A 57,671-nucleotide genomic window follows, 5' to 3' on the forward strand; every position below is an offset into this window, starting at 1 on the left:
CGCTTTTGCCCGTTTTAACAAAATAATGGTTAAATAAACATTTCTAGCCAGCAATAAACGAACAACACATAGGATTTATTTAAATACAAAAAAAAAGCTGCCTCATGTATTTTGAGACAGCCTCTTTATATTTAAGGATAATATTATCGATTAAACGCCTAACAACAATCTCGCTGGATCTTCTAATAATTGTTTAACACGAACTAAGAACCCAACAGACTCACGTCCGTCGATAATTCTGTGATCGTATGATAAAGCAACGTACATCATCGGACGAATAACCACTTCACCTTTTTCGGCAATAGGGCGCTCAATAATGTTGTGCATACCTAAAATTGCAGATTGTGGTGCGTTGATGATTGGTGTAGACATCATTGAACCAAATACGCCACCATTAGTGATGGTGAAAGTTCCACCTGTCATTTCTTCGATCGTTAATTTACCATCGCGGGCCTTTAGTGCTAAAGCTAAAACAGATTTTTCAATTTCTGCTAAGCTCATACTTTCAGCATTACGAATTACAGGAACAACTAAACCTTTCGGCGCTGAAACCGCTATAGAAACATCAGCGAAGTTATTGTAAACAATTTCTTCACCATCAATGCGAGCATTAACTGCTGGGAAATCTTTCAGTGCTTCTGTAACAGCTTTGGTAAAAAAGCTCATGAAACCTAAACCTACACCATATTTTTCTTTAAAGGAATCTTTATATTTTCCGCGTAGATCCATAATCGGCTTCATATTAACCTCGTTAAAAGTGGTTAACATTGCAGTTTCATTTTTAACCGAAACCAAACGCTTAGCTACTGTTTTACGCAGTGGCGACATTTTCTCACGACGCTCATCACGAGCACCTGCCGGAACTGCAGCCGCAACAGGGGCACTAGCCTTAGGAGCCTCTGGTTTTTTACCAGCTTCTGCTTTTACAGCATCATCTTTGGTAATGCGACCATCAACACCTGTACCTTTAACAGCACCAGCGTCAATACCTTTTTCAGCAAGAATTTTTCCAGCTGCAGGAGATGGAGTTCCCGTAGCATAGCTCTCTCCAGATGCTTTCTCAGCAACAGGAGCTGTTGTTTTATCCTCAGCTACAACGGCTTTTTCTTCTGCTTTTGGAGCCTCTGCTTTCGCAGGAGCTGCGCCACCATATTCAATTTTACAAACTACTGCGCCAATAGCCAAAGTATCGCCTTCAGCAGCTATGGTTTTTAAAGTTCCGGCTTGTTCTGCGGTTAATTCGAAAGTAGCCTTGTCTGATTCTAATTCAGCAATAACTTCATCCATTTCAACAACATCGCCATCGTTTTTTATCCAACGTGATAAAACAACTTCGGTTATCGACTCACCAACTGGTGGAACTTTTATCTCTAAACTCATATTTTTAAAATTGTAATTTTTTGTTGTTATATGTTTAAGATTGCAAAGTTGAAATGCTTTGGATACTAAACCCTCTACGTTAAATCCTGCAATCCTTTACATCAAATTAATCTGCTTCTGCCATCTTTTTGCTCGCTTTTTTTGCCGCTTCTTTAACTTCTTCTTTCTTAATCGGAAGTTCTAAAGCTTTAGCTAAAATATAAGCTTGCTGGTTGGCATGTTGTTTAGCAAAACCTGTTGCAGTACTACTACTTTCTTTTCTAGAAATTACATCAATACCTTTCAATTCAGTTTTATATAATCTGCGGAATAAATATGGCCATGCACCCATGTTCTCTGGTTCTTCCTGAACCCAGAAAATTTCAATGGCATTTTTATATTTTTTCTTAATGGCTTCCATTTGGTCAATAGGTGTAGGATATAATTGTTCTACACGAACCAATGCCACATGTTTAACTTGATCAGCCTGTTGTTTTTCCAATAATTCGTAATAGATTTTTCCACTACAGAAAACGATTCTGGTTACCTCCGCAACTTTAACATTTACATCATCTATTACTTCTTTAAAACCGCCCTCTGTAAATTCTTCAAGTTTCGATACACAAGCAGGGTGACGTAATAAACTCTTAGGTGTAAATACAACCAGCGGTTTACGGAAATCGCGTTTAAACTGGCGGCGTAAAACGTGAAAGAAGTTTGCAGGTGTTGTACAATTTGCCACTTGCATATTATAATCTGCACAAAGCTCCATAAAACGCTCAATACGTGCTGAAGAGTGTTCTGGTCCCTGACCTTCATACCCGTGAGGCAATAACATTACCAAACCGTTTTCGCGTTGCCATTTTGTTTCCGCACTGGCGATGTATTGATCGACAACAATTTGTGCTCCGTTAAAGAAATCTCCAAATTGCGCTTCCCAAATGGTTAATGCATTCGGATTAGCCATTGCATAACCATATTCAAATCCTAATACACCATATTCTGATAAGTGAGAATTGTAAATATCAAATGTTGCCTGCTGATCTGAAATATTAGCTAATGGTACATATTCTTCCTCGCTATCTTCCAATGTTAAAACCGCATGACGGTGTGAGAAAGTACCACGCTCAACATCCTGACCACTTAGACGAACCCGTTTACCTTCTGATAACAAAGTACCATAAGCCAACTGCTCCCCCATTGCCCAATCGAAAATATTAGTTTCGTTAACCATCTTGGTCCGTTCCAAAAATAATTTTTCAATTTTTTTGAAGAACTTTTTATTTGATGGTAAAGTGGTAATGCGCTTTCCAATCTCTAACAACGTAGATTTTTTAACTGCCGTAACCGGCGATGTTAAGAAATCTTTAGGAGTAGCCATACGTAAATCGGCCCAGGCACCACCAAATTTGATCTCAGCGTTTCCGGCAACATATTCTTTCGCTTCGATTAAGCGTTCCTGCAAAATACTTCGGAAATCTTTTTCCAATTCTTTCGCTAAACCCGCTTCTAACTTGCCTTCTTTAGTAAGTTGCTCGATATAAATTTCCCTTGGATTAGGGTGTTTCTCAATTGTTTTGTACAGTAACGGCTGGGTGAATTTCGGCTCATCAGCTTCATTGTGACCGAAACGACGATAACATAAAATATCGATAAAAACATCGTTTTTATATTTCTGACGATATTCCATTGCCAGGTTAATGGCATAAACCAAAGCTTCAGGATCATCACCATTTACGTGGAAAACGGGCGATAAAGTGACTTTTGCAATGTCGGTACAATAAGTACTTGTTCGGGCATCTTTATAATTGGTAGTAAAACCGATTTGGTTATTAATCACCAGGTGAATGGTTCCACCGGTTTTATAACCCTCAAGGCCTGCCATTTGAATTACTTCATAAACAATGCCTTGGCCGGCAACTGAAGCATCTCCGTGAATCAAGATCGGAGCTAAACGAGAATTATCGCCACCATATTTGAAATCAATTTTCGAACGGCTCATGCCTTCAACCACACCATCTACAGTTTCTAAGTGAGATGGATTCGGGCAAAGACTTAAGTGAACACTTTTGCCTGCAACCGTAGTTACATCAGTAGAATAGCCTAAGTGATATTTTACATCACCACCAAAAGGAGTTTCTGGATTGTAGCTTTTACCTTCAAATTCAGCAAAAATATCTTTATAAGTTTTTTGCATGATATTCGCCAACACATTCAAACGACCGCGGTGCGCCATCCCGATTACAAACTCCTCAATTCCTAACTCAGCACCTTTTTCGATTACCGAATCTAATGCTGGAATCAAAGCCTCTGCACCTTCTAAAGAGAAACGTTTCTGACCTAAAAATTTTGTACCTAAGAAATTCTCGAAACTTACTGCTTCGTTTAATTTTCTAAGAATGCGTTTTTTTTCGTCGATTGAAAAATTAGGCGTATTACGTGCACTTTCCATTTTCTGTTGAATCCAGTTCAACACTTCAGGCGTACGTAAAAATTTATATTCTGCTCCGATTGAGCTTGTATAAGTCTGTTTTAAGAAAGCAACAATATCTTTCAGTTTGGCAGCACCAATACCAATTTCAACACCTGAGTTAAAAACCGTTTCTAAATCTGCATCAGATAAACCGAAATTTGCAAGGTCTAATGTAGGTTGGTGTTTGCGTCTTTCGCGAACAGGATTGGTATGTGTAAACAAATGACCGCGGGTTCTGTAACCATCAATCAAATTTAAAACACTCACCTCTTTTAAAAATTGTTCCGGAGTTTCGGCTTTAACCGTTGGGGCTTCAGAACCTCTTCCGAAATCAAAACCCTCAAAAAACTTTTGCCAACCAAACTCAACTGATTCAGGATCTTGCTGATACGACTGATATAAAGAATCTATATATTCGGCGTTTTCGCCACTAAGATATGATAAACTACCCATTATTTACTGTTTACTATAAGCATTACAAAATTAGAATTTTACCTTATATAAATGGTAAAAAACTGGATTAATTGCACAAAAAAATATATTTAGAAACATTCTGACTTTCAGGCGAATTTATATCGCAAGGAATTAAAATAATTACTTCTCATGGTTAAGCAAAAGGCAAGCCAATAATTAATTAGTGAATGAGAGAATTAGCGAAATGAAGGAATGATAAAATAATTCAATTGGAAAACAATGCTTCAAACTGCATAATTAGCTACGAGGCCCAGGTTAAAGCGTAATTCCCTTTCGGATCAAGATTTTTGATGTTTTTATCGAGATCAAAAACGCTTTTCGATTTTTGATCGTTTCCAACGCCGGCAACATTTGCCCAATTACCCCAATTACTCGCCGGGTTGTAATCAATTAGTTTTTCCTCAAAATATGCAGCGCCAAAAACCCAGCTCACTTCCAAGTTATTTATTAGATAAAGTGCGGCTGTTTGTCGTGCAATATTTGAAATAAATCCAGTCTGGTTAAGCTCTGTCATCACTGCATCAACGACGGCAAAGCCAGTTTGTCCGTTTTTCCATTTCGTAAAATTCTCTTGTTCATATTCAACATCAACTAAACCCTGGCTACCAAAACCATTGGGGTTAAAGAAGGTATTGCCGTATTTTTTGAACATAAAACGGAAATAATCTCGCCAAAGCAATCCTAACAAAACATGATTAAACATAGCTTTTGTATTGGGCATTCCTTCCATTTTTTTGATTTCCCAGTATACCTTTCTAGGCGATAAACAGCCCATGGCCAGCCATGCGGAAAGCTTCGAAGCAAGAATTAAGTTTTTAGAAGTAGCAGCTTGTTGCATGGCCACAGTCACTTTTTGAAGATGCGCCAGCCCTTCAGCTTCGCCACCGGTAAATTCAAAATCAGCACGTTGATCTTTCTCCTGCGGAAGCAGATTCAGTTCTTCTAATGATGAAAGTGTTCCCCAATCGATAACTTCGGCAACATTGATACGATCTGGCGCTGGTATACACGGCTTGATAATCGAGTCACGTTCAATTTTCTTTTTGAATTGATTGAAAGCATCAGGAATATCTTTAATTGGAAAAGGAAGATCTTCTTTATTATACAGGGTATGCCCGATGAAATGTTTCAGGTTGACACGTAATTTCCACAGGGCATTTTCTACTAAAGTAGAAACATGGGTTTCTTCTCTCGCTACTTCGCGATGATGATAAACTTCGGTGATTTCATATTCCTGAACCAATTGAGGAATGATGTCCTCTGGGTTTCCTTCAGCAATTAAAAGGTTGCCACCAATTTGTTTTAGTGAATAGCGAAGTCCTAAAACACTTTCTAAAATGAATTGAGCCCGGATGTTACCAGTTTTAAGTGTGTCATATTTTGTTTGACCAAATTGACGGGGATCCAAAATATAAACTGGCAAAATAGAATCAGACTTAGCAATAGCCTCCACCAGCATTTCATTATCATGCAAACGGAGATCATTTCTAAACCAGACTAAAATTTTTTTTGACATCTTAATATTTCGAAAAGGGTGATAAGAACGTAATCACAAATTTATCTTATTTTTTGTCGGCATCAAAAACCACGAATTTTCTTTACAAATACTCAACAAAAATTACCGTTATGGAAAAATAGAAAATCGCACATCCTGTATTCAGCTATCCATTTCTAATACATAATAAGAAGAAAATGAAACGAATCCTAATTGCACTATTATTTCCTTTTGCCACTTTTGCTCAACAACAAATTAAAACAAAAGCCAATTTACAAAGCGTAACGGTATACAATAACGGTGCGCAACTCACGCATTCAGGTAAAGTGCATCTTCCAGCAGGAACATCGGAAATTGTAATCAACAATATATCTGGTCGGGTGAATGAAAATTCTATTCAGGTTGGGGTAACTGCAGGCGTAATGATTTTGGCGGTGCAATTCAACAAAGATTTTTTGAATACTGATGCAGCTAACCCAGAGATTAAAAAATTGAATGATAGTGTAAAAATCGTTTCCAGAGAGTTGACTAAAATTAAAAATGCAAAAACTATAGAAGAACAAACTTTAGTTTTATTGGATGAAAACCGAAAATCGGGCGGTACAAATAACGGCACGAACGTAGCAGAGCTGATTAAATTAGCCGAATATTACCGTACTAAAAGTGCTGAAGTTAGAGCTGCTATTTCGGCGTTAGCATTGACGGAAGAAAAACAAAATCAAAAACTTACTGCTTTGCAACAACAAATTGCAGAATTAAGAAACAGCCCAAATCAACAATTGGGACAACTTGTTTTACAGTTAATGTCTAAAGATAGTGCCGAAGCCGACTATAATGTATCATATGTATGCCCGGCTGCGAACTGGTTAGCCAGTTATGATATTAAGTCGACGAGTACAGCAAAACCACTTAGCATAGCCTATAAGGCTGCGATTACACAAAGTACAGGTTTGGACTGGAAGAAAGTAAAGCTTTCCTTATCAACAGGAAATCCTAATTACAATATCACTGCACCAAACTTAAGTCCGTGGTTTGTGAAAACATATAATCCTATAGGATCAGCCTTGGCTGGAAAAGCTGCAGGAATACGCATTAGAGGCATGGCATCCCCAATTATAAGAGAGGAAAAAAGTCTGGATGAAGTGGTGGTAACTGGATATTTGAATGCAAAAAAGTCAGAAGCAGCTGTATCAACTATCAACAACTACACATCCGTTAATGAAACTCAACTTGGTGTTACCTTTGACATTGATATTCCATATGATGTAAACAGCGACAATAAGCCGCATACGGTTTCATTTAAAGAATATGAGGTGCCTGCTAAATATAAATATTACGCAGCACCAAAATTAAGTACCGATGCTTTTTTACTGGCTGATGTTATTGATTGGGAGAAGTTGAATCTTCAAGCGGGAAGTGCCAATATTATTTTTGAAGGCACCTACACCGGAAAATCATTTATAAACCCTGCCAATATTCTAGATACGCTAAGTTTAAGTATGGGGAAGGACAAAAAGATTATCATCACTAAAGAAAAACAAGAAGATTTTAGCAGCACTAAATTCATTGGATCGAATAGGAAACAACTTTTCACGTATTTAATCAAGATTAGAAATACTAAGAAGGAGGCGATTGATCTAACATTGAAAGACCAATATCCGTTGTCTTCTGAGAGTGATATCGAAATTGAATTATTGGAAAGCAACGGCGCCGAAGTGAATAAAGAAACAGGAATGCTTTCATGGCAATTGAAAATTGCGCCGAATGAAGCCAAAACCATTAAGCTAAGCTATTCGGTTAAGGCACCAAAAAATAGGATAATTGCAGGGTTGTAGATTTATTTTCGGTATGAAGATCCCGCATATGAGAGGATGACGGACTTACAGATGGACTTCAAACTCCCGACTCCGGACTTCCGACTAAAAACAAACCCTTTTGTATCTTTGGTGTTTTACACACATGGCAAAAAAGATTCTAATTACCGGAGCGACTGGACTTGTGGGCAAAGAGCTCAAAACCCAGCTTGTGAATAAAGGATACGAGGTAAATACGCTATCCCGAAAAGAGGTTAACGATCCGAATAATTTCGTCTGGGACGTTTACAAAGGAACAATCGATTCCAGGTGTTTAGAAGGTGTAGAGTCAATTATTCATTTAGCCGGCGAACCCGTAGCAGAAAAAAAATGGACTAATGAGCGCAAAAAACAGATTATTGATAGCCGGGTAAAATCAACGGAACTACTTTACCAAACTATTCAAAACAATCCCGATCATCAAATAAAATCCTTTATTTCAGCATCGGCAGTGGGCTTTTATGGCGATTGTGGCGATGAAATATTAACCGAAAACAGCGCCAATGGTTATGGCTTTTTAGCTGAATGTTGCAAACTTTGGGAAGATGCTGTTAATAAGGGCAAGAAATTAAGCTTACGCATTGTTAAACTTAGAACTGGAATCGTTTTTAGCAAGGAGGGCGGTGCACTGCCACAATTGGATAAACCCATCAAGCTTTTTGTAGGTTCGGCATTGGGCACGGGAAAGCAATGGACACCCTGGTTACATATTGATGACATGGTTGCCATGTATATTTACGCCGTCGAAAATGTTAAAATGGAAGATTCATACAATGCCTGTGCCCCAGTTCCCGTAACCAACATTGGTTTAACCAAAGCCATTGCAAAACATTTGAAGCGCCCCTTTTGGCCAATAAAAGTTCCGAAAAAAGTAATAGAATTGTTGTTGGGCGAACGAGCAGAAGCGGTTTTGATGAGCAATAACACATCAGCTCAAAAAATTCTGGATGCGGGCTTCAAGTTTACATTTACAGATTTAGATGAAGCACTTACTAGTCTCTATCATAAATAATCTTATTCTAAGTCCTCAAAGCATATTCTTAAATGAAGACACCCATCACCATTTTTTGGTTCCGCCGCGATTTGAGATTAGAGGATAACGCAGGTCTCTATCATGCATTAAATAATGTCACACCTGTACTTGCGCTCTTTATATTCGATAAAAACATTTTAGATAAATTATCTGAAGATGATGCCCGGGTTACTTTCATTTTTCAAACTATTGAAAGTTTAAAAAAAGAACTGCAACAATATGGATCAGACTTATTAGTAAAGTACGGAACTCCAGAAAAAATCTGGCCTCAAATTTTAAAAGATTATAAGGTTGAAGAGGTTTATACCAACCATGATTATGAACCTTATGCCCGTGAACGCGATGATAATTTGGCAGAATTTTTAACCAGTGAAGAAATCGCTTTTAGAACTTTTAAAGATCAGGTGATATTTGAGAAAGATGAAATTTTAAAAGGTGATAAAACTCCATATACCGTATTTACGCCTTATTACAAACAGTGGCAGGCAAAGCTCGATGATTTTTATTTTAAAGCTTACCCTACAAAAAAATACTTCAAAAACCTTTTTCAAACCGAACATTTAGTTTTGCCTTCACTAAAGGAAATGGGATTCAAAGCGAGTAGCCAGGAATTCCCAAAAATTAATTACAAAAATAAACTGGATGACTACGCAGAGCAACGAGATTTCCCTGCTATGGAAAGTACAACCAGAATTGGTTTGCACCTCAGATTTGGTACTGTAAGTATTCGTAAGGCCGTAAAAGATGCTGTAGAGGCAAAATCAAATGTTTGGTTATCTGAATTGGCCTGGAGAGAGTTCTACATGATGATCCTCTGGCATTTCCCTTATGCTGCCTATGATTCTTTTAAAAAGCAGTACGATAAAATAAAATGGCGCAATAACGAAACAGAATTTAAAGCCTGGTGCGAAGGAAACACGGGTTATCCGATAGTGGATGCCGGAATGCGACAGCTCAATGAAACCGGGTTTATGCACAACCGTGTGAGGATGGTTGTTGCAAGTTTTTTATCGAAACATTTACTAATCGATTGGCGCTGGGGTGAAAATTATTTCGCCGAAAAGCTTCTCGATTATGAAATGGCCAGCAATGTAGGTGGCTGGCAATGGGCTGCAGGCTCAGGAAATGATGCTGCGCCATATTTCCGCGTTTTTAATCCTGAATTGCAGACCAAAAGATTTGATCCAAAATTTGAGTACATTAAAAAATGGGTGCCAGAATATGGGACAAAAAAATATGCCCAACCAATAGTTGAGCATACATTTGCACGAGAAAGAGTGCTTAAAGTATTTAAAGAAGCGTTATCTTAATTGGTAACGCTAACGATTTCAATATCAAAATCTAAAGACATATTTGGAGAAATGGCATTATTTCCAGAACGACCGTAGCCGTAGGCAGATGGCAAAATCATTCTGAACTTGGTTCCAACTTTAAATTTTGGAATCATAACTTGCCAACCCGATACCAGACCCGACAAAGGCAGTGAAATACCATCTGCAGATGAATCAAATACAGCGCCATCTAATGTTCTTCCTGTATATTTAACGTTTACTGTACTTCCAATACCATTAACAGCCTCTCCTGTTCCTAAAGTATTTACGATGTAATAAATCCCACTAGGATCTTTCGTTGCAGTAAGCCCTTTAGAAGTTAAAAAAGTTGTAATGCGATTGTCATCTAATAATGCCTGCTTTTGGTAAGGATAGGTTGTCACTATTAAATCCACAATTTCATTTGATGGAATATTTCCGGCTCCGTTTCTTCCAAAAGCCAAATAAGAAGGCAAAAGTATTCTTGCCACTCCACCAGGCTTTAGCGCCAATAAAGCGGTTCTTATCGCAGGAATAGAATAGAAACCCTGTGGATTTGAAGTTGTAACTAATGATGAATTATAAAACTGGTCGGTATAACCTACAAACGTGCCTAAGTTCGATGATAGTGGAGACTGCAGGTATGTGGCACCAGTAGATAAAGACTTAACCGTTAAGTTATAAAGAACTGAATCTGGATTTTTAAAATTATTGCCTGTTCCAGGTGAAGTTACCTGATAAAAGAATCCTGATTTATCCGGATCGGGCAACATTACAGCACTTAAGTTATTTTTTGATATGTATGAAGCTATTGTTGCACTCTCTGTAGCCTGAATAGTTTCATACTCTTTCTTGCATGCAGAAAGGAAAACAACAGTCAGTAAACAAGTTAAGAAACTTAATTTGGTAAATTTATTCATTTAGTTTGTAACGTCTGTAAGTGTTATATTGAAATCGAGGATAGAATTAGCTGGAACTAAAGATGATGGAGATCTTGTTCCATATGCATAATAGGATGGGATAATCAATCTGATTTTACCACCTTTTTGTATTTTCGGAATACCAAACTGCCAGCCTGTAATTACGCCACCTAACGAAAATTTTATTGGAGTACCTTTTGAACTGTCGAAAAGTGTGCCGTTGAGCAGTTTTCCTTCATAATCTGCAGTAATCTGCGTTGAAGTAGTGTAAGTAATACTGCCCGAACCAGGTGCAATAATTTGGTAAAATATACCTGAAGGATCTTTTATCCCTGATATGTTATTTGCCTTTACGAAAGCGCCAATTGCAGCAGTATCGGCTTTAAACTGAGGTAGTGGATCGTAATCCTCTACCGCCTCATCTTTCTTACATGCAGCGAAGAACCCAACAACGCAAAGCAATAATAATATATACTTGAATTTTAGCATCATCCGCAAAAATAAGCTTTTAATACGGATGCTACAATTTTTAACCAAATTTAACATTCAAGTTAAAAGCTGTAAGTTATAGGTCGAATTTATCAACAAGCAAAACTAAATCTATTACCACTCGACTTATCGACATCCAAACTTATAACTTACAACCTATAACATACCCTTTAAAAAATATACTTATTCGCCTCAATCAATTGCTGTGCAACTCTTTGGCGGGCATCTTTAACATTAAAAGGCTCAACTTTTGTGAAACGACGTAAACCAACCAGCATTATGCGTTGTTCATCGCCTTCTGCGAAAGCCCAAAGTGCTTCTTTACCCGCTTTGGCAATACCATCAACAGCTTCAACCATATATATTCTTAATAAATCTAGCTGACCATTAATCGCTGCTTCACCTTTTGTAGCAGCCAGTTTTTCGGTCCTTAATAAAGCAGACTCGAAAACATAAACATAGCTGGCCATATCTGCAATATTCATTAAAATTTCCTGCTCCTTGCTCAAAGTCATCATTAATTTTTGAACCGCAGCACCGGCAACCATCAAGGTAGCTTTTTTCAGGTTGGCAAGAACTTTTTTCTCAGCGGCAAATAATGTGGTGTCTTCTTCCCCAAAATCTGGAATGCTCATTAACTCTGCAGCAACCGCAGTGGCCGGTGTCATCAGATCAAGCTCCCCTTTCATGGCTCTTTTCAGCATCATATCAACCGTTAACAAACGGTTAATCTCGTTCGTACCTTCAAAAATTCTGTTAATGCGGGCATCACGATAGGCTCTATCCATTGGTGCATCAGCACTAAAACCCATTCCTCCATAAATTTGAACCCCTTCATCTACCGTATAATCCAATGCTTCGGAACCCCAAACTTTTAAAATGGCACACTCAACTGCAAATTGTTCTACAGATTTTAACCGGGCCTTTCCAGATTCCATTCCGCCAGCAACCAATTGCTCATAGGTGTCATCAATGTTTTGTCCGGCACGATAATTAGCAGCATCAACTGCATAAAGTTTCGAAGCAATTTCTGCAATCTTAAAGCGAATGGCACCGTATTTCGAAATTGGGCGGCCAAATTGACTACGCTCGTTTGAGTAGTTAATCGCTGTATTTAAAGTTGCTTTTGATGCACCAATTGCTGCCGCTGATAATTTTATGCGACCGATATTTAAAATGTTAACCGCGATTTTGAAACCATTCTCCCGCTCACTTAACATATTTTCAACCGGAACAGGGCAATCGTTAAAGAAAACCTGACGCGTAGAAGAACCCTTGATACCCATTTTATGCTCCTCTGGATTCATGGTGATGCCACCAAAATCTTTCTCCACAATAAAAGCAGTCAGGTTTTTATCATCATCAATTTTTGCAAAAACGATAAAGATATCTGCGAACCCCCCATTGGTAATCCACATCTTTTGACCATTGATGATATAATGTTTGCCATCATCGCTCAGCTTGGCTTTTGTTTTTCCGGAATTTGCATCCGAGCCTGAATTTGGTTCTGTTAAGCAGTAAGCCGCTGTCCATTCGCCAGAGCCTAATTTTGGAATATACTTCGCTTTCTGTTCCTGGTTTCCATAATAAAGAATAGGCAATGTACCAATTCCGGTGTGTGCTGACAGTGCTACTGCAAAAGAGTGACCAGCGCCAACCACATCAGCAACTAACATAGAAGTATTGAAGTTTTTGCCAAAACCACCATATTCTTCCGGGACAGAAACCCCAAGAATACCCAATTCGCCAGCTTTTGTTAAAAGTGTTGGCATTAATCCAGGGTCTTCCTGTTTATCTATTTTATCTAAGTTTGGATAAACCTCAGCGTCCAAAAAATCGCGACAAGTTTGCGCAATCATTTGTTGCTCTTCATCAAATTCTTCAGGAATAAATACATCCTGGTAAGCCGTTTCTTTAATTAAGAATTCGCCGCCTTTAATTGTTTTCTTTTCAGTTGTTTCCATCTTTGTAGTATCTAGTAGCGACACATTGAAAATCGCTTAATTTTTATTTTTTTATTTTGCCTAAGTCAATCTCTTACAGCATCTCAAAAATTCCTGCTGCTCCTTGTCCTGTACCTACGCACATGGTAACCATACCATATTTCTTGTCCTGTCTTTTCAGCTCATTCATCATTTGCACCGAAAGTTTTGCACCTGTACAACCCAGAGGGTGACCCAATGCAATGGCTCCACCGTTTACGTTAATGATATCCGGATTTAAATCGAGCGTTCTAATGATCGCTAGAGACTGCGATGCAAAAGCTTCGTTAAGTTCGATTAAATCAATATCATTCTGTTTTAAGCCTGCTTGTTTTAATGCTTTTGGGATTGCCTCAACTGGTCCGATTCCCATAATTCTTGGTGGAACGCCGGCGATGCCATAACTTACTAATCTTGCGATTGGTTCAACATTAAGTTCCTTCATTTTCTTTTCAGAAACTACTAAAACAAAAGCTGCGCCATCAGATGTTTGCGAGGAGTTACCAGCGGTTACACTTCCTATAGTATCAAAAACAGGCTTTAATTTTGCCAGTTTCTCTAACGTGGTATCCGCTCGAGGACCTTCATCAGTATCCACTACATAAGAACGCGTTTTCTTTTTCAGGTTTTCATCCAAATAATTTTCGTTAACCGTAATTGGCAAAACGCCATCTTTTAAATGACCGTTTTTTATAGCATGAATAGCTTTCTCATGAGATTTTAACGAAAATGCATCCTGGTCTTCGCGACTCACATTGTATTCTTTCGCAACGGCTTCGGCAGTTAGTCCCATCCCCCAATACCAATCGGGATTGTTTTTTGCAACCTCTGGATTTGGAACGAGTTTCCAACCTCCAAACGGCATTCCACTCATTACTTCTACCCCACCAGCGATAATACAATCGGCCATTCCAGCTTTGATTTTCGCTACAGCAGTAGCAATTGTTTCCAAGCCAGATGCGCAATATCGGTTTACAGTAACACCCGGAACTTTATCCGTATTCAAACCCATTAGTGAGATCATCCGGCCAATATTTAAGCCCTGTTCCGCTTCGGGCGTGGCGTTACCCACAATTACATCGTCAATTTGTTCTTTATCTAAATTTGAAACCGATGCCACTAAAGCGCTTATCACTTCAGCAGCTAAATCATCAGCTCTGGTAAAACGGAATACGCCTCGGGGTGCTTTACCCACTGCTGTGCGATATCCGGCTATAATATATGCTTCCATTTTATTTAGTATTTTGATGGCTATCAGCCAATATTATCTTTTTATTATACGCACTTCCCTTACTATTGCCGTCATTGCGAGGCACGAAGCAATCTTAATGCAATAGAAAACCCTCAGTTGTAAGATTGCTTCGTACCTCGCAATGACGAAGTGGATAAGCAAATCTCATCACTACTTTCTAATTCCTCAACGGTTTCCCTTTTGTTATAATCGACTGAATTCTTTCCAATGATTTTCTTTCTCCTGCAAGAGATAAAAATGCTTCTCTTTCCAAATCCAACAAATATTGTTCGCTTACTTCTGTTGGGGAGGATAAATCGCCACCGCACATGACGTAACCTAATTTTTCGGAGATTTTTTTATCATGTTCGGAGATAAAATGACCGGCGTACATGCTATTTGCTCCGGCATAAACTATTCCTAAACCTTGTTTCCCTAAAACTTTAATATCTGTCCGCTGAACGGGTTTGGTATAACCCGCATCAGCAAGCTCAATCGCTTTAGCTTTAGCATCGGCCAGTAAGCGATTACGGTTCATCGATATAGAAAATTTATCCTTTTGCAAATAGCCCAATTGGTAGGCTTCGTAACCAGAAGTAGAAACTTTCGCCATTCCGATGGTTAAAAAGCGATCTTTCAATGCATTTTGAACAATCTGGTCGTCTTTATATTCATCAGACGCCCGCAGCGCAAACTCTTTTGTTCCGCCGCCACCTGGGATAACGCCAACACCAAATTCTACCAAACCCATGTACGTTTCTGCTGACAGTTGAACATGGTCGGCATGTAAGCTAAACTCGCAGCCGCCACCTAATGTTAGATTGTGTGGTGCAACCACAACAGGAATAGAAGAATAACGAATGCGCATCGAAGTATTCTGGAACATTCGGATAGCCATATTTAATTCGTCCCACTCCTGCTCTACCGCCATCATGAAAATCATACCCACATTGGCACCAGCAGAGAAATTTGCACCATCATTACCGATTACTAAACCACGGTAATCTTTCTCTGCCATATCAATGGCTTTGTTAATGCCCGAAATTACATCACCACCGATGGTATTCATTTTGGTATGGAATTCTACATTTAAGATGCCATCGCCTAAATCAATGATAGAAACGCCAGAATTTTTCCAAAGTGTTTTATTCTCGCGGATGTTATCTAAAATGATAAACTCATTCGTTCCTGGTAAGGCTTTGTAAGATTTTGTTGGAAGATCATAGTACTTTTTAACGCTACCTTCCACTTTGTAAAATGAATCATTTCCTGCATCAAGCATTTCATGAACCCAAGCCGCAACCTTATTTCCATATTGCTCCATTCCCTCAATCCCTTCTTTCACACCTACCGCATCCCAAAGCTCAAAAGGACCAAGCTCCCAACCAAAACCTGCACGCATCGCATCATCAATGCGGTACAATTCATCAGAAATTTCCGGAATCCTATCGGATACATACTCAAATAATCCAAATGAAGAATGGCGGAATAACTCTCCTGCCTTATCCTTTCCTTTGGCAAAAATCTTCATGCGTTCGCGAAGATTTTCAACTGGCTTGGTCATTTCTAATGTAGCCGATTTAACTTTTTGCTGAGGTTTGTATTCTAAAGTTTTTAAATCCAATGCAAGGATTTCGGTTTTGCCGTCGGCAGCTTTAGTTTTTTTATAGAAACCCTGTTTGGTTTTATCGCCAAGCCATTTGTTCTCCTCCATCTTTTTCACATACTCAGGAAGCTTAAATAACTCATGTGCTTTATCCTCAGGACAATTATCGTAAAGTCCTTTGGCCACTTTAATCATGGTATCCAAACCAACCACATCAGAAGTACGGAAGGTAGCTGATTTTGGTCTACCCAAAGCAGGACCGGTAAATTTATCTACCTCTTCAACTGTTAAATCCAATTTTTCGACCAAATGCAATAAGGCCATAATTGAATATACACCAACTCGATTGGCAATAAAGGCTGGCGTATCTTTACACAAAACTGTGGTTTTACCCAAAAATTTATCGCCATAATGCATTAAGAAATCAACTATTTCCGGTTTAGTGTGCGGCGTAGGAATGATTTCCAATAGCTTTAAATAACGCGGCGGATTGAAAAAGTGTGTTCCGCAGAAATGTGCTTTAAAATCATCGCTTCTACCATCAGCCATTAAATGAATCGGAATACCAGAAGTGTTCGAGGTAATTAATGTACCCGGTTTACGAAATTGCTCTACCTGTTCGAAAACTTTTTTCTTGATATCAAGATTTTCAACAACTACTTCAATTACCCAGTCAAAGCCAGCAATTTTCGACATATCGTCTTCGAAATTTCCGGTTTTAATTTTATTCAATACTTTTTTGGAATAAACCGGTGATGGATTTGTTTTGACAGCCGTTTGCAAAGCCATATTGACAATCCGGTTTTTTACCACTGGTTTGTCTAACGTCAGTCCTTTTGCTTGTTCTTCTGGAGTAAGTTCTTTGGAGGCAATATCTAATAGTAAAACCTCAACCCCAATATTGGCGAAGTGGCATGCAATACGCGAACCCATAATCCCCGAACCTAAAACAGCAACTTTATTAATGCTTCGTTTCATCAGTCTTTATTTATTTTTCTTTTAGTCTGTTGGAACCTGCTTCAAAACCCGAGCCCGTTGGTAAGCTCATGCAAAGCAGGCTTCATTAAAAAAATATATTTAATCAACAGTATATGCTACTGTAATATCATTAAGTTTTATTAACAGATTAATGAATGTTTCTTTCTCTTTTTTAGAAAAGTGTTCATCTAAATATTCATTAAATTTTCGCACAACCCCTTTTGCCAGGTGCTTCTTTTCTTTTCCGAAATCGGTTAAAAAAACTTTCACCGAACGTTTATCACCTATTGAGGTTTCGCGATAAATAAGCTTAGCTTCTTCCATATTATTCAACATTCTGGAAAGGCTGGTCGCTTTTACACCAAGCAAAGCAGCTAAATTGGAAACGGCTGTACCCTCTTCATCGTTTATGTTTATCAGCATATAACCAATAGCCTGTGTTATACCAAAAGTAGAGGCCATTTGATTATACTTGTTAAACATGTTTTGCCATGCAAACTTCACGTGATAATCTATTGTTTGCTGTTGTTTCATTTTAATAATTTATTATGCTTGCATAACAAAGCTAATGAATGTATTTTATTATTCCAATAGAGAAATTGAAAATTTTTTGTCATAAAAAAAGCCCCCGAGTTTCATCGGAGGCTCTCAAAAATTATTTATCTACTAGTATAAAGTAAACTCTACACGACGGTTTTGTTGACGACCAGCTGCAGTTTTATTAGTTGCAATTGGTTGACCCATTCCGTAGCCAGTAGCTTCGATACGAGATGCATTTGCACCTTGAGAAACTAAATAAGCTTTTACAGATTCTGCTCTTTCTTTAGATAAACGTAAGTTTAATTCTTTAGATCCAGTGTTATCAGTATGACCTGCTAATTTTAAGCTGAAGTTTTTCTCTACTAATAAGGCTGCTACTCTGTTTAACGAAGCATAAGATTTAGAGCGGATAGTTGCTTTACCTAAATCGAATTCTAAGTTTTTAATCGCTTCGTTAACTACTTTACGGTCTTCTTCAGTAACTATTGTTACTTGTGGTTTCGGAGCCACTAATGGACAACCAGAACCATCAACCACAGTACCAGCAGGTGTACCTGGGCATTTATCTAATTTATCAGCAACACCATCACCATCTGTATCTTTTAACAGATCATTCATTTCTGAACGTAATTTTGCGTTTTCAGCTTTTTGAGCATCTAAATCAGATTTCAAAGCATTTGCTGTATTTTTTGCAGCCAATGCCTCATCATAAGTTGCAGCTACAGGGTTGTGGAAAGCCAATTGTTTTCCAGTACCCAATGCAAATTCTAAACCAGCGTAACCATAGTTATATTTATCATTAGCCGGGCCTCTGTGTAATCCATCAAGATTATCTCCATCAACAAAGTTGATAGTCCAGCCTAAGTCGATATTAATTCCATCAGATACTTTGAATTTTGCACCAACACCTACAGGGATAATTAGTTCCTTGATTGTTTTACCACCAGCAAATTCAGTTGTTCCTGCTGTAGTGGTAATAGTTGGTTTGTAACCTGCTAAACCAGCACCAACCGAAGTATATAATTGTAATGCGTTTTCTTTTTTGAACATATCAATATTGAACATATTCACAACCGCATTTAAACTTCCTGAATACTCTAATTGAGTTTCAAAGGCTGTTACTGGGGAGCTATTCACCAATCCACCTTCAAAAGGCTCTGAATTATCAGCCTTTAATTTACCTCTCACTCCATCTAAACGCAATGAGAAATACGGTGTAAATTGCTTTTTGATGTAAAGACCATAACCAAAGCTGGTTTTGTTGTTACTAAAATCATTTTTTCCACCCAATGGCGACAGCGGAGTCAATGCACCAGCATTGACACCAATAGACCAGGTTCTGAACTGAGACGTGGATGTTGCTGGTTCCTGAGCCATTGCTACAGTACCTGCAAATAATCCGGCTAATATAACCGGTAGGGACTTGATTAGATTTGATTTCATATTTTCTAATATAACGTTGATATGCGTTGCCCAGCATATACAATTGCTATACCAAAAAGAGGAAATTTAAAAAATACTTATCCACCTTAACAGTTAGTAACCCAGAGCGGTATCATCTCCCCGTGGATCTGCACCTGCTTGATAAGTACCCCATTTGGTTTTCAAAATGGCATCTACCCTTCCAATTGCGCCACGGTTGATGATTTTATAACCTTTAGCTTCCAACTTTTGTGTTGATGAACTATCTATTGCATCCTTTTCTACATAAACTTCATCTGGCAGCCATTGGTGGTGAAATTTTTTAGCAGCAACAGCAGCTTGCATATTCATGTCAAAATCGACTACATTAATGATGGTTTGGAAAACAGAAGTAATAATTGTAGATCCACCTGGGGTACCCACAACCATGAAAAGTTTTCCCTCTTTTTCTACAATAGTTGGAGTCATAGAGCTTAACATCCGTTTATTTGGTGCAATAGCATTGGCTTCGCCACCAACCAAACCATACATATTTGGCGCTCCTGGCTTTACCGAAAAATCATCCATTTCATTATTCAGTAAAAAGCCACCACCTTTAACCACAACCAAGGATCCATAAGAGCCGTTTAAGGTTGTCGTTATCGAAACTGCATTTCCTTCATGATCCACAATAGAAAAATGCGTGGTTTCTTCACTTTCTTTACCTTTGATTACCCCGGCTAAAATTTGATCGCTAGGTGTTGCGGTAGCCCAGTTAAAGTTGGCCATTCGCTGTTTATTGTAAAAAGGATTTAATAATTCTTTTTGAGGAACACTATAAAAATCCGGATCACCAAGATGAGTGGCCCTGTCAGCATACACTCTCCTTTCTGCTTCAACAAAAACCTGTACTGTTGAATCTGAGTTATGTCCCCATTTTTTCAATGGATATGGCTCAACCGATTGTAGCAATTGAATGAGCGCTATGCCACCGCTAGAAGTTGGCGGCATGGTAATAATTTTATGGCCCCGATAACTCCCTGTTACAGGTTTGCGCCAAACCGCCTGGTAGTTTTTTAAATCTTCTTTGGTAATTAAGCCCTTTCCACGCTGCATTTCTGCCACGATAGAATCAGCCACGGCACCTTCATAAAAGCCTGCCTTACCTTTTTGTTGAATAAGCTTTAAAGTATTCGCTAATTCGGTTTGTACTAATAAACTGTTCTCTTGCCAAGTGCTTTCTAGGTTAACCAAAGCAGTTCCGTTTATATTAATATCCATCAATTTTCGGTGCAAGCCGTTCAGTTCGGCGGATTGGCGCTTGGTAATTTTAAAACCATTTTCTGCCAAATCAATTGCTGGCTGAACAACCTCTTTCCAAGAAAGTTTACCATATTTTTGATGAGCCTCAACCATACCGGCAACTGAACCCGGAACCCCTGCAGCTAAATGCCCAAATAAGCTTTTATCAACAATTGGATTCCCTGCAGAATCTAAGTACATGTCTCTGCTTGCTGATGCAGCGGCTTTCTCGCGAAAATCCAGTGCATTCACTTCGCCTTTTGCGGAGCGATAAACCATAAAGCCACCACCACCAATGTTTCCAGCATTTGGATACACTACAGCTAACGCAAATTGAACAGCAACAGCCGCATCAACAGCGTTGCCGCCTTTTTTTAAAATATCAATACCAACTTTTGATGCTTCAGGATGTGCTGTAACAACCATCCCATTTTTAAATTCCCCGCTATTGTTTTTCCCGAGCTGACCGCTTACACAGCTGGCAAAAACAATGACTAATACGATGAGCGTTGAGCTAATTTTAAGTTTAGTTAGGCGCTTTATAGTTTTCTGCATCTTTATATATTTTTTCGATGATGTCGGCATTTTTCTCGGTAATCACTTTTCGTTTCAAGCTTAGTTTTGGTGTTAACTCGCCGCCATCAATACTCCATTCTTTTGGAAGTAAAGCAAATCTTTTCACTTGTTCCCACTTCCCAAAATCTACACTGGCTGCCTCAACTACCTCATTGTATTTTGCTAAAACCTGATCATTTTTTATAATCTCTTCATTCGTAGTAAAAGTGATTCCTTTTTTGCCTGCCCAGGTTTTTAATACTTCGAAGTTAGGAACAATTAATGCAGATGGAAATTTTTTATTCTCACCCAAAACCATAATCTGCTCAATGAAAATTGACTCTTTATATTTATTTTCCAACATTTGAGGCGCAATATATTTTCCACCAGCGGTTTTAAACATTTCCTTTTTACGATCGGTAATTTTGAGAAAACGACCATCCACTAATTCACCAATGTCGCCGGTATGGAACCATCCGTCCTGATCGATGGCTTCTTCCGTTAAATCGGGGCGATTGTAATAACCTTTCATCACTTGGTGGCCACGGGTTAACACCTCTCCATCCGAAGCGATTTTCACCTCAACACCTTTAATCACTTCCCCAACAGTACCGAACATGGTACCGCCAAAATGATTTACCGTAATTACAGGCGAAGTTTCCGTTAAACCATACCCTTCGAAAACAGGCATACCTGCAGCCCAGAAGATCCGTGCCAAACGCGGATTTAAAGCGGCGCCACCAGAAACAATTACCACGATCTCTCCACCAAGCGCCTCCTGCCATTTTTTAAAAACCAATTTCCTGGCAATGCCCAATTTGAAATTATACCATGCACCGGCATTCGTGGTATATTTTTCGGCCAACGCTACCGACCAAAAGAAAATTCCCTTCTTAATACCAGTAAGCGATTTCCCTTTCTCCATTATTTTATCATAAACTTTCTCAAGCAAACGGGGTACGGTAGAGAATGCGTTTGGTTTTACATGTTGAATATCGGCAACTATGGTATCCATGCTTTCGGCATAATAAATACTTGTTCTATTATATAAGTACAGGTAAATAATCATGCGTTCGAATATGTGCGAAAGCGGCAAAAAGCTTAAACTTTTATTTACACCCTCTGGCATCACTACAGATGAATTTACGAAATTGGCCACCAGATTATGGTGCGTTAACATTACGCCCTTCGGGGTGCCCGTAGTTCCTGATGTGTAAATGAGTGTTAATATGTCTTCGGGTTCTACTTTTGATCTATATTCGTCGAGGTTAATTGCCTGGCTGTTTTCCCCATCAGCGATAAGCGTTTTCCAGGATCTTACACCTTCAACATCACTAAAACTGAAAATTTTTATATCTGGATTAATCGCATCTGCACATGGCTTTATTTTTTTATATAAATCGCCATCGGATACAAAGACAATCGAAATTTCTGCATCCTTTAATATAAACTGAATATCGTGTTCTGCTAAAGTGGGATAAAGTGGTATCTGGTAGGCTCCAATTTGATTAGCTGCAAAATCGGCAATATTCCATTCTGGTCTATTATGAGACATCACTGCAACCCTTCCACCCTTTGCAATACCAAGATTAATTAATCCACGACTTAACTTGTCTACAGTTGCAGAAAAATCTGCAGTACTGTAATTAACCCATTTGCCATTAATTTTTCCATTGATAAACTCTTGCTTCGGATCTTCCAGGTTATATCGTAGGAGGTCGAATACCCTTGTAATTTCTGCAGCCATATCTTTTTATTATTATTTGGTTAAGTTAAAAAAATCAAACATAAAGATGTGCCAGCCTTATGTTTTTGATCGACAAAATTTTGCAGCTATAAGTTAATCTTAAAGCAACTTCTATAACGAAAAATTTAAATAAACTTAAGAAATCAAAAATTACTATGCAAGCATTGTTTTTTATAGCTATAAATTTTTACCGTAAAAACATAAACGGCATTAAAGTTGTTAAGCTGATTAAATATTTGAAAAACGTTATTTACTTTAAAATTTGATTATGAAAAAGCTATTTACAATTTTAGGATGCATTGCATTATTCGCATTGACGACAACGAGTGTTAAAGCACAGAATTACAAAACAGGTTTAGGATTAGGAATAGACTTTGGCGACGGCGCAACATTGGTTGGCCCATCTGTTAGACACCATTTCAGTAGGAGTGCAGCTTTACAAGGTGAAGTTTTATTTGGTGGTAACTCTACAACCTTACAGGCATTTTTACAATATAATGCTTCAATTCCTGGCGCAAAAGGTCTAGATTGGTATTTAGGTGGTGGTCCATCAGTACAATTATATGATGGTGGTTCTAACTTTTATTTAGTACCAATGGTTGGTTTAGATTACAAAATAAGCGGTGCACCATTAGCAATTGCTTTAGACTGGAGACCAAGATTATATCTAGGTGATGGCGATAGCGATTTTAACGCTGGAAGATTTGGTTTAGGCTTCAGATATACCTTTTAAGCAAACAGCTTAAATAATAAAGCGATAAGCTTGATATAAAAAAGCCGCTGGAGAATTTCCAGCGGCTTTTTTATTGACTAATTTTGAACTCGAGACTAACCCCTCAAGACCCAAACTTACTTACCTACCCATTTTTTGAACACCGCTTTTTGTGCCGGCGTTGCATTCTGATTTATGGTAGCTTTTAAACGTACGCTAGGGTTTGCTTTCAAAGTAAGTGAAATCTCTTTCTCCAAACCATCACGTTTAATTTTAAGTTTCAACACATCGCCGATATTCTTCCCTGAAACAACAGGTAAGGTTTCTAATGATAACATCGGGCTTTTTAGTCTGACATTAGCCAAAGCATCGTTAACCGAAATGTTGTCTAACGAAATGATTTCATCATTAACATTCAAACCAGCAACCCAAGCAGCAGAATTTCTAGTAATTGAAGAAACCGAAATCGTACCATTATTGGTTAACTGACCTGCGGCACCGCTTACCGGTTTATTAGGCGTTGCATTTTCTGTAGTCACATCCACACCAGCGTATCCTAAATATTTCATATATTCTGCATCATCTACGCCATTAACATATTTAGCCCAAAAATTGGTGAAACTAATACCCGAAATTTTTTCGACCATTGCTTTAAATTCAGCATCGGTATAACCACGTTTTAAAGTTTTGCACTGTAAATACATGGCTTTCATCACGTCATCTAAACTTTTGGCACCTCTTGTTACATTGATAATTTCCAAATCCATCAATATTCCAATTACTTCACCTTTACTGTAATAAGAAATAGAATTATTTTTAGAGTTTTCGTTCGGACGGTAACCAATAATCCAGGCATCATAACTAGAAGAAGCAGCTGATTGATATTTTGCTCCAGGCGTGTTAATCACCGTACCGATCGCGCCAGCAAGATCTTTCACAAAAGTAGCGTCATCGTTAAAACCCGCTCTGTGCATGTATTTATTTTCATAGTATGAAGTAAATCCTTCAGCCACCCAAAGGTTGGTGGTATAGTTTTCGTTGTCGTAATCAAACGGACCTAAAGCAACCGGGCGTAAACGCTTAACGTTCCATAAATGGTGATACTCATGGGCAACCAAAGCTAAAAAGCCTTTGTAACCTGCTTCGGTGTTGTAAGCATTTCGCGTAGCACCCAAAGTAGTAGAATTTAAATGCTCTAAACCACCGCCACCTCTTAAGAAGTTGTGAACGATGAAAGTGTAATGTTTGTTAGGATTTTCTCCATAAACCGCAGTAATTTCTTCTACAATTTTAGCCATATCCACTTTCAACTTCTCTTTATCATAATTACCGCCGCCATACATGGCAACCTCATGACGAACACCAGCTGCATTAAATTCGAAAATATCCTGGTTACCTACCTCTATCGGGCTATCGTATAAAATATCGAAATCGCTTGCACGGTAAGTAAACTGTTGACCAGCAACCGGCTCTAAACCTGTTGAAACTTTACTCCAGGTGTTGAATGGAATAATTTTAACTGTACTTGGTGATTTAATCATTCCATCAGGATGCATAAAAATTCCTGTTGATGATAGAAAGGCATGAGATTCATCAATGAAAGGCGTACGTACCGAAATTTCGAAAGCGTAAACCCGGTAGTTAATTTTTATCTCAGCAGCTTTAGCAGAAAATATTCTCCAGGTATTTTTTCTCACTTTTTCAACACGGGCCTGCTTACCGCCAGCCGTTGCCTTAAAATCTTCTACACTTTTCTCAAACTCGCGAACAAGATAAGAACCTGGAGTCCACACTGGCATTTTTACATCAACATAATCGTTTGCCAAACCAGAAATATTCATCTGAACTTCAGCATAATGTGCTTGAGGCTCTTTAAAAGAAACCTCAAAAGCAATTTTTACTTGTGCATTTGCTGCCATAAAACATGTTAGTATTAAAACTAAACTTAAAATTGATTTTTTGATTAACATATTGGGGTATTTTGTCAGCAAAAATATGCTAATTGATGAAGTTTTTGAATTTTAAACGAAAATTAGATCGAGCCTGGGCATATAAAACTCTGAAGTCAGCTGTCATAAGTCTTAAGATATTATCGATAAACCATAGCCTTTGTGATAAAAGTTGATTTAAAAAGCATGGCAACTTATTCAAAAGGCATTTTATTAAATTAACAATCCATACTTTGGCCTACACGCTAAAGCCTTCAAATTAACTTGGTAACATCCTTAATACAACAAATTTAGGACTAAACTATTTGAATATTTTTACACTCTTATTCTTACGTTAATTCAATTTTAAACGTTCAGATAAGTACGACACAAATATAAACATGAAGAAAAGGTATATTTTTTATGCTGTTTTTGCTATTGGCTTGGCCTATTTAGTATACTACAGAATTAACGCAAACAAAAAATTAGAAGGTAAAGGCGGGGCTGCTGGCGCTTCTGCTAAAGGTGGGGCTGGCAAAGGTGGAGCTGCAGGCGCACCCATGGTTGTTGATGGTATTGTGGTAAAACCAACATCATTTAATAACGACCTCGAAGTAACCGGAGCCATTGAAGCCAATGAATCTGTAGTGCTAAAAAGTGAGGTTGCGGGTTTGGTAACTGGAATTTATTTTAAAGAAGGAACCAATGTAGCTAAAGGATCAGTATTGGTTAAAATTAACGACAGAGATATTCAGGCACAATTACAGGAAGCCTTAACCAAACAAAAACTATCTGGCACTACCGAAAACAGGTCGAAACAATTGCTGGAAAAAGGCGCAATCAGTCAGGAGGAGTACGATATCTCACTTGCCGATTTGAGATCGCTACAATCGCAAACGCAATTAATTAGGGCACAATTGGCTAAAACAACTATCCGAGCTCCATTTTCGGGCAGAATTGGTTTAAGAAGTATTTCTGCAGGAACATATTTAACACCTTCTACTGTCATCGCAAACCTGGTAAACACCAATCCGGTTAAAGTTACATTTTCGGTGCCTGAAAAATATGCAGGGCAGATTAACCTGGGCTCATCAATCGCATTTAAAACCGATGGGTCTTCAAAACAAAATACAGGGAAAGTATATGCCATAGAACCTGGAATAAATACAGCCACTAGAACACTGCAAATTAGGGCATTAGCGCCTAATGCAGATAACAGCTTGTTACCAGGCTCATTTGCCAAGATAAAGCTTGCACTAAACACCCTTCAAAATGCTATTCTTATTCCTAACCAGGCCATTATTCCGGTTTTGAAAGGTAAAATTGTTTACATCAAGAAAAACGGAAAAGCCCAGGAAGTGAAGGTAGAAGCCGGAACGCGGACAGATGAAAACATTGTAATAACTTCTGGTCTTAAAGCTGGCGATACGGTTTTAACCACTGGCTCAATGGCCTTAAAAAAAGATGCTCCTGTGAAAGTAAATCTGGTTAAAGAATAATTATGAGTATCTCTACAACGAGCATAAAAAGGCCTGTTCTTGCCATTGTAATGAACCTGCTGATTGTCCTTTTCGGGATAATTGGTTATACATTTCTGGGCGTAAGGGAATTTCCTTCTATCGATCCGACAGTGGTTTCGGTGCGAACCTCCTACCCTGGAGCAAACTCTGATATCATTGAATCGCAGATTACGGAGCCTCTGGAAAAATCAATCAACTCAATTGATGGGATTCGGAATATTTCTTCTTCAAGCAACCAGGGAACAAGTAACATTACAGTAGAGTTTAACCTCGATAAAAACATTGAGGAAGCAACAAATGATGTTCGCGATAAAGTTTCGCAGGCAGCAAGAAATTTACCCCGCGATATTGATGGTTTGCCAATTGTAAGCAAAGCTGATGCAAACTCTGATCCTATCCTTTCCATGACGATACAGAGTGATAAGCGTAATACCTTGCAGCTTAGTGATTTTGCCGAAAATGTGATTGCCGATCGGATCCAAACCATTCCTGGTGTGAGTAGTGTACAAATTCAGGGACAACGGAAATATTCCATGCGAATCTGGATGGATCCAAATAAGTTAAGTGCCTACGGACTCACCTCTCAAGACATTGTAACCGCACTAGATAATGAAAACGTAGAGCTGCCTTCGGGAAAAATTACAGGCGAAACGACCGAACTTACCGTGAAAACTTTGGGTAAACTGGTTAATGAAGAACAGTTCAATAATCTGATTCTTAAATCAGATAGCAACCAGGTTGTTAAGCTTAAGGATGTTGGTTATGCAACTTTAGGCTCGGAAAATGAAGAAACTGTGTTACGTGAATCTGGTAAACCAATGGTTGCCGTAGCCATCATTCCTCAACCTGGAGCTAATTACCTCGATATCAGTAAAGAATTTTATAATCGTTTTGATAAACTAAAGGCAGATATGCCTGATGACATTAAGCTGAATGTTTCGCTGGATAATACGTTATTTATTAAAAGATCGGTAACAGAGGTGGCTGAAACCATCGGCCTATCCTTAGTTTTGGTAATCTTAATTATTTATCTTTTCTTCAGAGACTGGGGAATTGCTTTCAGACCGCTCATTGATATACCGGTATCCTTAATTTTCACTTTTTTTGTGATGTACGCCTTCGGGTTTTCGATTAATGTTTTGAGTTTACTGGCAATTGTTTTAGCCACCGGTTTAGTGGTTGATGATGGGATTGTAGTTACTGAAAACATTTTCAAAAAGGTTGAGGAAGGGATGTCGCCATTTGAAGCAGCAATTAAGGGCTCAAATGAAATTTTCTTTGCGGTAATATCCATCTCTATCACACTTGCAGCTGTTTTCTTACCTGTAATTTTTTTACAGGGATTTGTTGGGAGATTATTTAGAGAGTTTGGAGTGGTAATTGGTGCCGCGGTATTAATTTCTGCCTTTGTATCGTTAACGTTAACTCCAATGTTAAATGCCTATCTGATGAAAAAGGGGGGGCATAAACCTTCTAAATTTTATAATTGGACAGAGCCTTATTTCATTAAACTTAACGATGCTTATGCATCCAATCTGAATAAATTTTTAGATAAACGATGGCTTTCTATTCCCATTATTGTGGTATGTATGGGTTTGATTTTCTTATTCTGGAAGTTGTTGCCTAAAGAAACGGCCCCCTATGATGATCGAAGTGCTATCAATATGACGGCAACTTTGCCCGAGGGTGCGTCATTTACCTCGACAGATAAATTCATCATGAAATTAAATCAAATGGTGATCGATTCCGTTTCGGAGAAGAATGTAAATATTACCATTACAGCACCTGGTTTTGGTGGTGCGGGTTCAACAAATATGGGTTTCGTGAGGATGGGTTTGGTTGACCCTGAAAAACGTGAACGTTCGCAGAAAGAAATTGCTGACATGCTCACGAAAATCACGAAAAAATATACCGAAGGTAAAGTGATTGTTAATCAGCAGCCGACTATTTCTGTGGGTAGAAGAGGTGGTTTACCCATCAGTTATATCATTCAGGCACAAAATTTCGAAAAGTTAAGAGAGAAAGTACCTTTATTTATGGAAGCTGTTGCCAAAGATCCAACTTTTACTGTATCTGATGTTAACTTAAAATTCAATAAGCCAGAAATCAACCTGACTATAGATCGGGATAAAGCTAAAAACCTTGGTGTATCAATTTCTGCCATTGCACAAACGCTAAACCTCGGTTTAAGCGGTCAAAGGTTCTCTTACTTCTTTATGAATGGCAAACAATATCAGGTAATTGGTCAGTTTGACCGTGGCGATAGGAAAGATCCTTTGGATTTAAGTTCAGTTTACGTTCGTAGTGATAAAGGCGAATTAATCCAGCTTGATAATTTGGTTACGGCAAAAGAAGAAAGCAGTCCACCGCAATTATATAGAAATAATCGCTTCATTTCTGCAACCGTTTCTGCAGGTTTGGCACCAGGCAAAAGCATTGGCGAAGGAATAGATGCCATGGATAAAATTGCCGCCAGCGTTTTAGATGAGACTTTCTCTACCGATTTAAGCGGCGAATCAAGAGATTTTAAAGAAAGTTCTTCAAATACATTTTTCGCTTTTGGCTTAGCATTGTTGTTGGTTTATTTAATTTTATCAGCACAATTTGAAAGTTTTAAAGATCCTATCATTATCATTTTGACTGTTCCAATGGCGGTTGCAGGGGCATTTTTATCGCTTTGGTTGTGCGGTCAAAGCTGGAACATCTTCAGTCAGATTGGAACCATTATGCTAATTGGCTTGGTTACCAAAAATGGTATCTTAATCGTTGAGTTTGCCAATCAGCTAAAAGAAAAAGGTATGGCCATACCGGAGGCCATCCGCGAAGCATCGGTTTCTCGTTTACGTCCAATCTTAATGACTAGTTTGGCCATTGCCATAGGTGCACTGCCTATCGCCCTGGCTTTGGGCGCGGCAGCAAAAAGCAGAATGAGTATGGGGACCGTAATTGTAGGCGGAACTTTATTTTCGCTGGTATTAACCCTTTTTGTAATCCCAGCAATTTACTCGTACTGGGCAAAACCATACAAACCAAATAAACAACTAAAAGATGCTGACCGTTTTGAGCAAGAGGCAACACATATAGCAGAATAAGATGAGTAAGCAACTAACCATATCCATACTTTTTTGGTGCCTATCCATTTCCGGCTTTGCACAGGAAAAACTCAGCTTGCGGGAAGCCATCACCATTGCGCTTCAAAATAACTACGACATAAAAATCAGCAAGAACGAAATCAAGATTGCGCAAAACAACGCTAACGTTGGCAACGCAGGGATGCTGCCCACCATTGATGGGGTTTACAGTAACGGTGGAAGCATTCAAAATACCAGGCAAACACCCGTAACCGGAGAAGACAGAGTGATTCGCGGAGCGAGAAGTACCAATAATAGTTATGGCGCCGATTTAAACTGGACAATCTTTGATGGCTTTACAATGTTTGCCAACTACGATCGTTTAAAAGAATTACAGAAACAAGGAGAAATAAATGCCCGGCTTACCATTCTAACTACCGTAGCTGATGTAATTACAGCTTATTATGATATCGTAAGGCAACAACAATTACTGGTAGCCGCCGATAGTGCCATTGACGTTTCGCTATGGCGCGGCAATATCGCTAAAACTAAATTACAACTGGGACGAGGGTCAAAATTAGACGTATTAACTGCCCAGGTAGATTATAATACCGATACTTCGAACTTCATTCAAATTAAGAATTTTCTTCAGGTGGCTAAGGTTCGTTTAAATCAGTTATTGGTTAGAGATATTAGCACTGACTTTACTGTTGCAGACAGTATAGATGTTGATAAGGGAATTCTATTTAGCAAACAGGCAGAACTTGCGGAGCTACAAAATCCAAACGTACAAAATGCGTTTATCAATCAAAAAATTGCTTCATTAAACCTCAAAGCCATTAAAGGGGCAAGATATCCGGCAATTAGTTTGAACTCGGGTTACAGTAGGGCCAAAAGCACAAGTCCGACAGGGTTTAACCAGCGTTTTGCAGCAAATGGTTTTACCTACGGGGTAACGGCCAGTTTAAATTTATTTAATGGTTTTTTGCAGCGTCAACAAGAGCGCAATGCCAAAATCGACATTGAAAATTCATCGCTGAATTTGAGCAAAACTAAACTTGATGTAAAGTCACAATTGTTAACCGCGTACCAAAACTACGCAACCTATCTTGATTTGATTAAACTGGAACAACGTAACGTAGATATTGCGAAAGAGAATTTAGATATTACCATGGCCAAATATAAATTAGGAAGTATTGCCCCGTTGGAGCTTAGAGAGGCACAACGCAATGCCATTGACGCAAAAAATCGTTTTATCGAGATGCAATATCAGGCTAAAATTGCAGAAACCACCTTGAAAGAGATTAGTGGCAACGTAGATTTATCCAATTAATTTTTATATTTATTCCTATGATACTTGTTGCAGATAGTGGCTCTTCGAAAACAGATTGGATGGGCTATCTTAATGGCGAAACCATAAAATTTAACACTCCCGGTATAAATCCTTACTTTTTAAGCGAGCAGGATATTAGCAAGCTAATTTCGAAAAACGAAACGGTGATGCAATATGCAGAACAAGTAAAAGAGATATACTTTTTCGGTGCAGGTTGTTCGTCGCCTGATAAGCACGAGGTGGTATCGAATGGCTTATCGGAGATATTTAAAAACGCTTTTATTTCAGTAGATCATGATCTTTTAGGATCCGTTTATGCTACTTGTGGCAATGCAGAAGGATTGAATTGTATTTTAGGCACTGGCTCAAACATTTGTTATTTCGATGGTAAAAAAATCCACGATGGCCATCATGGTTTAGGTTATGTTCTAGGTGATGAAGGCTCTGGAACATTTTTCGGTAAAAAAGTATTGCTTGCTTATTTATACAACAAAATGCCCTCCGGTTTAGCCGCAACGTTTAAAAAAGCTTTCCCGACAGAAAAAGACCAGATTATTACTAATGTATATCAGAAACCTTTTCCAAACATTTATTTGGCCAGCTTTAGCCGTTTTATGGCCAGTAACAGAGAACATCCTTTTATTCAGGATATTTTAAGAACAGGCTTTCAAGAATTTGTTGATACCAATATAAAAGATTATCCAAAGCATAAAGATGTTCCTTGTCATTTTGTAGGTTCGATAGCTTTTTACTATCAAGATGAGTTGGTGGAAGTTTTGCAAGCTAATGGAATTGAGCCAGGCAAAATTTTACAAAAGCCAATAGAAGACTTGTTTAACTTCATTCTTCAAAAGGAAGGAATTGTACAACAAGCTGGCGAAACCGATAGCATTATTTCTAAGATAAACTAAACGTTAAATTTTTTTGAAGATTTTAAACATAACAATATACATTTTGTTATAATTTTAAGGGCGCATAAATTGCTTTAAATATATGAAGAGAATATTGGTAGTTGACGACGACATTGAGGTTTTAGAAACCATACAGTTAATACTCGAAATTGGTGGCTTTAAAGTTTCGGCACTAAATGATGGCGAAGAAGTTTTTAACAGAATTGAGAGTTTCAATCCAGATTTAATTTTACTTGATATTTCTTTGGGCCATATTGATGGCAGGATATTGTGCGAGCAATTGAAATCAATAGAAAGTACTTCTAAAATTCCCATCTTATTGATATCTGGCTTATATGATCAGAAAGATTTTACAACCCTTAATTATGGTCAGGATGACTTCTTATCGAAACCTTTCCAAATGGATGTTTTACTGAAGAAGATTACCAAAATATTAAGCCTAGAAGAAAACGAACCAAGCTTTTTGTTGAACTAAAAAGAGACTTGAAAAAAATACAGCCAAGGAGACAAAACTTCTTGGCTTTTTTATTTCAGCTGATGACTAAAATCCCTCTTGAAGCTAAAGATGACGACTTTTTCAAGAATAGTTTAATGTATCGATCAGTGAGGATACCGACCGATAGGATAAAATATTGAGGCATGTTTAATGCGGTCGTCATTGCGACGGTTAATTTATTTCATGAAAATCAATATAAATGTCGTTAAGAACGGTCGTCATTGCGAGGCACGAAGCAATCTCATTTCATAAAATAATGCTTAACCGTTCGCTTCAGATAGATGATGCTACTTATTGCAAAATTCACCTGTCAATTTGGCAAACAAAAAGCTTTGGAACAAGCCTTGATATGCAGGATGTAGATTAAACAATTTATTTACATATGAGCATACAAGAAAAAGGAAATATCTCGATACATACCGAGAATATTTTCCCGATAATTAAGAAGTTTTTATACTCTGACAACGAAATTTTTCTTCGTGAGTTGGTTTCTAACGCAGTAGATGCGGTTCAGAAAATTAAAAGACTTGGTTCATTAGGTCAGTTTAACGGCGAAGTGGGCCAACCTTTGGTACAGGTTGCGGTTGATAAAGACGCTAAAACCATTACCATAAGCGACAATGGTTTGGGGATGACTGCCGAAGAAATTAAAAAGTACATCAATCAAGTTGCATTTTCTGGCGCAAGTGAATTTGTAGAAAAATTTAAAGATGCTAAAGATGCCAACGAAATCATCGGTAAATTCGGTTTGGGTTTTTACTCGGCTTTCATGGTTGCTGATTTAGTTGAAATTCAAACCTTATCTTACCAGGACGGGGCAGAACCAGCTCGTTGGGTGTGCGATGGAAGTACTGAATTCGAAATTACTGAAGGAACTAAAACTACCCGTGGTACCGATATTATTCTTCATGTAAATAAAGATTCGGAAGAGTTTTTAGCGGAATCGAAACTGCAGGAAATCCTTGATAAATACGCTAAATTTTTACCTGTTCCTATCAAATTCGGCACCAAAAATGAATCTGTTGAGGACGGTGAAGATGAAGAAGGCAAGAAAAAATATAAAGACGTAGAAGTTGATAATATCATCAATACGACTAATCCAATCTGGACAAAAGCACCTGCAGATTTGTCAGACGAAGATTATCTAAACTTCTATCGCGAGTTGTATCCATTTAGTGAAGAGCCATTGTTCTGGATTCACTTAAACGTAGATTATCCATTTAATTTAACTGGTGTATTGTATTTCCCTAAGTTGAAGAACGACTTCGAAATGCAACGCAACAAAATCAAATTATATTCTCGCCAGGTATTTATTACCGATGAGGTGAAAGATATCGTTCCTGAGTTTTTGATGTTGTTACACGGCGTAATCGATTCTCCCGATATCCCACTAAACGTATCGCGTAGTTTCTTACAAGCAGATAGCAATGTTAAAAAAATCAACAACTATATCACCAAGAAAGTTGCTGACAAATTATCGGAACTGTTTAACAAAGACCGTAAATCTTTCGAAGATAAATGGAAAGATATCGGCTTGTTCGTTAAATATGGCATGATTAGCGAAGAGAAATTCTACGATAAAGCCAAAGATTTCGCCTTGGTTGGAAACACTAAAAACGAACTATTTACTTTAAACGAATACAAAGAGAAGGTTTCGCCACTGCAAACTGATAAAAACGGAACAGTGGTTTATCTATATTCCAACGATGCTTCTAAACAAGATGCTTTCATTCAATCGGCCAATAAAAAAGATTATGATGTATTGGTTTTAGATTCACCAATTGATAATCATTTTATTCAGCAACTAGAGCAAAAGCTAGAAAAAACTTCTATTAAACGTGTTGATTCGAGCGTTGCTGATAAGTTAATTGAGAAAGACGAAGTTAACGAACATGTGTTAAGTGAAGATCAGGTAAAGGAAGTGACCACAATTTTTGAGAAAGCAATTACCAAACCAGGTATGCAGGTAGAAGTGGTGGCGCTAAACCCTGATGAATTACCGGTAACCATAACCATGGATGAATTTATGCGTCGCATGAAAGATATGGCTGCAATGGGAGGTGGAATGGGCTTTTACGGCCAAATGCCTGATAGCTATAAAGTGGCTATTAATGGCAACCACAAGTTGGTAAGCAAAATTCTAAAAGCAGAAGGCGAAGAGCAAAGTAATTTGGCTAAGCAAGCTGTAGATTTAGCTTTATTAGCGCAAGGCATGTTAACGGGTGCAGAACTAACAGCATTTGTGAGCAGAAGCGTTGAACTGATTTAATTCACAATAACGATTATTTAAAAAGGGAGAAGCCGAAAGACTCCTCCCTTTTTTGGGCACAAAAAAACCCCGCAAAGGGACTTTAGTTCCTCTAGAATTTCGGGGCTCTTAGATCAAATAAATATATTAACTGGCTACAGACTTTTGCTCAACGTTAAAGTAATCTTTATGTTCTTCAATCAATTTTGCAATTGTCGCAGCTTTAGTATCAGTAATTTTAAACTCAAATAATGGCTGCTGATTTTTTTTCGATTTAACCATTTTCTCGGTATAGAAGCGATAAACCAAACCATTTGTGAGCAAACCGTATTTTGCCTTAGTTTTACGAAAATACTTTGATAAACGAGAATCGTGGATATCAAGACTATCCTCATGGTGCTTACATTCCACCAAAATAGTTGGCTCACCATCTTTCATAATGGTGTAGTCTACTTTCTTACTTTTTTTAACACCAAAATCCAAAACCGCTTCAGATTGAACTTCTGAAGGATCAAATCCTAAAATTTGAATAAATGGCATTACCAATGCATTCCTGGTTAAGTCTTCATTTTGAACTTGAGGAAGCATCTTCTTAATTCTTACTGCAAACTGACCGATTTCGTCTTTAAGTTCCATGTTGAGTATTTGTAATTTGTATGTTTTTCATTTGTGTTGTACCAACTTCACTTACACTTCCAACTATTAGCTGATCCCAGTATTGTATGGCCTGTTTTTAATTTTCTTATCCACAGGCTACACAAGCTTGGGTAGGCAGATGTAAAGGGTTAATTAATCTATTTACTTTTTAGAGGTAAATCCATTAATTATCTGTTTTTGGCAAACAGTCTAAAGATTATTAAAAAGAAATGAGTAAGTTATTTTTTTACATCAACCATGTGGATTATTACACGAAACCAAGATTTTCTTGTAGTAAGAAAACGGCAACCAGGCTTTTTTTTAGGCAAGAAGTAATTTGATTATATTTTTCTTTAACTTGCATTAAAATCATTCCAAACTCATATTTATCATATCATGAATCTAAAATGCGTTGTCATCGATGACGAACAACATGCGATTGAGGTACTTACAGACCATATAGCAGAAATGCCTGGACTAACAGTATTCAAGACTTTTACAAGTCCAGTTCAAGCCTTAACCGAAATTAGCATTGACGACGAGATAGATCTCCTCTTCATGGATATTGATATGCCTGGAATTAATGGCTTAGAACTTGCCAAAAATATCCGAGAGAAAGCTAAGTATTTAGTTTTCACTACCGCACATCCTGACTATGCTTTACAAGCTTTTGATGTTCAATCAGATCAATATCTATTAAAGCCAATTTCATTTGCCAAATTTGCTTTAGGTATTGATAGAATTTTGAAGAAGGAGGCAAATAATGCCAAAGCTACTTCAAAAGATGCCGAACAGGTGGCGGCGCTTTATATCAAAGGCGACCACAAATATGCTTTTTCCAATATTGCTATTGATGAAATACTTTACATAAAAGCACTTCAGAATTATATTCAAATCATTACCAAGGGTGAAACGCACACCACTTACCTTACACTAAAGGAGATTGAAAAAGCTTTAGAGAACCACGCATTTATTAGAGTTAATAAATCGAATATAGTTGCTAAAGCAGCAATCAAAAAGGTAGATGGAAATATAATCCGTCTTGTAAATAATGAAATGATTCAGATTGGCGAAGGCTACAAAGAAGCTTTCTTCGCCTACGTACAAAGTAGCTTATTGAAATCAAATAGAAGTCAATAATTATACTTCAAAAATAAAACTTGTAACAACTGAATGGCTCATATCTCCGGTTGGATTAGTAGCGTAGTTATTTTTAGCTTTAATGTTTTTATAAACGAACACAGCTTTTTTTGTGATTTTTGAAGTGTTTTGAGTTTTCATAATCTGATAAATTTAATTGTTATTATTAATTTCTGTAAAGGTGCAACGTAAATTCATGTTCAACTATTTTTTTACACAAACACATGTTTTTAACAGATAAAAACCCATTTTAAGTAGATATAACGCTAAAAAATGAACTTAAGAGCATTAAAAAACTTCTATAACATATATCAAATTCACCTTATAATTTGGAGTATTTATATCGTATATGAAGTGTTTGTGTTAGGACTTATCACTAACAAATTCAGAGAGCCTGGCGCTTATGTCTTAGTATATATAATTAATATAATCACTTTCTACTCCTATGCATATTTATTAAAAAACATCTTAAACCGGGATAGTAAGGCGTATCGTTTCATCAAAATATTGGTGCTAATATCAATCATAATTTGTGGATACATTTTCTTAACCTATGCCTTCATAATATTATTTGAAAAACTCCAGCTACTCGAAGCTAATCCCAGCAGAAGCTTAGATAAGGAGTTCATACTGTCTTGTCTTTATAGATCTCTTTTGTATATCGGTTTTTCTACTGGTTATGTTTACATTTTAAAATCTTTTGAAGATAGAAAAAAGGTGGAGGCTTTGGAACGTCAAAGTCTCGTTACACAAATAGAAAAACAGGCTTTAGAGAATGATTTGGTTCAATCGCAAAATAACTTTCTTCGGAGCCAGATCAACCCTCACTTTCTGTTTAATACCTTAAATTTTATATACAACGACGCCCGTAAAAAAGCACCAATGGCTGCTGATGCGATCATGAACCTAGCCGAAATGATGCGCTATGCTTTAAAGAGGCCAGAAGCATCGGAAATGGTTCCATTGAGTGAGGAAGTAGAACAAATTGAACACTTAATCAACCTTCATCAGCTCAGAACAGCAAATGCTATTAATTTAAATTTAGAGGTTAATGGTGATTTGTTTGGCTTAAGGTTTCCGCCACTTATCTTATTAACCCTTGTAGAAAATATATTCAAGCATGGCAATGTGACTCACTCCACGCAACCGGCTATCATTAAAATTGATTATGAGAACAATAATTTAAACATCAGCACCATTAATATGGTGAATGATAATAAAGGAAAAGAACATGAAAGTCACCACGTTGGTATCGACAACATCAATAAAAGGCTAGCCAATTTTTACAAGGATGATTATATTTTCAGATACTACAAAGACCCGTTGAATAGATATATAACGGAAATAGATGTGCAGGTAATTAATCCGATGTCTAAATTAAACCTCAACCAATAGCTCTTCTACGTTGAAGGTCCTTAAGTAAGAAATAATACATTACCATTTCATTCGTCCGTTGATCTTTGTTGAACAATCGGTTAACATGCATGTGCATTAGATCAGTAAAGAGTTTTACTTTTCTGTTCCCGTCAGTTAATTTAAGTACGCCGATAAATGATTGCCTAAAACGGTCGAAATTTTCGTTTTGTTTTGGATCAAAATTTGGCGCAGTTTTATATTGTTGATATTGCTGGTTGAGTTTTTTGAAATCTGTCGCATCCAAATGATGCTCTTTATTGAATGAATCGGAAATCATTCTTGTTACTTTCAGCATCACTTCAGAATCGAAAACGCCAGCTTTTAACAGTTCATCTACCAAATAAGAACACCATTTATACTTGGTAAAAGCATCTGTTTGCTGCTGCAACTGCGATAGAACAAAATCACTATCAATAGAGAAATGATTTTCAACATCCGAAATGATTTCTGCTCCATATCTTTCCAACTCTCGCCGGTAGGTTTTTAATTGAAAATCTGAAACCAAACCACTCGCCATATAATCCTTCAGAAGATCGCCTAGCGCAGAAACCAATGCTTGTCCGTCTTCGTTGTTGTGCAGTAAAATCCTCAAACGCAAATGGTTTCCATTTTCATTGTACCTGATAAAAAACCACGATCTTATCTGCGCTGAAAATTGATTTAAGAAAGATGGGATCACCCCAATTAACAATTCATCGGAACGCTGTTGATGGCAATAAATTTCGAAATATAGCCACTCCTTTCCCGGAAGAAATACCTTTTGAACAGGAATTGCATTATTACTGCTAATTTCTGTTTTTTTGTAAATGCTATTGTTATGATACAGGTTTAAAATAAATTGACTTACATAAGGACTTTGCGCCTGATTTACAATAACATCATTTTTGGGCAAGATGACTTCCTCTAAATATAATTTATTCTGCTTTTGGATAAATTGAAGAAAAGCATTCAAATCCTCATCACTATCTAAACCAAAGCATAAAGTTTGATCTGACAAACCCGCTTTAAAGTACTTGCTTACTCCGATTTGCGTAAGATAAGAACGACAATCTTCCATAGAGACGGCTGTTTTATTGGGGTAGAAATGTGTTTTGCTTACTCGCCATTTTGCACCGCTTAATACAATATTATGAAACTGAAAGCGAGGATAAAAGTCCAGATCGGGAAAGATACTATCAAGGGATAGTGATAGGGAAGTTTGCAGACCCTGATGTTGCAAATCGCACAAGAGCCTAAACACCGACAAATCTGACCGGGTGTAATTATAAGCCGAAGCCATGCGGGGAATAAGCCTTTTATTTAAGCTCTTTGATCTAAGAATGACTTCGTTATTACTCACCGAAATTTGAATATCACCTAGTGAAAGAGGTGCTGATGATATATCGAAATTCAGTATGGATAACTGGTGCCCGTAAATCTGCTTTCTACGATTGATATTATCCACATTGGTTTCAACGAGGTAGGCAACATCAAAAAAAAGCACCTCCGGGTTTGCATTTTGCTCAATGGCCGAAGTTTCTACGCAAAACCGTTCTACAGCTTTATCGGCGATAGAAAAGCGCCCGGTTAAAGCATTTGCCGTTACACCACCAATTTGATCAACACAAATTAAATCATCCGCTAACGACATCAAAAAGCTAAATGAGTTTGGCAGAATGCTTTCACTTTCATTTGTTTCAAACGCAAGCTTATTCAAATAAATAGGCTCCTTGTTTTCAAAACCAGCTACAGAAAGTTTGGTTTTTAATGTTGATTTCAGATCTTGTTTGTCTTCAGCATTCTTTTTCTTCGAATTAAACTGCGCTACAAAATCATCTTCGCTTACCTGCTCCAATTCATCGTAGCCCACACCCATTTCAGGGTCGAGTGCGATGGAAAGCGGAACTTCCTGCTGATCGAATTTATTCTTGAATCTCGAAATAAAGCTTTTTAGCGCTTCACGTTCATCAGATTGCAAGATTTTCGATAAAAGATCGATCAGTGTCGGTATCGGCTTCAATAAACGCTCATCTAAACCGCCAACAATTACTTTTCTTTCTGCAATTAAATATTTTGGGAGATTGCTGTCATCGATTCCAATTCTTTCGAAATAATCTTCCCCTATCACATTAGGATCGAACTCCGTAAAAAGAAGTTGGATGGAGTGCATATCCTGAAGCAATTCTAAAAATTCTACCTTACCCGCTTCATCTACACCCAGCGTGTTAATCAAATCATTTACCGCAATCGGTTTGGCACATGATTCGAGAATTTGCATTACAGATTCATTTTGATCAATCTCTGCCAGTTCAAAAACCCCTTCCGTGCAGGCAATATACCTGATGCTGTTGATTGTTGAATAATAGCTAGTGTTGCTGAACAGCTGAACGTTATCAGCCATCAATTTCTCGAAATCAAAATGAAGTTCATTCCGATATGGCCAATCAATAAACTGATGTACAATCTGCTCATTGTTTACAATGATTTTGCTTTCGCTTTCATTAAAGGCATTTGCCAAAAAGCTGAAACTTGCAAATGTGCCATAGGGTGTTGAGCGATATTTCGCCCGGTTAAAATATTTCCAAACTGTGAAAAAAATCTTTGGCGGCAGGTTTTTCAGTTCATGAGCTTCTACGTCTTTTATGGTTTCGTAAAAGGTAGATGATGAAATGGAAATGGCTTTTTTAAGTTCATCCCAACTACTTTCAAGATCAGCTTGATATGAAAATTTCGGCGTTCTGAAAATAATGGAGGGATGAATCAGGGGTTTCATAGAGATATTTTATTGGGCGAAAATTACAAAGATTAATATTAAAACCCACATGGTATATAAAGTAAAAAGCCATCCTCATAACTGAAGACGGCTTTAATAAGAGACATAATTAATTCTATTTCTTTGTAACTTTAAACTCTGTACGCCTGTTTTTGGCTCTTCCATCTGGATTATCTTTTTTCTTCTTACCCTTTCCAATCTCGTTTGGTGCAATAGGCATCGATTCTCCATAACCTTTAGATGTTAACCGAGATTCGGAAATTCCTTTGCTAACCAGGTAATCGACACAAGATTTCGCCCTTTCGTTTGATAAATTTAAATTGTATTCATCGGCACCAATATTATCGGTATGCGAACCCAGCTCAATCTTCATCTCAGGATTATCTTCCATAATTGGGATAAGAAAATCCAGCACTTTTTTAGATGGCTCCGTAAGTTCTGCGCTGTTAAATTCATAATAAATATTATCTAAGGCAATTGGGATTCCTAGTTTAAAAGGACTCAGACAATAGTCTTTATAAATCATAGTATCGGCTTTCGCAAGCTCCTCGAAAGAATAATTTTTGGTGATGGAGAAATAATTATCTTTCGCAAAAAGCAACTTTAAAGGCCGTTTTGAATCTGTCCTGAATATATATTTACCATTGGTACCAGTGGTTTGTTTTTGATTGTTTTCTATATTCGAGAAACTCACCGTTGCACCTGCCAATGGCAATTTTGTTTTGCAATCGGTAAGAATGCCGCTGATATTGAAAAACTCCTTTTTAACTTCGAAAACTTCTAAACAGCACGATGATTCCCTGTCAGAGCTAATGTATCCTTTGGTACCTTGATCATCAATAGCGGTAAAATAGATATCATCTAAAAGACCAGTGGTTTTGTCAACAACATAAACCTGATCGTAAATTTCATTTGGGGTAATGGCAATAAAAGTGTAGCCATTCTTATCCTTAACAATTTTAATATTTGAGTTATTATCGAAACCTGAAGCACTCGACCGATTTAAAATAGTGGATCCATTGGGGCGTAAAGCTCCAACTTCAAATTGATGGTTTCCAATAACCAGGGTTCCGACAATGTCTGCTACGAGCCCTCCTAATGTTCCTCCCAGCAAGCCGTTTAGTGCCGATTGATCGAAATCAATTCTGATATAGGTGGTTTTATTTGCCGCAATGCTGCTTGGAAATTTTAAATTAATTCCGCCAGAATAGGAACCTGCACCCAACGCTACTCCCCCAAACGAATTAAGTGTAGCAAAATTAGCATCACTGGTACTTATCGCATTGTTGATATTATCCACACGAGATGGACTAAATGAAAAAGGCTTAATTTCAGTAACTGAATTTGCATAATTTTTTGTTTGCGCATACGAAACAGAACCGAAGAACGTTAATAAAGTGATGATTGCGAATGCAAGCGCACAGCGAATTGTTCCTTTATGGAAATGAGAGGTAAAGATTTTCATCATGTCAGGCGTAGTTGGGGATGATTGATTGTGTTCAGTACTTGTACATAAACATTTCAATGACAAATCTACATTTCGCATGAACATGCTTTCTATCCATTCTTGTTCATTATATTTTCGAAATTTTCATTCATTTTGTTCATCCGTTCAATTAACATTTATTTAATTTCCTGCATTGTGAAATTATGATGACATTAGTGAAGTCATCCCTGTAAATTAATGAACACTAACGAACTCCTCTCTGAACTCAGGAAGTTTGTACTTATAAAGTCGGGATTAAAAAATATAGATCCTTCTCACTGTAAGCTAATTTCTGAGTATATATTTCAAGAAACTAAAAACTATGTTAGTGAAACCACTATCAAAAGGTTTTTTGGCTTCGCAAACACCCAACACAAATTTTCTTTGTTTACTTTGAGCAGCTTATCACAATACATAGGCTATTCAGACTGGAATACATTCTGTAAGGAAAAAGAAACTCAAGTTTCAGCTGAACAAAGCACCTGGGAAACACTCAAATTAAAAGCGAAGTATATCAGTGAGATTGCACTGGTTTCAAAGAAAAATAATTCAGGCATTCCATTCGTATACACAGCCAATAGAAGTTTCTATTATCCTGATTTTGATTATTTTTTAAATAACGATTATCAGTTTACAACTTTGAGTGCTTTGCCCGGCCAAGGTAAATCCATCCTACTGGCACATTTGGTTCACCGCTTTTTTTATTCGGAACAAGCATTGTATAAAAATGATATTGTTTTACTGATGAACGTGAATAGTATCAATACGATTCTCCGAGATGGAATAACGCTAAAAGAATGGTTTTTAAAGGAATTTAAATTTGAAAGCGTTAACGATTTAATCAGTTTTCAAAGTTAATCCAGAAAAAAAAGAGGGCCGGTTTATATTAATCGTTGATGGAATTGACGAATTTCTCACCAAGACAGAATATTTACAAACATTTATAGATTTTTTATACAGCATAGAAGAAAACAACTTCCTAAAAATGGTATTTGGTTTACGAACCAATAGTTGGATTAATCTGCAACCTGTTATAACAGGCTCGGCTTTTTTAACAAAGAGTTGGTATAATGGCTTGTTTACGATCTTGATGTACTTAGCAATGTTCCGCCGCTAAATACCGAAGAGATATTAAATGTATTAAGCCAGCTTGAAGATAAAACGGTTATTCAGGATGAGGTAAGCCCCGCCCTCTTGACGCAATTTAAAACGCCGTTTTGGCTGCAAGTATATTATCAATTAAAAAAAGATAATCTTGCCCTCGAATTGAATAATACGCTTCTCTGTTATGAGATTATTAACTTTTTCTTAGAAAAGAAAATCTTTTTAGCGAAAAAAAGTACCGAGAAAATATATCTGTTAAAAAAAATAAGCGGAAGTATATCTAAAGGAAATAAAGGTCTTCGTGTGGCTAAAGAAGCTATTCTTGACATTGTAAATCAATATCCTGATGCTTATCAAGAACTGTTGTACGATGGTATTCTAATTGAAGAAAAGCGGCTTAGCACTGCAATACCCACAGAAATTGTTCGCTTTTTGGACGATGATATCTATACCTATTTCATTTTTATTCAAATTACCGAACGCTTTAATTACAAACCAGGCAAGGATTTTTTTGAATACATCTTAGCAACCTTTCTGCAAGGAACAGTATTAAGATATCACATTTTAAACTGGGCTATTCGCTTCTGTATCAATAGAAATGAAATTTCTGAGTTAAAAAACATCCTAAAACTGTCATTTACGAATGAAGAAAAAAACATGTCGTTTGATTTCATTTGCAATGTTTCGAAATATGAGCTTAGCAAGCCCAACTCAAACTTCAATAAACAAAGTATCGACTTAAATTTTATTGATATTTTGGCTGCAGGCCGAACGATGAGTAAACTTTACAAGGAAACTATTAAAACTATTTCGGATAATGTATTAAATGAAGATGTCCAGATCATGCTATTGGTTATCGAATGTAATATCGCCTTAATTGATATCGACAAATCTTCTTTGATCAGTACAATGCATACACTTAAACGCCATTACAAGAGATTGAGTGAACTATTCCCCATAAATCCGTACGACATCATTTTATATTTCCACAACAACCTGTTAGGCAAACCACATGAAAGTAAAACACTCGAAGATAAAATTATCAGGCTATGCCAAAAAATTGATGAGAGTGAACCTCTGAGCAACAAATTAATTACTACCCCCGAAATTCTGGCCTATCGATTAGTTTTATTGGCTTTATTCGCACAGAAAAATTATGCTGAGTGCCACCGCTTTATTATGGCTATTCTAACTAAATATCCTAATATCTTTACTGTACGCCATTCGGTCTTTTCTCCGTTCCTACTATTGCATTTGGGCCATACCTATCTTAAACTTAACTATTATAAGAAGGCTAAAAGAGTTTTAGAATTTATGGAGAAAGTGATAGAATGCGACTATACTTACTACACCAATTTTATTAGCGTAGGTTTTAGTTTATTCAAGGCGAGCTTTTACAACTACACAGACAATTATGAACAAGCAGTTACCGAAATAGAAACAGGGTTGAAAATGGCCTTTAAAAATGATTTTATAATTTACGAAGTTTCATTGCTTCTGCTAAAAATAGATGTGTTGAAGCATTGCGATAAACCCGAAGAGGTATCAAATGCAATAAAAGAATTATTTAAATTTATATCGATAAACAAAATTTCGATGCCAGAGTATGCCAACTTGAATAACTTCGAATTCGAACAATCATTTAAGATTTTAAAGTCTTATAAATAAAAAATTGCCCTAATGATTAAATCAAAAGGGCATTCTTACTCATTTAATGCGATTAAATTATTTGATCAGGTTGTAAAGTTCATCCAATTTTGGAGAAAGCACAATTTCGATTCTTCTATTTTTGCTTCTTCCATCTGCATTTGCATTTGAACCGAGGGGCTGAAATTCTCCTTTACCTGTGGCAGTCATTCTTACGCTTTCTACCTTCTCATTATCTGTTAAATAACGTACCACCGAAGTTGCCCTTAATACACTTAAATCCCAATTATCTTTAATCTGACCTAAGTTGTTTATTTTTTGATTATCGGTATGGCCTTCTACAGCAATGTTAATTTCTGGCTGTTGCTTTAAAACATTAGCCAACTGTGTTAGTGCCTGCTTCCCTTTTTCATCTATGATAATACTACCTGATGGAAATAACAATTTATCTGTTAGCGAAACATAAACCTTTCCGTTTTTAATTTCTACAGTTAAGCCACTTTTGGTGAAGCCGAGCAGTGCTTGCTGCAACTTCTCTTTTAATGAATTGGTTGCTTCATCGCGTTTACGCAAAACTTCTTCTACCTCTTTTAAACGCTTTTCGCGGGCAGCCAGATCGCCAGATAGCTTTGTAATTTCAGTGGTCGAATTATTCTTTAGCTTTTTATAGTTTGCATCTACTTCATTGTAACTGCTTTGCAAATCTCTTAACTCTTCAGCCATCAAAGTGGTGTCTTTCTTAAGTTTCGCAACCTCTTTCTCTAAGTTCTCGATTTTTACCAAGCCCTCATTAAAGGCAGTATACAAAGAATCTTTGCTGCCCAATAAAGCTTTATATTTTTTTGGCGATAAAACCACACATGAGGTAAAGGATGAAATGAATAAAAGAATGACAAAAGCTAAGAAGGTATTTTTCATCGTATAATAATTTGTTTTAAATGGTGATTAAGCCCCGCCTACCGCAGGCAGGTATCAGATTTATTCATCCACTAGGTGTTTGAAAAATCATGATGGTTTCATATTTTGTTTTCAAGATTTTAGCATCAAGTACAAAACCTGCGAAGGGTTGAACATTGATTATCGGTTATTTTGAGTATTAAATTAACAGTTGGTTATTGCTCGATGGCATTTCGTAAAAATGCAACTAAAGGTTGTATTGTTGCAAAAGAACTTATCAACTTATTAACGAGATCAGCTTTAAAAAAGTCTTCATCTTTTAGTGGCATGGTAGCCTCAAAGCTTTTTAACTTTAAAAACTCAATGTTTGGATCTGCAGGATCATAGCCCTTCGGCGCATTTTTCAGGGCATTTGTTGTGCCCAATGTGAAATTTGCTTTGAATGCTTTAGCTTCAATAATGCTTTTGAACTCGTCAATATTGTAATCTATTTCCTGGCGGATAAGTTTAACATGTGGTGCTTCGGGCATCCAATAGCCTCCTGCAATAAAGCTTTTACCCGGTTGGATGTGTAAATAGTAACCAGGTTCATTACCGCCTTTGCTCTTGGCAGAAAACCAAATGCCGAAGTTATTTTTATAGGGATCTTTATTTTTGCTAAACCGCACATCGCGATAAATACGCATTAAGCTTTTCTTTGGATCAATTTCTGAAGAAATTAAGGGATCTACCTTGGCCAGCTCCGGCATAAGCGCTGCTACAAGTTTCAAAGTATCTTCTTTCGCTTCCTCGTATCTTGGTTTATTTTCCGTAAACCATTCGCGGTTGTTATTTTCCGCTACATCTTTGATAAATTTTAAGGTTTCTTTTTTTAGCATATAGATATGATTAATCGGATAAACCGTACAACAGCTATCCAATTTAGAATCTTGAGTAATTAATATATCGTGTTAAACACTCAAACTTAAAACTCCTGACTTTTATTGATCGTAATAAGCTTTATACTTAATATTCGGCGACAATACATGAAGCAAAATAATACGTGAGTAGCGGTAATTAAAAGGATAAAGAATAAAACAACCAGCAAAAATCGCAATCAAATAATGCCAAAAAGTTGCATCAGTTAGTGGACCAAAAAACAGGTAAGTAATAAAACTTACGAGGAGCATTTCGATTACATTCATAGCGTAACTAACGTACATGGCCGCATAGAAATATCCAGGTTCAATTTCTATCCGCTGTGAACAATAACTGCAAATTTCTTTAGTATGCTGAATATTCCAGCCATACATACTGCCCGTAAATATATCTCCCCTACGACAGTGTGGGCATTTGCAGTTTACGATTGCAGAAAGCTTGGAAGTTTTACCAGACATGTTTAGTTTAAATGAAAAGGTTCTTTTTTCATATTTAACGCCACATTTTTCTTTCGGTATTTCTTGTACCAGATCACCCCAATTACTATTGCCATAATGTAAGGAATGGCCAGTAAATATAGAACACCTGTATTTAAACCAGCCGAAACGGTATTGCCATTTTTTACGCCTTGCTCTGCATTGATGCTACACATGGCGCATTGTGCTTGTGCATTAGCAGTGAAAAGTAAAATGCAGGCAATTGAAAATAAGATAAAAGTGAATGTCTTTTTCATCATTGCAAATATAAGATTTAACGTGTGAGGGGTAGAAAAAATTATGTCATAAAAAAACCCCGCTGATGAGGCGGTGTTTGTGGGAGAGAGATTATTTTTAAACTATTAAGTGATTACTTAATTGCCTTTTCCAAAAAATAAAGACTATTAATAAAACCAAATTAATTGCGATAAACAAATACGAACCTTCAAAAACCCAAGAAACAAGGTTTAACACAATAAGCATGGCACAGCTTATTTTAAACTGTCCTATTTTTTTATAATGAATCTTATAGTCATATAGACCTGAGAAGGCAAAAAGTATAGCCAGAATTAATCCCAGCATTTTCACCTCAAAAGAAAAAACTTTTTCGTTAATTAATATAAAACATACATGGTTCGACAAAAAAATCAAATAGCCTAGTATTTGCCTTACAATGATTTGCATTGGAGATTTTATAAATGATTTATAATAAAGATATGCACAGTCAAATTCGACTTATATTTTAGAATTAAGATCGATTTTTAAACCAAAAAATTCACAGAAAACCCCGCTGATGAGGCGGGGTTTAAAAGAGAGTCTCTTAGATAAAGTTTAAAATATCGGAACTAATTTTAACGTTCCAGCGGAATTATCATAATATCCATTAGGATACCCTACTGCTGCCGGCTTTCTCGTCAATTCCTTAACTGTGATGCCATTAACGGTTACAGGTTCTAAAAACTCAATACCAGTAGGTGTAACCCTAAAAGAGTACACGTCTGTAAGCGACTCTAATTCCATAAACCAACCAAAAGTAAGCGGAATATTACCAGTAGAAGTTTCAAATCTGTAAGAGTTTGGTGCGTAGTAGGCTTGCCATGCAGCTTTGTAACTGGCGATTACTGTAGCTGGATTTGATGGCATAGGTACCATAACAATAAGAGTGCCTCTTTTTCTACCTTTTAAAATTACAGAATCAGCGTCGGCTTTGGTTACTAAAAACTCTAGATCGCCACCCAAGCCACCATCGTTACTTACTAACCCCGTAATCGCTCCAGGCGCAGCAAAATAAGCTAAAATTGAGTTGTAGGTATCGAAAGTTAATATTGGACCAGCACCCGGATAAACCTTATAAGAACTGGTTACATTACTTGCCGTATAATCTCCCTGTACATTCACATCCGTAGCGGATGTGAAATTAACAAATAAATTAACCCCACCATAAGGCGCATTTGTACCTGGATAATATTGCATAATCCAGCCATTTGGCTTACTCCTCAAAACGGTTTGTGCATTAGCAACCGCTGCATTTAAGCGAACTGTTGGACTATCTTCAAATATTCTGTCTTTCTTTTTATCACAAGCAGCAAAAAAAAGAAGACTAGCCATTAGTAATAAATAATAATTTCTTTTCATAATATAATAAGCTTATAATGATGTTTGATCAAAAGTGGCCAAGTTGGCTTTTCTATTTACAATGTTAGCTCTTAACACATCCATATCTATATTCCAAACCGTTAACATATAGTTTTTTACTGCTATAAGTTTGTTATTGATAATTGTTCTTCCAGCAGCTGTACTTCCAGTTACGTTTAACATCGCGTTGAATTGAGCTGCAGATAATGTAATATAAAATGAATAGAGTTCAGCAAAATCTTCTTTAGCAGAACTGCTCGCATAAGGGGAAATGAAACCAGCAGCAAGTGCTGCACCATTACCAGCCGCTCCTGTGCCCCATACAGTACTCCAAATGTCATCAACATAGGTATTTCCAGATATCGCTTGGAAACTAGATGGAAAATCGGTTGTTTGATTTAATATATGTTGAAATTCATGATGAATGGTATGAAAATAACTATCAGTCAAGAAATCAGGATTAACACCTGTTGTTGCATTTAGTGAATTCACCTCATATAAGGTTATTTTCTTAGCACCTTCGGCAGTACCTAAAATTCTGGTTCCATTGTTATTATAGGCCGCTGAACCAATAAAATTAATCAATTTAGGAAAATATTGTTTAATGAATATTTTACTTCCAGTAACCTCATCATAAGGCTCAAAGCCTAAATATTTAAACAACTTGGTTAATCGAATAGAGCTAGTATAACTTGCCGGAAGCAAATTATAGTTCAAACTTGACTCTTTATCAACATATTTATATAAAATATCTACATTATAATTTAATACATAGTTATTATAGATATAATTATCTAGCGGGTTTTTTTCAATGGTTGAATCGACAAACACACTGTTCGCATCCAACTTTTCTTTTTTACAGGCGCTCACTACTAGTGTGCTTGCAAAAAGAATTAAATAAATATTTTTAAATTTCATGTCTATCTTGGATTAGGGGTTAAACCAGAACTGATTACATCTTGAGGCAATTGTAATGCTCTTCTATTATCTCTAACTACTAAAGTATTTGAACTAATTGGGCCAACTGCTCCTGCAACAATTGTACGCCTTGTAATTTCAATACCATAACGTTTTACATCAAACCAACGCAATCCTGTTAGCAATGTTTCTGCTCTTCTGTAAAACAATAGTGCATGTAACATATTTTCCTGTGTACCAGCTTCAATCACAAACTCTGCATTAAATTTCTTTTTTGGAGTCGAAACTGCTGGCGTAGAATAGGCGAATCCGTTGGCCCAAGCGTTAATAGAAGCCTCGGTTAACTCAGGTGTTGCTACCGTATAAGTATTGTTCACAAAAAGTTGCATATCAGCGATGGCAGGAGCATAGTTTTTTAATTGGATATTTGCTTCAGCTCTGGTTAGCAACGCTTCTTCTGCAGTAAATGGAGTAAAAACACTGTGTGTATAGCCAATACCGGCTACAGGATCTGTGTACTCAAACTGGTAAGAAACATGTGGTAGCAATACTTTATCCAAATTTGCACCTGAATAAGTATATGTCCTAACTCTATAGGCCGGAAGAGCTGTTCCATAATTGAAATGCGGAGTTCTGGTTGTTAAGATAGATTCTTGTCTAGCGATATAATTTCCATGGGAGTATCTACTTCCAGTGTAATAATTACCAAATGCTAATGCAGCAGAAGATGCTGGCGTACTAATTAAAAAGTTAGCTTTGATCGTACTGGCATTGTATTCTCTGGTTGTATTTGCAAAATTTGCAGAATAGGTAGAGATATATGACCAGTCACGAAGATATGCCCCAGGAGAATTGTTGAATGATGCTGTTGCATAACTTACAGCTTTTGTCCAATCACCTTTATACAAAAATAACCTTGCTGCAAAAGCATTTGCTGCAGACTTATTAAAGTGATATTTGGCCACATTGGCATTAGAATAAGAAGCATCATTAATTAATGGCACCCCAGCTTCTATATCTTTGATCATTAAATCGTATACCTCTGCAACTGTGTTTCGCTCATACTTTGGATTAAGAGTAGTTTCCGATTTCGTCATATAAGTGATACCCAAATCAGTTGTTGATTTTGTTGGAGAATAATGCTGAGCAAATACATTTACCAATATAAAGTGGCCGTAAGCTCGTGCTACCAAAGCTTCTCCTTTAGCAGCAGTTAATGATGCAGGATTACCTTGTTCTTCTATCGCAGCAAGGGCAGCGTTTGCACTAGCTATCGCACTATAACAGCCGCTCCACAATCTATCGATACCATCATTATTGGTTTCAGTTATATCCTGCCAATTAAATGCCTGAGTCGAAAACCTATCGCTGTAAGGATTTGTATCACCGTAATCGTCAACATTATCCGAAGACAATTCTGTAGGCAATACATATGAATTTTGAGGGTATGCAGATACCAGCATCTTCGATATCTTTTCCGTATTGTTTAGTTCCGCTCTATTGTCAGGCAATTCATCCAAATATTTCTTACAAGAAGAAATGTTTAAGATAGCTACTGCACAAATGGCTATGAATAAAAATTTATTTTTCATCTTAATTTCTTTAATTAAAATCCAACTCTTAAAGTTAAAGTATATTGTTTTGGTATTGGCAATGCCACACCACCAGCATTTACAAACTCCGGATCTTGTCCGTTCAGCTTCTTATCTGCATAAAGCAACCATAAATTAGTAGCATTTAAACGTAAGCCTAAGTTTGCTAATCCTAATTTAGCCAGTTTTGCTTTAGGAAAATCGTATCCCAAAGAGATATCTTTTAATCTAATAAAATCACCTTTAGCAACATTTGCGGAAGAATAATTGTAAGAATTATAAGCAATACTGTAATCACTGTCATTCCTTAGATATCTTGTATCTAGAATTACTGGTACGTTAGTTCTTAATTCATCACCAGGAACGGTCCACGCATCAAAGAATTCTCTTGTATTAGCATCCAAATCGGTGTAACCCGTTCTAAATGCTGGATCTAAACGCACTACGTTCCCGTAAGAATAAGTTACAAAAACATTCAGTTTGAAGTTTTTGTAAGCGAAAATATTTCCAAAACTACCTAAATGTGTAGGCTCTAACGTTCCTTCATATTTTAGGAAATCCACTTTATCTCTATTTTGAAGGTAAACTCCTGATACCGTTTCTGTTCCATCATCATTGATAAATACCGGAAGACCATCATTTTGTATTCTTACAAAAGGAATTGAAAATAATGAACGAGCTGGGTAACCTTTCAAACCATAACCTGTTCCCGTAATATAATCAATTACCCTAGCGTTATTTTCTGATTCTGTTACCTTATTGGTTGCATGAGTGTATATAAAATTAGCTGTCCACGAAAAATCTCCCTTTTTCAAAACTGTACCAGCAATACTTACCTCAATACCGCTAGACTTCATTGCTGCCACATTACCATATTTAGTAATTTCACCACCTAAGCCTTGAGTATTTACAATACCTATTAGATCAAAGTTGTTTCTTTTGTACCAATCTACATCTATGGCCAACCTATTTTTAAACAAACCTAAGCTTGCACCTAAGTTTAACTCATGTTTCTTTTCAAAGGTTAAATCAGAGTTCTCTAAATTATCAATTTGTAAACCTGTTTCTCTATCGCCTGCAGTTGGTCTCCATGGATTATAACTGCTGTATATTGCTTGTGAATTGGTTACATAGCTTGGCCCTCTGTTAGCTGATAAGCCGTAAGATCCTTTCAAAGACAAATTAGAAAATGGTGTATTTAATTCCTGAAAGAACTTTTCTTCCATTACATTCCAAAGCCCTGACACACTCCAGGTAGGTAACCACCTGGCTGAAGTTGATCTACCCAAACGGTTTGAGCCTTCATATCTTCCTGTTGCTTTTATGGTATATCTATTATCGTAAGTATATGCTCCTTCACCAAAAAATGCCACTTCTTTACTTCGGGTATTTCCTACCCTGAAATATTCTGTATTTTCTTCAGCACCTCTCTTAAACACACGGTAATCAGTAAAGGGAATTTCCCCTAATCCATACTGCAAGCCCCAACCTCTATTCCAATTATTATTTCTCGATATCTCACTTAATGTAGATCCACCAACAAAATCAACTGTATGCTTGTCTGCAAATGTCTCATTGTATTGTGCTGTAAGGCGAAAATCATTACTAGTCATTTTATAATCAGTACGATTGTAGATACCGCCTGAAGGTAAAATAGATACAGGAACCGCATATAATATACTTGGATCAGTATATAAATATGGATTTGCATCTCTTATGATTGTTGTACCCATCGCACGGTATGCCATCGCCTGATTGGATTCATCTTTTATATAATGTTGTTGAGATGTTTGTTGATATCTGGTAGATGCGAGAAAGCCAAAGTCTAACGTTTTTAAAGCTTTCCATCTTAACTCACCTTGAAATTTAACATCCGCGACATTTACATCCATGTAATTGTTCTCCATCTCTTTTAATATATTAAATGGAGCGTAGTTTCTGGTATAGGTTTCGTTCGGATCTAACGTCCTTGATGAGTTTAATGCATAAGAAAAAGGATTGATATCAAAATCACGACCAACTGTTCCAAACACCACATCAGTAGATTGCCCCAAAGTACCAGGTGCTCTTTGATCTCTATAAGATCCATTAGAGAGTATGGTTAATTTCAAATTATCACGTAAATTATAAGTAGCGTTAAAATTTGCAGTATATCTTTTAAACTTACTTTGCTTAGACCATCCTGGATCAGTGATAGCACTTAAAGAAGAGAAATATTGTGCTTTTTCTGTTCCAGAACTCATGCTGATCGAATGATTTTGAGCAATGTTCGTACTGAACAATTCATCAAACCAATCGGTATTTCGGTATTCAGCTTCTCTTAAATAAGCATTTTTTGCCTCTTGCGTATTTAGTAATTGACCCGAATTAATCAATTGATACATTTTTCCGTAAACTCCGCTATTCGGCGCATTAGATACGCTTGAGTTATTCAACCAACCTCTTTGCTCCAACATTTGGTAAACGCCCATTTGTTCTTGAGAGTTCATGATGTTAAAGTTGTTATATGAAGGTATTGCACGTGTAGTAAATTCAGAAACATAATTCAATGAATTAACACCCACTCTACCTCTCTTTGTGGTAATTACAATAACCCCGCCCATGCCTTTTGCTCCGTAAATTGAAGTCGCGGCACCGTCTTTTAAAATCTGAAAAGACTCAATATCATTTGAGTTTAATCCACCTACTGCAGAACTAATTAAAGTCAGTGCGTCACCTGACGACAAGGCATCAGAACTTATGTCGGCCACGTCCTCTAAAATAACACCATCAACAACCCAAAGAGGCTTTGAACTACCGTAAATAGAAGTTGCCCCACGCACTCTAATTTTAGGCGCTGTACCGAAGGTTCCTGTAGTATTTTGAACAACAACTCCAGCAACTTTTCCATCTAACATCCTACTAGGATCTGGCAAACCACCAATTTCTGCATCCGATACTTTTAATCTTGATGTAGCACCAGTAAATGTTCTTTTATCTACCTGAGTACCCATACCTGTAACTACTACATCATCCAGCTGACCTGCATCTTCCTGCAAAGAAATATCAATAGTATTTCTTCCGTTAACTATAACATCTACCGTCTTATAACCAATTGATGCAAAAGATAACGTTGCGCCATCCTGAACAGTTATTTGGTATTGTCCTTGACTATTTGTTGATATTGCGTTGGAAGCCCCTTTCTCTTTCACACTTACACCTGGCAAGGGCGATCCGTCTTTTTTGTCTCGAACAGTACCTTTTACTGTGATAACTCTTTCTGATTTGATAAGCTTAGTGCCGTCTTTCATCATGGACCTTGCTTCTAATGAGGGAAGAAAGGTACAGCAAAAGAGCCCCAAAAGGCAATAGCTGATTCTCCCTACATGTTTTTTGTAGATTTTCTTCATAGAAATTAATTGATTAGTTTATTTAAGTTTTTAATGCGAAACACCTTCAGTCTTCACAAAAAGCGAAAACAAGGAATTTATAATTAATAGTTTGTTTGTTTGTAAAAATTATTTGGGGATAATTTTTACTAATATAAAAATTATTTAACAAAAAAGTACTTTTTATAATAAATACAGAATTTCTAAATAGTATCGAAATGCAACGGAAGTTAAGAATGAAGGTGCAGGATTAATTGGGCAAAATATATAAAACTAGCTGTAATAAGGTGATATCATCAAATAAACGATTACCCCGGTTACAGCAACATACAGCCACATTGGAAAAGTAATCCTTGCAATTTTTCTATGCTTGTCAAAATGTTCGGCCAGTGCCCTAACGAAAGTAACTAATACAAAAGGAATGATAATTACCGACAGGCAAATATGAGTGATGAGAATAAAATAATAGATGTATTTAATAGCGCCCTCACCTCCAAATTTTGTCGAATCAGCTGTCATGTGATAAGCCACATACATCCCTAAGAAACCTACAGATAAGCCAATGGCTACTTTCATCAGGTTTTCATGAAGCTTTTGTTTGCCGTTTTTTATTGCCCAAACCGCAATTACCAATACAATGGCCGTTATCCCGTTTATGGTGGCGTAAATTGGCGGCAAAAAAGATAATGGCTTTACATCGTAACCAAGTTTCCTTAAGTTAACTCCAAATAACAATGCAACTACCAAAGGTATGGCGATTGACAATACAACAATCCACTTATTATATTTCGTTTCAACTGATGACTTCATTTCTACTTGTGCCCTTAAATACTTTTTACTTTAAACTTTTCACTTTCAACTTTTCAACCTACCTGCCATCCTTTAAATTGCGTAGATATTCTGCTATAAGCACTTTTATTTCGTCCTCTAACCTACTTTTAGCTTCGGGATTATCAATTTCATACATGCCTCTAATTCGATGTTGAACATCTATCAATAATATTTTGTTACCAAATATGAAATTGGGTATCTCCTTTGATTCATCTTTAATTACATCAAGTAAAAGCCCTTTTCGGATTAAAGGATAGGTTGTTGCTGTATCTCCGGTAAGCAAATCCCACTTACCAGGCTTGGCCTGAAATTGATTGGCGTAATCAAAAACTTTGTTTTTATCATTTGGATTTACAGAGATACTTAAAAAGCGGACAAGTGGCTTTTTGGTGTAACCAGCTGACAACTGACTGATGTATTTAGCCACATCTTTACTCATCGCATCAGCAAAGAAAAGATTGAGAACAATTATTTTATCCTTTACAGAACCTAGATCAATAATTGCACCTTGTTGATTGACGAGGCTAAAATCAGGAATTTGGTGATAAATGGTATCTGGAATTTTCTTCCCTTTCACGGAATGAAACGTAGATGCTACTACCTTTTCCCCGAAGATGGGCAAGCTCTTATACCTGTTTTTAGCAAACTGTGGCAATAAGTAAAAAAACAAAAATCCTGGTATAGCCAATATGCTTACCAGGATTAATACCTTTTTAATTGGGCTTCTTTTCATTAATGGTTCATCATGTGGATGTTAAGAAATCCACCTTCAATTAACATTAAAACGATGAAGTAAATAATGAAAATGAACGAAACGGTAAGCGAAAGCTGAAGTCCTAATTTTTCATACTTTAAGTGCATAAAGTAAGCCACTATATAAAATGCTTTTAATAAAGTTAATGCAATATATACAAAGTTACCTACCCCATGAGAGATATAGCCTTTAGGCAAAATCACCAACGCGATAATAAATTCAATTACCGTAATCAGTAATAAGATACCAAATACCTGCCAAATTTTTCTTTTGCTTAGGCCTGCATGTTCTTCGTGTTCGTGTCCTTCTGTTGTATGTGAATGATGCTCTGACATGATAATATTTTTAGATATGATAAATTAAACCAAATAGAAGAATGTAAATACAAACACCCAAACTAAATCTACAAAGTGCCAGTACAAACCAACCTTTTCAACCATTAAATAGTGACCTCTTTTTTCGAAAGTTCCGTTAATAGTCATGATTAAGATAATGATATTGATTAACACACCACTAAATACATGGAAACCGTGGAAACCTGTAATAGTAAAGAAAAGGTTTGAAAACTGTTGTGCTGCTACCAAAGAAACATCACCAGAAAACAAATGTTTTAATTCTTCTGCTGATGGTATTTTTCCCCATCCAAATCCTTCATGGAATAAGTGAGTCCATTCTAATGCCTGACAGCCTAGGAACATAAAACCACCAATAATAGTAGCCACCATCCACCAGATCACTTCTTTTTTAGAACGTCTGTGTCCTGCTTCTACGGCTAATACCATCGTTACAGAACTCATGATTAAAATGAAGGTCATGATACCCACAAATACTAATGGATAACCACTATCTGCAAGACCAGGTACGGATTGGAAAACCAAATCAGGATCTGGCCATGTTAATTTTGAAAAACGCTGAGCGCCATAATAGATCAATAGCGATGAAAAAGTAAAAGCATCTGACAAAAGGAAAAACCACATCATGATTTTACCATATTCTACCGACCACGGAGAACGACCACCATTCCATGGTCCGGTTTTAACTTGATCTAATTGTGATACTGAATTCATTTGGAAATAGTATAATAGTTTGTTAACAAATTTAACGGTTCAAAAGTAAAAAAACATACAGATATAT

Annotated in this window: 44 protein-coding genes (1 of these 44 running past the window's edge); 14 read left to right on the forward strand and 30 right to left on the reverse strand. The window is 37.0% G+C overall.

The window, feature by feature from the left end; genetic code table 11:
• Positions 1-150: 150 nt before the first annotated feature.
• From odhB to OQZ33_RS07280, 3 genes are all read right to left on the reverse strand, one after another.
• Entirely contained in the window at positions 151-1,380 is a 1,230-nt protein-coding gene (odhB, locus tag OQZ33_RS07270; protein WP_265798394.1) for a 2-oxoglutarate dehydrogenase complex dihydrolipoyllysine-residue succinyltransferase, read from the reverse strand.
• A gap of 106 nt (positions 1,381-1,486) precedes the next feature.
• Entirely contained in the window at positions 1,487-4,285 is a 2,799-nt protein-coding gene (locus OQZ33_RS07275; protein WP_265798395.1) for a 2-oxoglutarate dehydrogenase E1 component, read from the reverse strand.
• Between the two features lie 262 nt (positions 4,286-4,547).
• The gene (locus tag OQZ33_RS07280; protein ID WP_265798396.1) at positions 4,548-5,822 is read right to left on the reverse strand and encodes a DASH family cryptochrome; all 1,275 of its coding nucleotides are present in this window, start codon (positions 5,820-5,822) and stop codon (positions 4,548-4,550) included.
• Positions 5,823-5,998: 176 nt separating this feature from the next.
• Between OQZ33_RS07280 and OQZ33_RS07285 the strand changes: the two genes are divergently transcribed.
• From OQZ33_RS07285 to OQZ33_RS07295, 3 genes are all read left to right on the forward strand, one after another.
• On the forward strand, positions 5,999-7,636 hold the full coding sequence (locus OQZ33_RS07285) for a DUF4139 domain-containing protein (protein ID WP_265798397.1): 1,638 nt from the start codon (positions 5,999-6,001) through the stop codon (positions 7,634-7,636).
• A 124-nt stretch (positions 7,637-7,760) separates the two neighbouring features.
• Positions 7,761-8,666 (forward strand): TIGR01777 family oxidoreductase, encoded by a 906-nt coding sequence (locus OQZ33_RS07290; protein WP_265798398.1) that lies wholly within the window; start codon positions 7,761-7,763, stop codon positions 8,664-8,666.
• A gap of 32 nt (positions 8,667-8,698) precedes the next feature.
• Positions 8,699-9,997 (forward strand): cryptochrome/photolyase family protein, encoded by a 1,299-nt coding sequence (locus OQZ33_RS07295; RefSeq protein WP_265798399.1) that lies wholly within the window; start codon positions 8,699-8,701, stop codon positions 9,995-9,997.
• Here OQZ33_RS07295 and OQZ33_RS07300 read toward each other — a convergent pair.
• From OQZ33_RS07300 to OQZ33_RS07340, 9 genes are all read right to left on the reverse strand, one after another.
• Positions 9,994-10,917: an FKBP-type peptidyl-prolyl cis-trans isomerase gene (locus OQZ33_RS07300; RefSeq protein WP_265798400.1), complete on the reverse strand. Its 924-nt coding sequence runs from the start codon at positions 10,915-10,917 to the stop codon at positions 9,994-9,996. The genes OQZ33_RS07295 and OQZ33_RS07300 overlap by 4 nt on opposite strands.
• A complete protein-coding gene (locus tag OQZ33_RS07305; protein WP_265798401.1) occupies positions 10,918-11,409 on the reverse strand; it encodes an FKBP-type peptidyl-prolyl cis-trans isomerase in 492 nt (163 codons plus the stop codon).
• 167 nt (positions 11,410-11,576) lie between these two features.
• Positions 11,577-13,370, reverse strand: a complete 1,794-nt coding sequence (locus OQZ33_RS07310; RefSeq protein WP_265798402.1) for an acyl-CoA dehydrogenase family protein — start codon at positions 13,368-13,370, stop codon at positions 11,577-11,579.
• 73 nt (positions 13,371-13,443) lie between these two features.
• Positions 13,444-14,619 (reverse strand): acetyl-CoA C-acyltransferase, encoded by a 1,176-nt coding sequence (locus tag OQZ33_RS07315; RefSeq protein WP_265798403.1) that lies wholly within the window; start codon positions 14,617-14,619, stop codon positions 13,444-13,446.
• 178 nt (positions 14,620-14,797) lie between these two features.
• Positions 14,798-17,203 (reverse strand): 3-hydroxyacyl-CoA dehydrogenase/enoyl-CoA hydratase family protein, encoded by a 2,406-nt coding sequence (locus tag OQZ33_RS07320; protein WP_265798404.1) that lies wholly within the window; start codon positions 17,201-17,203, stop codon positions 14,798-14,800.
• A 99-nt stretch (positions 17,204-17,302) separates the two neighbouring features.
• Positions 17,303-17,737, reverse strand: coding sequence for a MarR family winged helix-turn-helix transcriptional regulator (locus OQZ33_RS07325; RefSeq protein WP_056848431.1), 435 nt, complete (start codon positions 17,735-17,737; stop codon positions 17,303-17,305).
• Between the two features lie 132 nt (positions 17,738-17,869).
• Positions 17,870-19,186, reverse strand: coding sequence for an OmpA family protein (locus tag OQZ33_RS07330; RefSeq protein WP_265798405.1), 1,317 nt, complete (start codon positions 19,184-19,186; stop codon positions 17,870-17,872).
• A 93-nt stretch (positions 19,187-19,279) separates the two neighbouring features.
• The gene (ggt, locus tag OQZ33_RS07335; protein ID WP_265798406.1) at positions 19,280-21,001 is read right to left on the reverse strand and encodes a gamma-glutamyltransferase; all 1,722 of its coding nucleotides are present in this window, start codon (positions 20,999-21,001) and stop codon (positions 19,280-19,282) included.
• Positions 20,973-22,748 carry an AMP-dependent synthetase/ligase gene (locus OQZ33_RS07340; protein ID WP_265798407.1) on the reverse strand — a complete coding sequence of 592 codons (1,776 nt, stop codon included), beginning with the start codon at positions 22,746-22,748 and terminating at the stop codon, positions 20,973-20,975. The genes ggt and OQZ33_RS07340 overlap by 29 nt, the downstream gene beginning before the upstream one ends.
• Before the next feature lie 268 nt (positions 22,749-23,016).
• On the opposite strand from OQZ33_RS07340, the gene OQZ33_RS07345 reads away from it, so the two are divergent.
• A complete protein-coding gene (locus OQZ33_RS07345; protein ID WP_010600581.1) occupies positions 23,017-23,481 on the forward strand; it encodes a hypothetical protein in 465 nt (154 codons plus the stop codon).
• Between the two features lie 116 nt (positions 23,482-23,597).
• On the opposite strand, the gene OQZ33_RS07350 is transcribed toward OQZ33_RS07345, so the two are convergent.
• On the reverse strand, positions 23,598-25,379 hold the full coding sequence (locus OQZ33_RS07350) for a M61 family metallopeptidase (RefSeq protein WP_265798408.1): 1,782 nt from the start codon (positions 25,377-25,379) through the stop codon (positions 23,598-23,600).
• Positions 25,380-25,789: 410 nt separating this feature from the next.
• Here OQZ33_RS07350 and OQZ33_RS07355 point away from each other — a divergent pair, with 410 nt between their 5' ends.
• From OQZ33_RS07355 to htpG, 6 genes are all read left to right on the forward strand, one after another.
• Complete coding sequence (locus tag OQZ33_RS07355; protein ID WP_265798409.1) at positions 25,790-26,887, forward strand: efflux RND transporter periplasmic adaptor subunit; 1,098 nt, start codon at positions 25,790-25,792, stop codon at positions 26,885-26,887.
• A 2-nt stretch (positions 26,888-26,889) separates the two neighbouring features.
• A complete protein-coding gene (locus OQZ33_RS07360) occupies positions 26,890-30,000 on the forward strand; it encodes an efflux RND transporter permease subunit (RefSeq protein ID WP_265798410.1) in 3,111 nt (1,036 codons plus the stop codon).
• A gap of 1 nt (position 30,001) precedes the next feature.
• Positions 30,002-31,312 carry a TolC family protein gene (locus OQZ33_RS07365; protein WP_265798411.1) on the forward strand — a complete coding sequence of 437 codons (1,311 nt, stop codon included), beginning with the start codon at positions 30,002-30,004 and terminating at the stop codon, positions 31,310-31,312.
• A gap of 17 nt (positions 31,313-31,329) precedes the next feature.
• Entirely contained in the window at positions 31,330-32,223 is an 894-nt protein-coding gene (locus OQZ33_RS07370) for an N-acetylglucosamine kinase (RefSeq protein ID WP_265798412.1), read from the forward strand.
• 82 nt (positions 32,224-32,305) lie between these two features.
• Positions 32,306-32,698 (forward strand): response regulator, encoded by a 393-nt coding sequence (locus OQZ33_RS07375; RefSeq protein ID WP_265798413.1) that lies wholly within the window; start codon positions 32,306-32,308, stop codon positions 32,696-32,698.
• Positions 32,699-33,101: 403 nt separating this feature from the next.
• Positions 33,102-34,988, forward strand: coding sequence for a molecular chaperone HtpG (htpG, locus tag OQZ33_RS07380; protein WP_265798414.1), 1,887 nt, complete (start codon positions 33,102-33,104; stop codon positions 34,986-34,988).
• Positions 34,989-35,114: 126 nt separating this feature from the next.
• Here htpG and OQZ33_RS07385 read toward each other — a convergent pair whose 3' ends face one another.
• Positions 35,115-35,603: a type I restriction enzyme HsdR N-terminal domain-containing protein gene (locus OQZ33_RS07385; RefSeq protein WP_265798415.1), complete on the reverse strand. Its 489-nt coding sequence runs from the start codon at positions 35,601-35,603 to the stop codon at positions 35,115-35,117.
• Between the two features lie 396 nt (positions 35,604-35,999).
• Here OQZ33_RS07385 and OQZ33_RS07390 point away from each other — a divergent pair, with 396 nt between their 5' ends.
• Positions 36,000-36,743, forward strand: a complete 744-nt coding sequence (locus tag OQZ33_RS07390; RefSeq protein ID WP_056848420.1) for a LytR/AlgR family response regulator transcription factor — start codon at positions 36,000-36,002, stop codon at positions 36,741-36,743.
• Here the strand turns inward: OQZ33_RS07390 and OQZ33_RS07395 are convergent, their stop codons facing one another.
• Positions 36,744-36,884 carry a hypothetical protein gene (locus tag OQZ33_RS07395; RefSeq protein ID WP_265798416.1) on the reverse strand — a complete coding sequence of 47 codons (141 nt, stop codon included), beginning with the start codon at positions 36,882-36,884 and terminating at the stop codon, positions 36,744-36,746.
• Between the two features lie 513 nt (positions 36,885-37,397).
• Between OQZ33_RS07395 and OQZ33_RS07400 the strand changes: the two genes are divergently transcribed.
• Positions 37,398-38,138 carry a sensor histidine kinase gene (locus OQZ33_RS07400; RefSeq protein WP_265798417.1) on the forward strand — a complete coding sequence of 247 codons (741 nt, stop codon included), beginning with the start codon at positions 37,398-37,400 and terminating at the stop codon, positions 38,136-38,138.
• On the opposite strand, the gene OQZ33_RS07405 is transcribed toward OQZ33_RS07400, so the two are convergent.
• The gene (locus OQZ33_RS07405; RefSeq protein WP_265798418.1) at positions 38,128-40,911 is read right to left on the reverse strand and encodes a lantibiotic dehydratase; all 2,784 of its coding nucleotides are present in this window, start codon (positions 40,909-40,911) and stop codon (positions 38,128-38,130) included. The two genes, OQZ33_RS07400 and OQZ33_RS07405, sit on opposite strands and share 11 nt — an antisense overlap.
• Positions 40,912-41,026: 115 nt before the next feature.
• Complete coding sequence (locus OQZ33_RS07410; protein ID WP_265798419.1) at positions 41,027-42,379, reverse strand: OmpA family protein; 1,353 nt, start codon at positions 42,377-42,379, stop codon at positions 41,027-41,029.
• A gap of 216 nt (positions 42,380-42,595) precedes the next feature.
• Here OQZ33_RS07410 and OQZ33_RS07415 point away from each other — a divergent pair, with 216 nt between their 5' ends.
• The gene (locus tag OQZ33_RS07415) at positions 42,596-43,255 is read left to right on the forward strand and encodes a hypothetical protein (RefSeq protein WP_265798420.1); all 660 of its coding nucleotides are present in this window, start codon (positions 42,596-42,598) and stop codon (positions 43,253-43,255) included.
• A 336-nt stretch (positions 43,256-43,591) separates the two neighbouring features.
• Complete coding sequence (locus OQZ33_RS07420; protein WP_265798421.1) at positions 43,592-45,169, forward strand: tetratricopeptide repeat protein; 1,578 nt, start codon at positions 43,592-43,594, stop codon at positions 45,167-45,169.
• Positions 45,170-45,226: 57 nt separating this feature from the next.
• Here OQZ33_RS07420 and OQZ33_RS07425 read toward each other — a convergent pair whose 3' ends face one another.
• The 13 genes from OQZ33_RS07425 to OQZ33_RS07485 all read right to left on the reverse strand — a co-directional run.
• A complete protein-coding gene (locus OQZ33_RS07425; protein WP_056848413.1) occupies positions 45,227-46,066 on the reverse strand; it encodes an OmpA/MotB family protein in 840 nt (279 codons plus the stop codon).
• Between the two features lie 194 nt (positions 46,067-46,260).
• Positions 46,261-46,923, reverse strand: coding sequence for a DUF2461 domain-containing protein (locus OQZ33_RS07430; protein ID WP_265798422.1), 663 nt, complete (start codon positions 46,921-46,923; stop codon positions 46,261-46,263).
• A 102-nt stretch (positions 46,924-47,025) separates the two neighbouring features.
• A complete protein-coding gene (locus tag OQZ33_RS07435) occupies positions 47,026-47,421 on the reverse strand; it encodes a DUF983 domain-containing protein (RefSeq protein ID WP_265798423.1) in 396 nt (131 codons plus the stop codon).
• A gap of 2 nt (positions 47,422-47,423) precedes the next feature.
• Positions 47,424-47,699 carry a hypothetical protein gene (locus OQZ33_RS07440; protein WP_265798424.1) on the reverse strand — a complete coding sequence of 92 codons (276 nt, stop codon included), beginning with the start codon at positions 47,697-47,699 and terminating at the stop codon, positions 47,424-47,426.
• Between the two features lie 571 nt (positions 47,700-48,270).
• On the reverse strand, positions 48,271-49,074 hold the full coding sequence (locus tag OQZ33_RS07445; RefSeq protein ID WP_265798425.1) for a DUF4302 domain-containing protein: 804 nt from the start codon (positions 49,072-49,074) through the stop codon (positions 48,271-48,273).
• 12 nt (positions 49,075-49,086) lie between these two features.
• The gene (locus tag OQZ33_RS07450) at positions 49,087-49,992 is read right to left on the reverse strand and encodes a zinc-binding metallopeptidase (RefSeq protein ID WP_265798426.1); all 906 of its coding nucleotides are present in this window, start codon (positions 49,990-49,992) and stop codon (positions 49,087-49,089) included.
• A 2-nt stretch (positions 49,993-49,994) separates the two neighbouring features.
• Positions 49,995-51,584 (reverse strand): RagB/SusD family nutrient uptake outer membrane protein, encoded by a 1,590-nt coding sequence (locus tag OQZ33_RS07455; RefSeq protein WP_265798427.1) that lies wholly within the window; start codon positions 51,582-51,584, stop codon positions 49,995-49,997.
• 14 nt (positions 51,585-51,598) lie between these two features.
• Positions 51,599-54,973: a SusC/RagA family TonB-linked outer membrane protein gene (locus OQZ33_RS07460; protein WP_265798428.1), complete on the reverse strand. Its 3,375-nt coding sequence runs from the start codon at positions 54,971-54,973 to the stop codon at positions 51,599-51,601.
• Positions 54,974-55,225: 252 nt separating this feature from the next.
• Positions 55,226-55,762, reverse strand: a complete 537-nt coding sequence (locus OQZ33_RS07465) for a DUF420 domain-containing protein (RefSeq protein WP_265798429.1) — start codon at positions 55,760-55,762, stop codon at positions 55,226-55,228.
• A 58-nt stretch (positions 55,763-55,820) separates the two neighbouring features.
• Entirely contained in the window at positions 55,821-56,516 is a 696-nt protein-coding gene (locus OQZ33_RS07470) for an SCO family protein (protein ID WP_265798430.1), read from the reverse strand.
• Positions 56,516-56,872, reverse strand: coding sequence for a cytochrome C oxidase subunit IV family protein (locus OQZ33_RS07475; protein ID WP_265798431.1), 357 nt, complete (start codon positions 56,870-56,872; stop codon positions 56,516-56,518). Before OQZ33_RS07475 ends, OQZ33_RS07470 begins: the two co-directional genes overlap by 1 nt.
• Positions 56,873-56,896: 24 nt before the next feature.
• Positions 56,897-57,604 carry a cytochrome c oxidase subunit 3 gene (locus OQZ33_RS07480; RefSeq protein ID WP_265798432.1) on the reverse strand — a complete coding sequence of 236 codons (708 nt, stop codon included), beginning with the start codon at positions 57,602-57,604 and terminating at the stop codon, positions 56,897-56,899.
• A gap of 31 nt (positions 57,605-57,635) precedes the next feature.
• On the reverse strand, positions 57,636-57,671 hold the 3' portion of the coding sequence (locus OQZ33_RS07485) for a cytochrome c oxidase subunit 3 (protein ID WP_265798433.1). It continues 531 nt past the right edge of the window; 36 of the gene's 567 nt are visible here — the last part of the coding sequence; its start codon lies off the right edge, out of view; it ends in the stop codon at positions 57,636-57,638.

Source organism: Pedobacter sp. MC2016-05 (genome assembly GCF_026239735.1).
GTDB lineage: Bacteria > Bacteroidota > Bacteroidia > Sphingobacteriales > Sphingobacteriaceae > Pedobacter.

Coding starts and splice junctions, on each gene's coding strand:
- OQZ33_RS07365 (WP_265798411.1), top strand. CDS start 30,002: ATGAGTAAGCAACTAACCATATCCATACTTTTTTGGTGCCTATCCATT.
- OQZ33_RS07320 (WP_265798404.1), bottom strand. CDS start 17,203: ATGAAACGAAGCATTAATAAAGTTGCTGTTTTAGGTTCGGGGATTATG.
- OQZ33_RS07290 (WP_265798398.1), top strand. CDS start 7,761: ATGGCAAAAAAGATTCTAATTACCGGAGCGACTGGACTTGTGGGCAAA.
- OQZ33_RS07305 (WP_265798401.1), bottom strand. CDS start 11,409: ATGATGCTAAAATTCAAGTATATATTATTATTGCTTTGCGTTGTTGGG.
- OQZ33_RS07370 (WP_265798412.1), top strand. CDS start 31,330: ATGATACTTGTTGCAGATAGTGGCTCTTCGAAAACAGATTGGATGGGC.
- OQZ33_RS07440 (WP_265798424.1), bottom strand. CDS start 47,699: ATGATGAAAAAGACATTCACTTTTATCTTATTTTCAATTGCCTGCATT.
- OQZ33_RS07395 (WP_265798416.1), bottom strand. CDS start 36,884: ATGAAAACTCAAAACACTTCAAAAATCACAAAAAAAGCTGTGTTCGTT.
- OQZ33_RS07350 (WP_265798408.1), bottom strand. CDS start 25,379: ATGGCAGCAAATGCACAAGTAAAAATTGCTTTTGAGGTTTCTTTTAAA.
- OQZ33_RS07325 (WP_056848431.1), bottom strand. CDS start 17,737: ATGAAACAACAGCAAACAATAGATTATCACGTGAAGTTTGCATGGCAA.
- OQZ33_RS07300 (WP_265798400.1), bottom strand. CDS start 10,917: ATGAATAAATTTACCAAATTAAGTTTCTTAACTTGTTTACTGACTGTT.
- htpG (WP_265798414.1), top strand. CDS start 33,102: ATGAGCATACAAGAAAAAGGAAATATCTCGATACATACCGAGAATATT.
- OQZ33_RS07310 (WP_265798402.1), bottom strand. CDS start 13,370: ATGGAAACAACTGAAAAGAAAACAATTAAAGGCGGCGAATTCTTAATT.
- OQZ33_RS07340 (WP_265798407.1), bottom strand. CDS start 22,748: ATGGCTGCAGAAATTACAAGGGTATTCGACCTCCTACGATATAACCTG.
- OQZ33_RS07415 (WP_265798420.1), top strand. CDS start 42,596: ATGAACACTAACGAACTCCTCTCTGAACTCAGGAAGTTTGTACTTATA.
- OQZ33_RS07375 (WP_265798413.1), top strand. CDS start 32,306: ATGAAGAGAATATTGGTAGTTGACGACGACATTGAGGTTTTAGAAACC.
- OQZ33_RS07280 (WP_265798396.1), bottom strand. CDS start 5,822: ATGTCAAAAAAAATTTTAGTCTGGTTTAGAAATGATCTCCGTTTGCAT.
- OQZ33_RS07465 (WP_265798429.1), bottom strand. CDS start 55,762: ATGAAGTCATCAGTTGAAACGAAATATAATAAGTGGATTGTTGTATTG.
- OQZ33_RS07390 (WP_056848420.1), top strand. CDS start 36,000: ATGAATCTAAAATGCGTTGTCATCGATGACGAACAACATGCGATTGAG.
- OQZ33_RS07345 (WP_010600581.1), top strand. CDS start 23,017: ATGAAAAAGCTATTTACAATTTTAGGATGCATTGCATTATTCGCATTG.
- OQZ33_RS07455 (WP_265798427.1), bottom strand. CDS start 51,584: ATGAAAAATAAATTTTTATTCATAGCCATTTGTGCAGTAGCTATCTTA.
- OQZ33_RS07430 (WP_265798422.1), bottom strand. CDS start 46,923: ATGCTAAAAAAAGAAACCTTAAAATTTATCAAAGATGTAGCGGAAAAT.
- OQZ33_RS07385 (WP_265798415.1), bottom strand. CDS start 35,603: ATGGAACTTAAAGACGAAATCGGTCAGTTTGCAGTAAGAATTAAGAAG.
- OQZ33_RS07470 (WP_265798430.1), bottom strand. CDS start 56,516: ATGAAAAGAAGCCCAATTAAAAAGGTATTAATCCTGGTAAGCATATTG.
- OQZ33_RS07450 (WP_265798426.1), bottom strand. CDS start 49,992: ATGAAATTTAAAAATATTTATTTAATTCTTTTTGCAAGCACACTAGTA.
- ggt (WP_265798406.1), bottom strand. CDS start 21,001: ATGCAGAAAACTATAAAGCGCCTAACTAAACTTAAAATTAGCTCAACG.
- OQZ33_RS07355 (WP_265798409.1), top strand. CDS start 25,790: ATGAAGAAAAGGTATATTTTTTATGCTGTTTTTGCTATTGGCTTGGCC.
- OQZ33_RS07295 (WP_265798399.1), top strand. CDS start 8,699: ATGAAGACACCCATCACCATTTTTTGGTTCCGCCGCGATTTGAGATTA.
- OQZ33_RS07435 (WP_265798423.1), bottom strand. CDS start 47,421: ATGTCTGGTAAAACTTCCAAGCTTTCTGCAATCGTAAACTGCAAATGC.
- OQZ33_RS07475 (WP_265798431.1), bottom strand. CDS start 56,872: ATGTCAGAGCATCATTCACATACAACAGAAGGACACGAACACGAAGAA.
- OQZ33_RS07480 (WP_265798432.1), bottom strand. CDS start 57,604: ATGAATTCAGTATCACAATTAGATCAAGTTAAAACCGGACCATGGAAT.
- OQZ33_RS07315 (WP_265798403.1), bottom strand. CDS start 14,619: ATGGAAGCATATATTATAGCCGGATATCGCACAGCAGTGGGTAAAGCA.
- odhB (WP_265798394.1), bottom strand. CDS start 1,380: ATGAGTTTAGAGATAAAAGTTCCACCAGTTGGTGAGTCGATAACCGAA.
- OQZ33_RS07410 (WP_265798419.1), bottom strand. CDS start 42,379: ATGATGAAAATCTTTACCTCTCATTTCCATAAAGGAACAATTCGCTGT.
- OQZ33_RS07405 (WP_265798418.1), bottom strand. CDS start 40,911: ATGAAACCCCTGATTCATCCCTCCATTATTTTCAGAACGCCGAAATTT.
- OQZ33_RS07360 (WP_265798410.1), top strand. CDS start 26,890: ATGAGTATCTCTACAACGAGCATAAAAAGGCCTGTTCTTGCCATTGTA.
- OQZ33_RS07330 (WP_265798405.1), bottom strand. CDS start 19,186: ATGAAATCAAATCTAATCAAGTCCCTACCGGTTATATTAGCCGGATTA.
- OQZ33_RS07275 (WP_265798395.1), bottom strand. CDS start 4,285: ATGGGTAGTTTATCATATCTTAGTGGCGAAAACGCCGAATATATAGAT.
- OQZ33_RS07460 (WP_265798428.1), bottom strand. CDS start 54,973: ATGAAGAAAATCTACAAAAAACATGTAGGGAGAATCAGCTATTGCCTT.
- OQZ33_RS07285 (WP_265798397.1), top strand. CDS start 5,999: ATGAAACGAATCCTAATTGCACTATTATTTCCTTTTGCCACTTTTGCT.
- OQZ33_RS07425 (WP_056848413.1), bottom strand. CDS start 46,066: ATGAAAAATACCTTCTTAGCTTTTGTCATTCTTTTATTCATTTCATCC.
- OQZ33_RS07445 (WP_265798425.1), bottom strand. CDS start 49,074: ATGAAAAGAAATTATTATTTATTACTAATGGCTAGTCTTCTTTTTTTT.